At 68.1% G+C, this 57671-nt stretch carries 43 protein-coding genes (2 of these 43 cut by a window edge); 15 read left to right on the top strand and 28 right to left on the bottom strand.

Translation table 11 applies throughout. The annotated features are described in order from the left end of the window. The 3 genes from BR47_RS0120975 to BR47_RS0120985 form a co-directional block, all read left to right on the top strand. Positions 1–117: the 3' end of a glycosyltransferase gene (locus BR47_RS0120975; RefSeq protein WP_165605960.1), read on the top strand. The gene continues 738 nt to the left of window position 1, outside the view; 117 of the gene's 855 nt are visible here — the last part of the coding sequence; the start codon falls outside the window, past its left edge; its stop codon occupies positions 115–117. A gap of 43 nt (positions 118–160) precedes the next feature. Then, positions 161–931 carry an FkbM family methyltransferase gene (locus BR47_RS32200; RefSeq protein WP_051634921.1) on the top strand — a complete coding sequence of 257 codons (771 nt, stop codon included), beginning with the start codon at positions 161–163 and terminating at the stop codon, positions 929–931. A 223-nt stretch (positions 932–1154) separates the two neighbouring features. Continuing rightward, positions 1155–2312, top strand: a complete 1158-nt coding sequence (locus tag BR47_RS0120985; RefSeq protein ID WP_141772252.1) for a polysaccharide pyruvyl transferase family protein — start codon at positions 1155–1157, stop codon at positions 2310–2312. A gap of 6 nt (positions 2313–2318) precedes the next feature. Here BR47_RS0120985 and rarD read toward each other — a convergent pair whose 3' ends face one another. The 3 genes from rarD to lspA are packed head-to-tail and all read right to left on the bottom strand — an operon-like array spanning position 2319 to position 4779. Continuing rightward, on the bottom strand, positions 2319–3251 hold the full coding sequence (gene rarD, locus BR47_RS0120990) for an EamA family transporter RarD (RefSeq protein WP_029120696.1): 933 nt from the start codon (positions 3249–3251) through the stop codon (positions 2319–2321). Next, the gene (locus BR47_RS0120995) at positions 3248–4171 is read right to left on the bottom strand and encodes an RluA family pseudouridine synthase (RefSeq protein ID WP_029105011.1); all 924 of its coding nucleotides are present in this window, start codon (positions 4169–4171) and stop codon (positions 3248–3250) included. The genes rarD and BR47_RS0120995 overlap by 4 nt, the downstream gene beginning before the upstream one ends. Then, positions 4168–4779, bottom strand: a complete 612-nt coding sequence (lspA, locus tag BR47_RS0121000; protein ID WP_231506748.1) for a signal peptidase II — start codon at positions 4777–4779, stop codon at positions 4168–4170. Before lspA ends, BR47_RS0120995 begins: the two co-directional genes overlap by 4 nt. A 117-nt stretch (positions 4780–4896) precedes the next feature. Between lspA and BR47_RS0121005 the strand changes: the two genes are divergently transcribed. After that, positions 4897–5820 carry an asparaginase gene (locus tag BR47_RS0121005; RefSeq protein ID WP_029120698.1) on the top strand — a complete coding sequence of 308 codons (924 nt, stop codon included), beginning with the start codon at positions 4897–4899 and terminating at the stop codon, positions 5818–5820. A gap of 159 nt (positions 5821–5979) precedes the next feature. Next, positions 5980–7977: an acyltransferase family protein gene (locus BR47_RS31050; protein ID WP_051634922.1), complete on the top strand. Its 1998-nt coding sequence runs from the start codon at positions 5980–5982 to the stop codon at positions 7975–7977. Between the two features lie 2 nt (positions 7978–7979). Here BR47_RS31050 and BR47_RS0121015 read toward each other — a convergent pair whose 3' ends face one another. Further along, positions 7980–9317 (bottom strand): DNA polymerase IV, encoded by a 1338-nt coding sequence (locus tag BR47_RS0121015; RefSeq protein WP_051128446.1) that lies wholly within the window; start codon positions 9315–9317, stop codon positions 7980–7982. A 60-nt stretch (positions 9318–9377) separates the two neighbouring features. Between BR47_RS0121015 and BR47_RS0121020 the strand changes: the two genes are divergently transcribed. Continuing rightward, positions 9378–9587: an RNA-binding S4 domain-containing protein gene (locus BR47_RS0121020; protein ID WP_029120699.1), complete on the top strand. Its 210-nt coding sequence runs from the start codon at positions 9378–9380 to the stop codon at positions 9585–9587. 15 nt (positions 9588–9602) lie between these two features. Here BR47_RS0121020 and ileS read toward each other — a convergent pair whose 3' ends face one another. Together ileS and BR47_RS31055 are read right to left on the bottom strand one after the other, a co-directional pair. Beyond that, the gene (gene ileS, locus BR47_RS0121025; RefSeq protein WP_029120700.1) at positions 9603–12749 is read right to left on the bottom strand and encodes an isoleucine--tRNA ligase; all 3147 of its coding nucleotides are present in this window, start codon (positions 12747–12749) and stop codon (positions 9603–9605) included. A gap of 266 nt (positions 12750–13015) precedes the next feature. Then, entirely contained in the window at positions 13016–13660 is a 645-nt protein-coding gene (locus BR47_RS31055) for a hypothetical protein (protein ID WP_141772253.1), read from the bottom strand. A gap of 134 nt (positions 13661–13794) precedes the next feature. Between BR47_RS31055 and BR47_RS0121035 the strand changes: the two genes are divergently transcribed. From BR47_RS0121035 to BR47_RS0121045, 3 genes are all read left to right on the top strand, one after another. Continuing rightward, on the top strand, positions 13795–14148 hold the full coding sequence (locus tag BR47_RS0121035) for a hypothetical protein (RefSeq protein WP_029120701.1): 354 nt from the start codon (positions 13795–13797) through the stop codon (positions 14146–14148). 57 nt (positions 14149–14205) lie between these two features. Continuing rightward, complete coding sequence (locus BR47_RS0121040) at positions 14206–14940, top strand: hypothetical protein (protein ID WP_020100526.1); 735 nt, start codon at positions 14206–14208, stop codon at positions 14938–14940. 166 nt (positions 14941–15106) lie between these two features. Beyond that, on the top strand, positions 15107–16846 hold the full coding sequence (locus BR47_RS0121045; protein ID WP_020100527.1) for an AMP-binding protein: 1740 nt from the start codon (positions 15107–15109) through the stop codon (positions 16844–16846). 66 nt (positions 16847–16912) lie between these two features. Here the strand turns inward: BR47_RS0121045 and BR47_RS32205 are convergent, their stop codons facing one another. After that, positions 16913–17854, bottom strand: coding sequence for an FkbM family methyltransferase (locus BR47_RS32205; protein WP_141772254.1), 942 nt, complete (start codon positions 17852–17854; stop codon positions 16913–16915). A gap of 49 nt (positions 17855–17903) precedes the next feature. Continuing rightward, a complete protein-coding gene (locus BR47_RS0121055) occupies positions 17904–21101 on the bottom strand; it encodes an MMPL/RND family transporter (RefSeq protein ID WP_177127398.1) in 3198 nt (1065 codons plus the stop codon). A 219-nt stretch (positions 21102–21320) separates the two neighbouring features. On the opposite strand from BR47_RS0121055, the gene BR47_RS0121060 reads away from it, so the two are divergent. Next, positions 21321–22559, top strand: a complete 1239-nt coding sequence (locus BR47_RS0121060) for a glycosyltransferase (protein WP_020100530.1) — start codon at positions 21321–21323, stop codon at positions 22557–22559. A gap of 21 nt (positions 22560–22580) precedes the next feature. Here the strand turns inward: BR47_RS0121060 and BR47_RS0121065 are convergent, their stop codons facing one another. The 8 genes from BR47_RS0121065 to mutA form a co-directional block, all read right to left on the bottom strand. Further along, a complete protein-coding gene (locus BR47_RS0121065) occupies positions 22581–23993 on the bottom strand; it encodes a hypothetical protein (RefSeq protein ID WP_020100531.1) in 1413 nt (470 codons plus the stop codon). Between the two features lie 56 nt (positions 23994–24049). After that, positions 24050–25462, bottom strand: a complete 1413-nt coding sequence (locus tag BR47_RS0121070; RefSeq protein ID WP_020100532.1) for a hypothetical protein — start codon at positions 25460–25462, stop codon at positions 24050–24052. Positions 25463–25465: 3 nt separating this feature from the next. Then, positions 25466–26938, bottom strand: coding sequence for a condensation domain-containing protein (locus tag BR47_RS31065; RefSeq protein WP_051634931.1), 1473 nt, complete (start codon positions 26936–26938; stop codon positions 25466–25468). A gap of 63 nt (positions 26939–27001) precedes the next feature. After that, entirely contained in the window at positions 27002–33247 is a 6246-nt protein-coding gene (gene pks2 / locus BR47_RS0121080; protein ID WP_051634932.1) for a sulfolipid-1 biosynthesis phthioceranic/hydroxyphthioceranic acid synthase, read from the bottom strand. Positions 33248–33909: 662 nt separating this feature from the next. After that, positions 33910–35202: an esterase/beta-lactamase LipL gene (gene lipL, locus BR47_RS0121085; protein WP_029120703.1), complete on the bottom strand. Its 1293-nt coding sequence runs from the start codon at positions 35200–35202 to the stop codon at positions 33910–33912. A gap of 346 nt (positions 35203–35548) precedes the next feature. Continuing rightward, a complete protein-coding gene (gene meaB, locus BR47_RS0121090; protein ID WP_029105013.1) occupies positions 35549–36523 on the bottom strand; it encodes a methylmalonyl Co-A mutase-associated GTPase MeaB in 975 nt (324 codons plus the stop codon). Positions 36524–36533: 10 nt separating this feature from the next. Next, positions 36534–38783: a methylmalonyl-CoA mutase gene (gene scpA / locus BR47_RS0121095; protein ID WP_020100537.1), complete on the bottom strand. Its 2250-nt coding sequence runs from the start codon at positions 38781–38783 to the stop codon at positions 36534–36536. A 2-nt stretch (positions 38784–38785) separates the two neighbouring features. Continuing rightward, entirely contained in the window at positions 38786–40660 is a 1875-nt protein-coding gene (gene mutA / locus BR47_RS0121100) for a methylmalonyl-CoA mutase small subunit (RefSeq protein ID WP_051634924.1), read from the bottom strand. Positions 40661–40884: 224 nt separating this feature from the next. On the opposite strand from mutA, the gene BR47_RS0121105 reads away from it, so the two are divergent. After that, positions 40885–41607: a TVP38/TMEM64 family protein gene (locus tag BR47_RS0121105; RefSeq protein ID WP_029105015.1), complete on the top strand. Its 723-nt coding sequence runs from the start codon at positions 40885–40887 to the stop codon at positions 41605–41607. On the opposite strand, the gene BR47_RS0121110 is transcribed toward BR47_RS0121105, so the two are convergent. From BR47_RS0121110 to BR47_RS0121120, 3 genes are read right to left on the bottom strand one after another with little or no spacing between them, the layout of a single operon-like run. After that, positions 41608–41970 (bottom strand): DoxX family protein, encoded by a 363-nt coding sequence (locus BR47_RS0121110; protein ID WP_029120705.1) that lies wholly within the window; start codon positions 41968–41970, stop codon positions 41608–41610. Between the two features lie 2 nt (positions 41971–41972). Further along, positions 41973–43178 (bottom strand): SPFH domain-containing protein, encoded by a 1206-nt coding sequence (locus tag BR47_RS0121115; RefSeq protein ID WP_036427631.1) that lies wholly within the window; start codon positions 43176–43178, stop codon positions 41973–41975. Positions 43179–43196: 18 nt separating this feature from the next. Next, entirely contained in the window at positions 43197–43628 is a 432-nt protein-coding gene (locus BR47_RS0121120; RefSeq protein ID WP_020100542.1) for an NfeD family protein, read from the bottom strand. A gap of 59 nt (positions 43629–43687) precedes the next feature. Between BR47_RS0121120 and BR47_RS0121125 the strand changes: the two genes are divergently transcribed. Then, complete coding sequence (locus BR47_RS0121125; RefSeq protein ID WP_029120707.1) at positions 43688–44524, top strand: Rv1486c family protein; 837 nt, start codon at positions 43688–43690, stop codon at positions 44522–44524. Between the two features lie 6 nt (positions 44525–44530). On the opposite strand, the gene BR47_RS0121130 is transcribed toward BR47_RS0121125, so the two are convergent. The 8 genes from BR47_RS0121130 to BR47_RS0121165 form a co-directional block, all read right to left on the bottom strand. Further along, on the bottom strand, positions 44531–45544 hold the full coding sequence (locus tag BR47_RS0121130; RefSeq protein WP_029120708.1) for a ferrochelatase: 1014 nt from the start codon (positions 45542–45544) through the stop codon (positions 44531–44533). 31 nt (positions 45545–45575) lie between these two features. Then, the gene (inhA, locus tag BR47_RS0121135) at positions 45576–46385 is read right to left on the bottom strand and encodes an NADH-dependent enoyl-ACP reductase InhA (protein WP_029120709.1); all 810 of its coding nucleotides are present in this window, start codon (positions 46383–46385) and stop codon (positions 45576–45578) included. Between the two features lie 57 nt (positions 46386–46442). Continuing rightward, entirely contained in the window at positions 46443–47195 is a 753-nt protein-coding gene (gene fabG1 / locus BR47_RS0121140) for a 3-oxoacyl-ACP reductase FabG1 (RefSeq protein ID WP_029105018.1), read from the bottom strand. Positions 47196–47281: 86 nt separating this feature from the next. Then, positions 47282–48199, bottom strand: a complete 918-nt coding sequence (locus BR47_RS0121145) for a DUF58 domain-containing protein (protein ID WP_029105019.1) — start codon at positions 48197–48199, stop codon at positions 47282–47284. A gap of 53 nt (positions 48200–48252) precedes the next feature. Further along, on the bottom strand, positions 48253–49401 hold the full coding sequence (moxR1, locus tag BR47_RS0121150; protein WP_029120710.1) for a chaperone MoxR1: 1149 nt from the start codon (positions 49399–49401) through the stop codon (positions 48253–48255). 176 nt (positions 49402–49577) lie between these two features. Further along, a complete protein-coding gene (gene ripB / locus BR47_RS0121155) occupies positions 49578–50258 on the bottom strand; it encodes an NlpC/P60 family peptidoglycan endopeptidase RipB (RefSeq protein WP_020100549.1) in 681 nt (226 codons plus the stop codon). A gap of 58 nt (positions 50259–50316) precedes the next feature. Then, entirely contained in the window at positions 50317–51750 is a 1434-nt protein-coding gene (ripA, locus tag BR47_RS0121160; RefSeq protein WP_036427632.1) for an NlpC/P60 family peptidoglycan endopeptidase RipA, read from the bottom strand. Positions 51751–51987: 237 nt separating this feature from the next. Next, the gene (locus BR47_RS0121165; RefSeq protein WP_029120713.1) at positions 51988–52617 is read right to left on the bottom strand and encodes an Rv1476 family membrane protein; all 630 of its coding nucleotides are present in this window, start codon (positions 52615–52617) and stop codon (positions 51988–51990) included. A 161-nt stretch (positions 52618–52778) separates the two neighbouring features. Between BR47_RS0121165 and acnA the strand changes: the two genes are divergently transcribed. After that, positions 52779–55601, top strand: a complete 2823-nt coding sequence (gene acnA, locus BR47_RS0121170; RefSeq protein ID WP_020100552.1) for an aconitate hydratase AcnA — start codon at positions 52779–52781, stop codon at positions 55599–55601. Positions 55602–55663: 62 nt separating this feature from the next. Then, the gene (locus BR47_RS0121175) at positions 55664–56230 is read left to right on the top strand and encodes a TetR/AcrR family transcriptional regulator (RefSeq protein ID WP_020100553.1); all 567 of its coding nucleotides are present in this window, start codon (positions 55664–55666) and stop codon (positions 56228–56230) included. 58 nt (positions 56231–56288) lie between these two features. Here BR47_RS0121175 and speB read toward each other — a convergent pair whose 3' ends face one another. Next, the gene (gene speB / locus BR47_RS0121180; protein WP_051634925.1) at positions 56289–57269 is read right to left on the bottom strand and encodes an agmatinase; all 981 of its coding nucleotides are present in this window, start codon (positions 57267–57269) and stop codon (positions 56289–56291) included. 88 nt (positions 57270–57357) lie between these two features. On the opposite strand from speB, the gene BR47_RS0121185 reads away from it, so the two are divergent. After that, a protein-coding gene (locus BR47_RS0121185; protein ID WP_020100555.1) for a helix-turn-helix domain-containing protein crosses the window boundary here: on the top strand, positions 57358–57671 show its 5' portion. The gene runs 286 nt beyond the window's last position; 314 of the gene's 600 nt are visible here — the first part of the coding sequence; it begins with the start codon at positions 57358–57360; the stop codon falls past the right edge of the window.

Genomic DNA, 57671 nt, shown 5'->3' on the forward strand with positions numbered 1-57671 from the left:
AAGGCCCGCAGCGTCGACCGCGAGTCGATGCGCAACTGGGCGGGCAACTACAGCAACTGGCGCGAGGCCGCCGCCCGCACCGCAGCGGTCTTCCGCGACCGCACCTACGGCCACTGAAACACGTTCTCGATCCCGTCAAGGAATGCAACGAATAGCAAATATGTTCTCCGCATCAGCACTCCGCGCCCGCCAACTCGTCAACTGGGAGTTGCGCAAAGGTGAGCCCGAGCTCAGACTCCTTGCGGTACTCAAGGATTCAAGCCACGATTTTCTCGATGTCGGCGCGAATGCGGGCGTCTATTCGTACTACGCACTGAACCGCTTCCGCAAAGTAATTGCCGTAGAAGCGCATCCGGTCATGGCGTCCAGCTTGCGCCGGATCATCAAGCCGGATAATCGGGTTCTGCCGGTGGCATTGTCCGACCGAATTGGTGAGACGACATTTCATATCCCCACCCGCCGCGGCCGTGATGTCCTCACCAGGAGTTCATTACAGGAAGACGCCAATCCGGGTTTCGATCTGCGCACCATCACCGTGCCGACCACGACCATCGACGAGCTCGGTCTGAACCGGCTCGGCGTGCTCAAGATCGATGTGGAAGGCCACGAATCGGCCGTTCTCCGCGGCGGCGTGCGAACTCTGCAAACAGCGAAGCCGACGTGCATCGTCGAATGCGAGGAACGGCATAACGCCGGGGGCGTCGCACAGACCTTCGCGTTTTTCGACACCATGGGATACCAGGGCTACTTCCTGCACCGCGGCGCGCTCCGGCACGTGGCCGAATTCGACACCGCGGCATTGCAACGGCCCGAGGCCGCGAAGTCGGTCGGCGGAAAACGCTCGCCCGACTATGTGAACAACTTCATCTTCATCCACCCGGACAACGCGGCGCAGCTGGCGGGCATTCGTCAGGTGTTCAGCGGCCGCTGACGCCGGCTCGCGGTCGAGTCCCCGGCATCACCCCCGCTCACGACACGAATCGACGGATTCGTCAATTGCGGCGGTGCCGCCGGCGCCGATCCGCCTGCGGCCAGCTAACACCAAATAGGCGTCCCGTCTGGTCTCCGAAGCTGGTAGCTACCTGTTAGTGTCCTGGACATCCTCACAGGGACGAGAAATTTCCGGTACCGGGGATGTCGAAGGGGGCAGTGGATTGGCACGCGTTTTTCTATCCACCTGGGGACAGAGCGACAACATCGGCGACTCCATCCTCAGACGCGGCCTGCTCCGGACTTTTCACGGAATCGACGACGCCCGGGTGCACGTCCACGTGGGCCGCAAGCTGATGCCGGATACGAATGACGAGCGCTACCTCACGGCGCTGCAGCTGCGCGGTGACGAAGTGGTGCACGACACCGCGATCGGCTGGTTCAGCCGCTACGCCACGAGCGCACTGACCGGCCGGACCCTCATGGTGATGCCGGCGGGCGAACTGGTCCTGCCCGAACGCGCCGGACGCTTCTGGGGTTGGTGGACGGCGATCTGTGCGCTGCTGTCACGACCCCGCGGCGGCACCACCGTCCAGGTCGGCGCCGGGGTCCGGATGTCGTCGGACGCCGCCGTCACCGCGCCGCCGATGGAGCGCTACGCCCGGCGCAAGATGTCGCTCGTCGCCTGGCGAGATCCCCGAACGGCCGCCGCGTTCGGCATCGGCGACGTCGCGCCCGACTGGGCGTTCGGGGAAGGCCCCGACCCCCTGCGCGAAGGCCTGGGCACCCCGGCCGGCGAACGCACGATCCTCGCCGTCACCACGCGCGGGAACCGGGACCCGCTCGACGAGAACAAGATTCGCCTCCTGCGGGACATCGCCAAGTCCCGTGGGCTGCGCATCCAGGTGTACAGCCAGGTCCGGCGTGATCGCGAGGCGATGGAGAACCTCGCCTGGGTGCTGCATCCGGGCACCGAACCGCTGCTGTTCGGCGAGGAGTCGCACGCCGAGTGGGAGAAGAAGGTGCGCGCGCTGCACCGGGAATCGGCCATCGTCGCCAGCGACCGGATTCATGCGTTGATCGTGGGCGCGACCGAAGGCGCCGTCCCGCTGGCCGTTTCGAGCGGGTCGACCGAGAAGGCACTCCGCACCCTCAAACCGGGAGGCTTCGACCTGCCGGCGGACCAGCCTGCCGCCATCAACGACTATCTCGACACCATGCTCGGCGACGCGACATCCGTCAGTCGCCGCATCGTCACGGCGCGCACCCACCTGGACCAGCTCCGCAATACGCTGCGCAGTTTCGTCGGTGGCCGCCCGGTCAGCGACCCGGGTACCGCCGAACCCCTGCCCTACGAATTCCGCCACGCCGCGGCGTCCTAGCGCCGCCTACGTCGCGACCGGATCCTTCTCCGGGGCATCCGGCGCCGGCGCCCGACGACTGCGCACCACCGCGTCACCGGTGAACACCGCGAGCGCCAGCCAGATCAGGACGAAGCCGGCCCACCGGCCGACCGGCATGGGCTCATGGCCGACGACGACACCCCACGCCATCTGCAGCGCCGGCGTCAGATACTGCAGCAGACCCATCGTGACCAACGGAAGCCGTTGCGCCGCACCGGCAAACATCAACAGCGGCAGCGCCGTCACCGGGCCGCACAACATCATCAGGAGCGTGTGGCCCGCGCCCAGTGCGGGAACCGTCGCCTGCCCCGCAACCGCGAGTACGACGAGATAGGCCACCGCGAACGGGGCGGCCACCCCGGCCTCGACACCGACACTGACCCGCGGGTCGGCGCGCACCACCTTCTTGACCGCGCCGTACACCCCGAACGACACCGCCACGCCGAGGCCGATCACCGGGATTTCACCGGCCTGCACCGCCAGCACCACCACCGCGACCATGGCGATGGCCAGCGCCGCCGCCTGCGCGCGATTGAGCCGCTCGCCGAACAGCGCGACGCCCAGCGCCACACTCACCAGCGGATTGATGAAGTAGCCCAGTGCCGCGTCGACGACGTGGCCGTTGTTGACCGCGTAGATGTAGATGCCCCAGTTCAGCGAGATCAACGCCGACGCGCACACCAGCAGACCCCAGGTGCGGCCCGACAGCCGGCGCAGGTCACCGAGGCGGCGGCCGACGGCCAGCACCACGAACATCAGCAGCACGGTCCACACGATGCGGTGGGCCAGCACCTCGAAGGCACTCGCCGGCTTCAACAGCGGGAAGAACGCGGGAAACAGACCCCACGAGCCGTACGCGCCGAGCCCGAGCAGCAATCCCCGGTTCTGTTTCGAAGTGGCCGTCGCGGTAGTGGTCACTGCCGATGCAACACATCCAGAGCGTGCTGCAATTCCGCCGGGTACTCACTGGTGATCTCGATCCACCGGCCGTCGGCCGGATGGGCGAACCCCAGCGAGCGCGCATGCAGCCACTGCCGCTCGAGCCCCAGCTTCTTCGCCAGCGTCGGATCGGCACCGTAGGTCAGGTCGCCGCAACACGGGTGGTGCAGCGCGGAGAAATGCACCCGAATCTGGTGGGTCCGGCCGGTCTCCAGATGCACATCGAGCAGGCTTGCCGCCACGAACGCCTCGATGGTGTCGTAGTGCGTGATGCTGTGCCGGCCGCCCTCGGTGACGGCGAACTTCCAGTCGTTGCCCCGGGCCCGGCCGATCGGTGCGTCGATGGTGCCGCTCGACGGATCCGGGTGGCCCTGCACCAGCGCGTGGTAGCGCTTGTCGACGGTGCGGTGCTTGAACGCCCGCTTGAGCACCGTGTACGCCCGCTCGGACAACGCCACCACCATGACGCCGGACGTGCCGGCATCGAGACGGTGCACGATGCCCTGCCGCTCATGGATGCCCGACGTGCTGATCCGGAAGCCGGCCGCGGCCAGGCCTCCGAGGACCGTCGGGCCGGTCCAGCCCAACGAGGCGTGTGCCGCGACCCCGGCCGGCTTGTCCACGGCGACGATGTCGTCGTCGGAGTAGAGGATCGCCATGCCCTCGATCTCCTGCGGGGTGTTCTCCACCGGCGCCGGCGCCTCCGGCAACCGAACCTCCAGCCAGGAACCCGCCACCAGCTTGTCCGATTTCGCCGCCGGCGCGCCGTCGATATCGACCCCGCCGTCTTCGGCGATCGTGGCGACCGCGGTGCGCGACAACCCCAGCAGGCGAGCCAGGCCAGCGTCCACCCGCATCCCGGCCAGTCCTTCGGGGACCGGCATCGAACGGCTACTCATCGGCCGGTGTCAGCGTCGTCGGCGGCCGCGGCGGCCGGTTCCGGCTCTGCCGACGAATCCTGTTGCGTATCAGTGGCTTCCGCGGAATCCCCGGCCGGCGACTGCTTGCCCTCGGTGTCGAAATCGATGCCGAACATCGACAGCCCGACCAGCAACACGGCGCCACACACCACCGCGGAATCGGCGACGTTGAACACCGGCCACCAGCCGACCGAGAGGAAATCGACCACGTGCCCGCGCAACGGCCCCGGCGAACGGAAGAACCGGTCCATCAGGTTGCCCACCGCGCCGCCGAGGATCATTCCCAGGCCCAGCGCCCACCACAGCGAGACCAGCCGCCGCCCCATCCAGATGATGCCCAGCACCACGCCGGTGGCGATCAACGTCAGCACCCAGGTGTAACCGGTCGCCATCGAGAAGGCCGCCCCGGAATTGCGGACCAGCGTCCAGGTGATGGTGTCGCCGATGATCTCGACCGGCTGACCGGGCACCAGCAGCTTCACCGCCAGCACCTTGGTCAACACATCCAGCCCCAGCACCAGCGCCGCGACCATCAGCAACAGCCGCAGCCGCCGCGCGACGGGCTGGGCCTGCGGCGGGGCCGTCACCGGCGATTCGGCCTTCTCCGCCGTCTCCGGCCCGGTGCCCGAGGTCGCGTCAGGCTCCGTGGATTCATCAGTCACTCCCCCATCATCCCAAAGACGCCGTGAGGAACAATTTCGCCCATGACTCGCGTCGTCGTGATCGCCACCGGAGGCACCATCGCCACCAGCACCGACCAACACGGAATAGCCCGGCCGACACGCAGCGCCACCGACCTGGTCCACGACCTGGGCGCCGGCGTCCAGGTCGACACCGTCGACCTCATGTCGGTCGACAGCTCCGAGCTGACCCCGGCCGACTGGGACCGGATCGGCGCCGCGGTACGGGCTGCCGGTGATGCCGACGGCATAGTCGTCACGCACGGCACCGACACCATGGAAGAAACCTCGTTGTGGCTCGACATGACGTACGACGGTGCCGTGCCGGTGGTCCTGACCGGCGCCATGCGCAGCAGCGACGCACCCGATGCCGACGGCCCGGCCAACCTGCGGGACGCCATCACGGTGGCCGCCAGTGCATCCGCTCGCGATCTCGGGGTGCTGGTCAGCATGGCCGGCCAGGTGTGGCAGCCCCTGGGCCTGACCAAGTCCGGGCACGGTTTGCTCGGCACCGCCGTCGGGTCGGTCGACGACGGCTCGTTCGTCCCCGGCGCGGTCAAACAGCGGCCCCGGCTCGGCGCCTTGTCGGCGGCGTCCACACCACGGGTGGACATCGTCGCGGCGTATGCCGGCAGCGACGCGGTGGCCATGGACGCCTTTGCCGCGGCCGGCGCCGGCGGACTCGTGCTCGAGTCACTCGGTTCGGGCAATGCGGGGTCGCAGGTGCTCGCCGGTGTGCAGCGGCTGTGCGCCGCCGGCGTCGCGGTGGCGATTGCGACACGGGTGCCCGGTGCGCGCGTCACATCGGGCTACGGTCCCGGACGGGCATTGCTGGACGCCGGGGCGGTGTCGGCGGGCGGGTTGCGCGCCGCCCAGGCCCGGGTATTGCTGATGGCGGCGCTCGCCGCCGACATACCGGTCGCAGACCTGTTCGCTGAGTGGGTTTAGCGAAACCGTCCCACTGAGTGGACGACTTGTCGTTCGACGCGCGTCGAATTGACGACCCAATGATAATTTCCCCCACGCCCAACTCCCGGGGGGATCACAGTGGAATCGACGGCGCTCGGTAGCCGACACAAACAGCAGAAACGTCTCGACATTCAGGGCATGCGCGCGATCGCGGTGGCCCTCGTCGTGCTGTTCCACGCGGAAATCCCCGGATTCGGCGGCGGCTACGTCGGCGTCGACGTCTTCTTCGTGATCTCCGGATTCCTGATCAGCACGCACCTGCTGAGCGAGCTCGACCAGCGCGGGCACATCCGGTACGGCGCGTTCTACGCCCGGCGGGTTCGACGGCTGCTGCCGGCCGCCCTGACCGTCGTCGTGGCCACGGTGGCCGCGGCCGCCTACTGGGTATCGCCCCTGCAGTTCGGGTACGTCGTCAAGGACGCCATCGCGGCGACGTTCTACGTGCCGAACGTCCTGTTCGCCTACCGCGCGACCGACTACCTCGCGGACAAGACGCCGTCGCTGTTCATGCACTACTGGTCTCTCGGCGTGGAGGAACAGTTCTACCTGCTGTGGCCCGCATTGCTCGTCGGGCTGTTCGGGCTGTTCAAGCTGCGCACCCGCCGGGTGGCGGCCATCGGCGCCGTCGTCGCGGCATCGTTCGCGCTGTGCGTGTGGTTGACCGGTTTCTCGCAACCGAACGCGTTCTTCATCCTGTTCGCGCGGATCTGGGAGTTCGGCGTGGGCGGCCTCGTCGCACTCGTCCTGCTGACCCGCGGCCGTGTCTTCGGCGACCGGATCGGCGCCGTCGCCGGCTGGGCCGGGCTGGCGGCGATCGTGGGCAGCGGCGTGCTGTTCTCCACCGCCACCGAGTACCCCGGCGACGCGGTGGCGGTGCCGGTGCTCGGCACGGCGCTGCTGATCGCGGCCGGCCCCGTGCGCTGGGGTCCCGCGGCACTCCTGAGCCTGCGGCCGCTCACCTGGATCGGTGACATCTCGTACTCGCTGTATCTCGTGCACTGGCCCCTGCTCGTGTTGCCCGTCGCCGCCACCGGCTACATGCACACCTCGCCGATGTGGCTGCGCGTCGCGATCGTCGCGGCCTGCGTCCCGTTGGCGTGGCTGCTCTACCGGTACGTCGAGCAACCGGGCCAGCACCTGACGTGGCTCAACGCGGCCCGCCCGCGCCGCACACTCACCGCGACCGCGGGCGTCATGGCCGCCGTCTGCGCCGTGGTGCTCACCGTCGCCGTCGTGCAGTCCCCCCGGCGGGATGCCGGCCGCCCCGCGGTTCACGCGGCACTGAGCGTGAAGCCCGCCGGCACTCCGTATGTGCCGAGCAACCTCACGCCGGAGCTCTCCGACGGTGCCGGCGGTGAGCCGGTCATCTACGCGAACGGCTGCCACCGCGGCCAGTGGGCCACCGACCCGGCCGGCTGCACGGTGGGGTCCAACCCGCAGGCGCCGCTCGTCGTCCTGTTCGGCGATTCCCATGCGGCGCACTGGTATCCGGCCCTGTCCGCCCTCGCCGACCAGGGCCTGATCCGGCTCGACAACCGCACCAAGAGCCACTGCCCGTCGGCCCATATCCACATCACCACCTACCCGCGGTGTGCCGAATGGCGCGAAAACGTGCTCGACAGCCTTGCCACGGCCAAACCGGCGCTGATCCTTCTCGGCGCCTGGGGCTCCAGCTACCTGCTGAACGATGCCGACCCGACAGCGCACTGGCGGAAGGCACTGACAGACACCATCAGTGAACTCCCGGCGCAATCGCGCGTCGCGGTGCTCGCCGACACCCCGTCGATCGGGGTGGCGCCCACCTTCTGTCTGGGCCTGTACCCCGACGACACCCAGCGCTGCGCACTGCCTCGCGACCGGGCGCTGAACCAGGCCGTCCGCCGCGCCGAGACCGACCTGGCCTCCCGGCGCACATTCGACTACCTCGATTACAGCGACTACCTGTGCAACGACACCGTCTGCCCAAGCATCATCGGGGACACCCTGGTCTACCGCGACGGCCACCACCTCACGGTGAACATGAGCACCGCGCTCGCCCCGATCATCGGCGTAGACGTGCTGTCGCTCCTCACACCGGAAGGCAAGCCCGCCAACGCGGACACTCCGGCCCGCGGCCTTCATCCCCACCGGGACTAGCGTCAGGCCGCGCCGTCGTCGGTCGGCAACTGCGCCAGGTAGTCCTGCCAGTCCAAGCTGTCGACGGGGTCGGCGCGGGTGATCCGCGGATCGTCGGCCGCGACGGTGCGGGCCACCCCGGGACCGCTGGCCCGGGTCTCGAACCGCACCGTCATGACACCGTGCCCGGCGCCCTGCACCCACCCGTGGCCGTGGTCCGGATGCTGGACGTCGTCGCCGACGCGCCACGGGGATTCGATCGGCGCGGCGCTCAGCGGCCCGGCCTGATCAGCCGACGTCGCGACCTCGCCATCGTCCGCCAGCTCGAGCTCCGGGAACAAGGACTCCTGACGGGCATCCGTCAGGCCCGAAAACCCAACGCCCACAAGACGAATCGGGCCAATCTCGACAGGATCGAGTAGCAGCCGGCGGGCCGTCGCCGCCAGGGTCGACGGATCAGTGGTCGCGTACGGCAACGTCGCCGAACGGGTCAAGGTACTCATGTCGGACTTCTTCAGCTTCACCGTCACGGTGCGGGCACCACGCCCGTCGCGCTGCAGCCGGCGGTGCGCGTGCTCGGCGATGGGCCCGATCTTCTCGCGCAACTGCTCCAGGGTGGTCAGGTCGACCTGGAACGTGGACTCCGCGCTGATCTGTTTGGCCTCGGCACGCTCGACCACCGGCCGGTCATCGATGCCGCGCGCCAGCCGGTGCAACGCCGGGCCGACAGTCCCGCCGAGGACGTCGGCGGCTTCGGCATCGCTGAGCGCCGCCAGCGCGCCGACCGTCTCGATGCCCAGCCGGTGCAGCTTCTCCTCGGCAACCGGCCCGATCCCCCACAACTTCCGGACCGGCAACGCCGCCAAGAGCGAGCCCTGCTCGTCGCCGCTGATGATCCGGACCCCGTCAGGCTTGGCCAGGCCCGACGCGATCTTGGCGACCTGCTTGCCCGAGCCGGCGCCGACCGAGGCCACCAACCCCGTCTCGGACCGCACGGCAGCCCGCAGGTCTTCGCAGAACCGCCGGACCTCGTCGGGCTCGGCACCGACCAGTTCGGCCGGCTCACCGAAGGCCTCGTCGAACGACAACTGCTCCAGCACCGGCACCACGGCACGCACCGCGTCGAGCGCCCGTCGACTGGCCACCGAATACACCGCACCGCGCGGCGGCAGCACCACGGCGGACGCGCCGACCAGCCGCCGGGCCTGATGCATGGGCATCGCCGAGCGGGCACCGAACCTGCGGGCCTGGTAACTGGCCCCGGCCACCACGCCACGACCACCGAGCCCGCCGACCAGCACCGGGCGGTCCCGCAGGGTAGGCCGGGTCAGCTGCTCGACGGACGCGAAGAAGGCATCCATGTCCAGGTGCAGGACCCAGCGATCCACAGTGGCCAATGCTATGTCGCTACCCTTCTCGGCATGAACGACGTGCCGATCCGTGACGAATCGATCCGGCTGGGTCAGTTCCTCAAACTCGCCAATCTCATCGACAGCGGAGCCGACGCCAAGGCGGTCATCGGCGACGGGCTCGTGCGCGTCAACGGCGAGGTCGAGACGCGGCGCGGACGGCAGCTGCGCCCCGGCGACACCGTGACCTTCGAGGGACAGTCGGCGCGGGTCAGCGGCTGACCCGCGCCGGGACCGTCAGGCCTTGGCGATCGCGGCCCGGACGCCGTCACCGACGTCGGCGCCGTCGGCCAGCTCGCCCGCATCCACGACGGTGAACCCGGTCGCCAGGATCTCGCCGGCGATCAGATCGGCATGCGTGGTGGCCCACGCCCGCTTGTCGGCCGGCACCGCGAACGTCACGGTGATCCGGTCGGACACGTCCAGCCCCGTGGACTTGCGCAGGTCCTGCAGTTCGCGGATGCGGTCCTTGGCCCAGCCCTCGGCTTCCAGCTCGGGGGTGACGGTGGCGTCGAGCACCACCAGACCCGCACCCTCGGGCAGCGCCGCGGTGAAGTCCGGTTCCGCGGCAACGAGTTTCGAGCTGTACTCCGCAGGCAGCAGCACGGCGGGCCCGGCGGTCAGCGTGCCGTCGGGGTTGACGACGCCCTCCCCGGCCTTGACCGCCTTGATCGCGGCCTGCACGTCCTTACCGATGCGCGGACCCGCAACGCGCGCGTTGACAGCCAGCTCGAACTTGCCGTAGGCGTCGATGTCATCGGTCAGCTCGACGGCCTTGACGTTGAGCTCGTCGGCGATGAGATCGGTGAACGGTCGCAACGCCTCCGGGTTGTCCACGGCCACCGTCAGTTTCGGCAACGGCAGGCGCACGCGCAGCTTCTTGGCCTTGCGCAGCGACGAGCCCGCCGAGCACACCTCGCGCACGCGGTCCATGGCAGCGACCAGCTCTGGGTCGGCCGGGACCACGCCGGCCTCGGGCCAGTCGGTCAGGTGGACCGAGCGCTCGTCGGTCAGTCCCTGCCACATCTTCTCGGTAGCCAGCGGCAGCAGCGGCGCGGCCAGGCGGCACGTCACCTCCAGCACGGTGTGCAGCGTGTCGATGGCGTCGGCGTCCTCTTCCCAGAACCGCGAACGCGACCGTCGCACATACCAATTGGTGAGCGCCTCGGCGAACTGGCGCAGCTGCTCGCAGGCGCCCGAGATGTCGCAGGCATCCAGCGATTCGGTCAGGGTGTCCCGCAGGTCGGCAAGCTTGGCCAGGATGTAGCGGTCCAGCACATGCGTCGAATCCGTGCGCCAGGTGCCCTTTTTCGGCGCGTACAACGCCAGGAAGGAGTACGCATTCCAGACCGGGAGCAGCACCTGGCGGACACCGTCGCGGATGCCCTGCTCGGTGACGATCAGGTTGCCGCCGCGCAGGATCGGCGAGGCCATCAGGAACCAGCGCATGGCGTCCGAGCCGTCGCGGTCGAACACCTCGGACACGTCCGGGTAGTTGCGCAGCGACTTGCTCATCTTCTGGCCGTCGTTGCCGAGCACGATGCCGTGTGCCACACAGGTTTTGAACGCCGGACGGTCGAACAGCGCCGTCGCCAGCACGTGCATGGTGTAGAACCAGCCGCGCGTCTGCCCGATGTACTCGACGATGAAATCGCCCGGGAAATGGGCTTCTTCGCTCGCCGAACCGTCGAACCAGTCCTGGTTCTCGAACGGGTAATGCACCTGCGCGTAGGGCATCGAGCCCGAGTCGAACCAGACGTCGAAGACGTCCTCGATGCGGCGCATGGTCGACTTGCCGGTCGGGTCGTCGGGGTTGGGCCGGGTCAGCTCGTCGATGTACGGGCGGTGCAGATTGTCCGGACGGACGCCGAAGTCACGCTCGAGCTCGTCGAGGCTGCCGTAGACGTCGATGCGCGGGTACGCCGGATCATCCGACTTCCACACCGGAATCGGGCTGCCCCAGTAGCGGTTTCGCGAGATCGACCAGTCGCGGGCATTGGACAGCCACTTGCCGAACTGGCCGTCCTTCACATGCTCGGGGTACCAGGTGATCTGCTGGTTGAGCTCGACCATCCGGTCCCGGAACTCGGTGACCTTGACGAACCACGACGACACCGCGCGGTAGATCAGCGGATTGCGGCACCGCCAGCAGTGCGGGTACGAGTGCTCGTAGGTCTCGTGGCGCAGCAGCACCGGCGCATTGACCGCGACCGGGCCGGTGCCGTTCTTCAGGTCCTTGATGATCTGCGGGTTGGCCTCGAAGACCTGCTGCCCCTGGTAGTCGGGCACGGTCGAGTCGAAGCGCCCGGTCGAGTCCACCGGCGTGACCGCCACGATCCCGGCGGCGTCACACGTGGCCTTGTCGTCCTCGCCGTAGGCCGGCGCCATGTGCACGATGCCGGTGCCGTCCTCGGTGGTGACGAAATCACCCTGCAGCACCTGAAAGGCGTTCTGCGCCTTGTCGCTGTCGACGAAGAACGCGAACGGCGGCAGGTAGTGCGTGCCCAGCAGTTCGGCGCCGAGGTAGCTGCCGACGATCACCGGCTCCTCGCCGAACTCACGGGCGTAGGCGGCCAGCCGGGGCTCGGCCAGCACGTAGTTCTGCTCGTCGGGACCCACCACCTGCACGTAGGTGACCTCGGGATTGACGGCGACCGCCTGGTTGGACGGCAGGGTCCACGGCGTCGTGGTCCAGACCAGCAGGCGGGCCCCGGCCACCGGGCCGTCCGTCGCGACGAAGCCGACGGTCAGCGCCGGGTCCTGCCGGCTCTGGTAGACGTCGTCGTCCATGCGCAGCTCGTGGTTGGACAGCGGCGTCTCGTCATTCCAGCAGTACGGCAGCACGCGGTTGCCCTCATAGGCCAGGCCCTTGTCCCACAGCTGCTTGAACGCCCAGATCACCGACTCCATGAAGGTCAGATCCAGGGTCTTGTAGTCGTTGTCGAAGTCGACCCAGCGGGCCTGGCGCGTGACGTAGGACTGCCACTCGTTCGAGTACTTCATGACCGAGGCCCGGCAGGCGTCGTTGAAGGCGCCGATACCCATGGCCTCGATCTGGGCCTTGTCGGAGATGCCGAGCTGGCGCTGCACCTCGAGCTCGGCGGGCAGGCCGTGCGTGTCCCAGCCGAAGCGGCGCTCGACCTTGTAGCCGCGCATGGTGCGGTAACGGGGAACGATGTCCTTGACGTAGCCGGTCAGCAGATGGCCGTAGTGCGGCAGGCCGTTGGCGAACGGCGGACCGTCGTAGAAGACGTACTCGGGGGCGCCGTCGCGGCGCGCGATGCTGGCGCGGAAGGTGTCGTCGCGGGCCCAGAACTCCAGGACCTCGGTTTCGAGGTCGGGGAAGTTCGGTGTGCCGCTTGCGGTCTTGGGGTACGCGCTCACGTCGGGTCTCCAGTGCCGTCAGCACCAACAGGTGCTCAGTCCAGGCACGGGGACGACGATCTCGCGTCTGGACGCGAGCGCCGCGGTACCACCCCGCTTGCGCACAGCCGACCCCGGAAGGTCGCGCGTGTACGCCGCTCAACTACAGGCGATGACGGGCCTACCCGTTCGGTTCTACTGAGCCGCAGCCGTTCTTCCGAATGCTCCCCGGTGATGGCCGGATCGATGCGAATGCAGCGATTCTAACGGGCGCGGGAGGCTCCGTATCACTCGGCGACCGGCATGGCCTCCGAGGCGAGCTCGATGACGGCGTAGGAGAACTGCTCGGCGAGTTCCTCGACGGTGTAGGGCTCGAACTGATGCCGGGCGTACCACCAGTCGACGTGCAAGGCGTCGTCGGCGTGGAACGCGCGGACCTCGAGCGTGTGCGCCGGGCCCGGGTGCTCGCCGTCGATCGCGGCCATGCCGTAACTGAGCAACACGTCGGCAACGTCGTTCGGGTCGGCTGTGGCGGCCGCCAGGGCGCCGCGCACCGTCTGCACCATCGCGGTGGCGTCGACGTCCGATGCCGAGACCGCGTCGACCTCGACCCGGCGGATCACGGCGAGTCCGCCACCGGAGCGTTCCTTCGCTGCGGCGACGTCGACAGCAGCTCGGCCGGGTCCGATCACGCGCTCGATCGCGCGGCCGAGCGCCGCGATCAGCAGCACCTCGGCATCGACTCCCAGGTATTCGACCGCGCCCTCGAGCTCGGCCGTGATCACCGGCGACAGCGGGGCCTCGAGGCGCCGCATGTCGACCGCAGTACCGGCGGTGTCGTAACCGCCGAACTCGTAGTCGGCGACGTGCATCGTCGCCGCAGCAGCAGAAGGGAGAACGGCATCGATCTCACCGGCGTACGCAACAGTCATGTGATGCACACTACAACACGATTCCCAAATTTGGGACATAGCTCCCGAAACTGTGACGCCCATGTCAATTACGGCTTATGTGTCGCAAAAACAGTTGCTAGCAACCAAAGGGGGGAAGGGTCTATCGTGGCAGAGTGCCCCGAACAGACCAGAACGGCAGACAGCTCAAGGCGCTGCTCGACTACATCTTCGACGGCGATGTCGAAGCGAGGGAGATCTACGGTGCGCTCGGAACGTCGAGCAGTACGTACTACCGGCGGATCAAAGAGGCCGACTATCCCAACGCGGAAGAGCTCCGCCTGGTGGCCGATCACTTCCGGTTGAGCTACCCCGACCTGCAAGTTCGGTTCGGTCTGATGAGCCACGACGAGGTCATCAGCTACATCCAGTCGGCACCCCTCGCGGTTGCCACGGCGGCGCCGGCGGTCCCCAAACGCGCCACGAAATTGTCGGAAATGACGCGACGTGCTGATGCACCGCCGCTCTGACAAGTAAAATCTGAGCAGTCACAAAGCGCTGACACGGGCTTCCAAAAGGCTTCAACCATGGCTCTCACATTTCTCATCACGATCACTCTCGCCTGCATGGCGTGGAGTCTCTGGATCCGTCGCGTCACGTGGTCCTGCCGCTGGGAAGTCGCGGCGACCCTCAACATCGCGCTGCAGGCCGCGGCCGTCGCCCTGATGTCCCCGATGGCCGCCGACACGCTGGGCCGTGCCATCCACTCGATGACCGGCGTCTGGAACCTGCCCGCCTACCTGGGCCACGACTGCTACATCGTGGCCGCGTCGGCCATCGTCTACAACGCCATCGGCCGCCTCGCCGACGACTCGGCGATGCAGAAGATGTTCACGCAGTACATCGAGCGGCCCGCCACCCTGTGCATCCCGATCCTGCTGGCGCTGTTCTCGATGAGCGTCGCCGGACGCGAGTACTCCCCCGACCTGTTCACCATGCCCACCGACGGCTGGCTGGCCGCCTACTGGCTCGTGCTGTGCGGCACGCTGACCTACCTGCTGGTGTTCGGTGCGCGCGCCCTGCTGGTGCTGCGCAAGAACGAAGACTCGCGGCGCATCGCCAACATCTACCTGTTCGCCACCGGCAGCGGCATCCTGGCTTGCGCCACCCGCATCCTGACATCGCTCGTACCGGAGCTGCAGCCACTCGAGGACGGCAAGTTCGTGTGGGTCTTCGCCTGCATGTGCGGCGGGGTCTTCGCACTGGCGTCCGCGCACTCGTGGCTGATCAAGACCAAGTGGTTCTCGAAGGCCGCCCGCTGACCCTCCGTCACCCACCGCCGGAGACTCGTCAGCAAAAAGCCTGATACGTCAAAATCTGCGCGTATGCCTTACTCTGCTATCCGGCACCCGGTGTCAGTTTGACTGTGTTTCACCGTCTTCGACGACACCCGGCCTTCACCCCTGCCCGTATACCCCCGAGGAGGAAGTGTCCGTGATCGAGTCGTCTCTGCCGGCCGTCCTGCGCGAGCGCGCCAGCCTGCAACCCAACGACCTGGCTTTCACGTTCATGGACTACGACACCGACCCCGACGGTGTGGCGAAGACGCTCACCTGGGCTCAGCTGTACCAGCAGAGCGTCGCGGTGGCCCACGAACTGCGCCAGCACGGTGAGATCGGTGACCGTGTGGTGATCGTCGCTCCGCAGTGCCTCGAATACGTCGTCGGCTTCCTCGGCGCCCTCGAGGCCGGCATGATCGCCGTCCCGCTGACCCAGCCGATCATGGGTCACCACGACGAGCGCGTCATCTCCGTCATGAAGGATGCGCAGCCGGTCGTCGCCCTGACGACCGCGGCCAGCAAGGACGCCGTCGCGCAGTACGCGACGCCGAACGACGACGGCCGCAGCCCCGTCGTCCTCGCGGTCGACGAGCTGGACCTCGAGACCCGTCGTAAGCCGTTCTCGCGCCGCGAAGTTCGCCCCGAGACCGCGTACCTGCAGTACACCTCCGGCTCGACCCGCACGGCCGCCGGCGTCATGGTGTCGCACCGCAACGTCTCGGCCAACTACGAGCAGATGATCGCGGTCTTCTTCTCCGAGTGGGGCAAGGTCGCGCCTCCCGGAAGCACCGTCGTGACGTGGCTGCCGCTGTACCACGACATGGGCCTGCTGCTCGGCGTGTGCACGCCGATACTCGGCGGCTGGCACACCGTGATGACCAGCCCCATCTCGTTCCTGGTCAAGCCCGCCCGCTGGATGCAGCTGATGGGCAGCCACAAGAACGTCATCACCGCCGCGCCGAACTTCGCCTTCGACCTGGCCGCCGCGCGGACCACCGACGAGGACATGGCCGGCAAGGATCTGAGCACCGTCCTGACGGTCTTCAGCGGCGCCGAGCGCGTGCAGCCGACCACCGTCAAGCGCTACATCCAGCGCTTCGCCAAGTTCGGCCTGCCGGGCAAGTCCGTCCGGCCCAGCTACGGCCTGGCCGAGGCCACCCTCTACGTGGCGTCCCGCGAATCCGGCGAGCCGCCGACGGTCGTGGAATTCGACACCGAGAAGCTGGCCGACGGCATCGTCGAGCGCGTCGAATCCGGCAGCCCGCTGGTGAGCTACGGCTTCTCGCCGTCGCCCCTGGTTCGCATCGTCGACCCGGAGACCCGCCGCGAGGCCCCCGAGGGCACCGTCGGCGAAATCTGGACGCACGGCGAGAACGTGTGTGCCGGGTACTGGAACAAGCCCGAAGAAACCGAGAAGACCTTCCGCGGCGTGCTCGAGGACGCCCCCGAGGGCACCCCGTCGGACACCTGGCTGCGTACCGGCGACCTCGGCTTCATCTCCGAAGGCTCGCTGTTCATCATCGGCCGCATCAAGGACCTGCTGATCATCCGCGGCCGCAACCTGTACCCCGACGACATCGAGGCCACCGTCAGCGCGGTCTCGGGCGGCCGCACCGCCGCCGTCGGCTTCGAGGAGGACGGTGTCGAGCAGTTCGCCGTCGTCATCGAGATGAAGAAGCGCGGCGAGACCGAGGACGAGGTCCGCGAGAACCTGGCCCAGGTCAAGCACGACATCACCTCCGCCATCTCGCAGGTGCACGGCGTGAACGCCGCCGACCTCGTGCTGGTCGGCCGCGGCTCGATCCCGATCACCACGAGCGGCAAGATTCGCCGCCAGGCCTGCACCGAGCTGTACCGCAAGGGTGCCCTGGCGCGTCTCGACGCCTGATCCGCCTGATCCGCCGCCGCGACCAGGCTGCGCACCGCGCAGCCTGGTCCGGGGCGGCTGACGGCGCTAGGCGCGCGTCAGGAGAATATCGGTTCGCCGCTTCGGCGCTGTCTGCAGTTCATTGAGCGGACCGCCTTTCCATTTGAGATACCACGCATTGCTGTAGCCGTTCTCCACTTCGTAGGCGGCGAAGTTTTGCTGAATTCGCTTGAACATGACATCGAACGCGGCTTGGTCGTCTTCCGGATTGGCCTCGAAGATGATGCTCATATTCTCGGGAAACGCATCGATGTGGTCGAAAATGTCGTTGAGAATTGTCGTTTCAGCACCTTCGACATCCATCTTGATCAGGCGCACACGTGCCAATTCCTCCGGCGAGAGAATATCCAGCAACGGCGCCGCTGCGACCGTCGCGCATTTCTTTCCCTTCCGGGACGGCAACGTCGTGGTGGCACCGATGTTGCGGGGGCCGAAGTCATACAGGTCGAGTTCGCCCGCATGGTCGGACACCGCAACATTCACCGGGCGGATGTGGTCGGCGAGATCGCGGTTGATCTCCAGATTGCGCAACATCTTTCGGTAGATGTGGGGTGCCGCCTCGATCGCGACGACGTCGGCCCGGGTGGCCGCGAGCATGGCGTCGTAGCCGATGTTCGCGCCGATGTCGACGAACAGATCTCCCGGCGCGAGACTGTTTTCGATGATGCGCGAAATGGCGGGTTCCCACACGCCGTAATAGATGATGCTCCGCTGAATCGAGTCGACGGGGTCGCAATGAATGGTCGCCCCGTAATAGGTGGTCGCGTCGCGCGGCTTTCTGAGCCCGAGTTGATACCAGTCGAGAATGCCACCCCCGATCCATCCTGGAAGTGGCCGCAATGCGTCAGCGAATTTCCGGAGATCCATCGGTGATCGAATGTCCTGTTCTTCAGAGTCGCGGTGCGGGCGCATCTGGTCGCCGCACAAAACATCGACCCCTGAATCCCCCGCCGGACGCCAGGAATTCAACCAGGTTTATTGACGAGAAAGTTCAATTTCTCGGAAATTCGATATCCGCTCAGCCGAAGAAGCCGCGGTGCTGGACCGCTCCGGCGGCCTCGAAGGCCGTCGTCATCTGGCAGGCGTCACACGTGGCCGCGTAACCGCACTCCGGGCACGGCTCGACCTCGTCGGACTCCCGGCGGGCCTTGCGCTCGGCCAGCAGCCGTTCGGTGGCGGCCGCGGCTTCGGCCTCCTCGGCCTCTTCCCGCTTGCGCCGCGGCGACTTCGACGGCCACCAGTTGGCGTCACCGAGCAGTGCCGCGGTCGCCGGCACGGTGACCGTACGGACGATGAACGTGTCCAGCAGCAGGCCGACGCCGATGATGAAGCCGAGCTGCACGGCGCCCAGGATGCTACTGACGGTCATCGCGAGCATCGACGCCGCGAAGATCAGGCCGGCAGAGGTGATGACGCCGCCCGTCGCGGCGACCGTTTTCACGATCGCCGAGCGCACGCCCCATTTCGCCTCGTCACGTATTCGGGATATCAGCAGCAGGTTGTAGTCGGCGCCGACCGCCACCAACACCAGGAAGGCGATACCCGGCACACTCCAGGAGATGTCGTAGCCCAATATGAACTGGAAGAACACCACGCCGATGCCCAGCGCCGAACCGTACGACAGCACCACCGACAGCACCAGGTAGAGCGGCGCCACGACCGACCGCAGCAGCTGCACCAGGATCAGGAACACCACGATCAGCGTCACGATGACGATGTACTGGATGTCGCTGTTGTAGTAGTCGCGAATGTCGCGGTTCACCGCGGACAGACCGACCATCGACACCTTCGCATCGGACAGCGTCGTGTTGGGCAGTGCCGTCTGGGCCGCCTTGACGATCGCGTTGGTCTGGTCCATGGCCTCGGTGCCGAACGGGTTCAGCGCGGTCTGCACCAGGTAGCGCACCGTGTGGCCGTCCGGCGACACGAACAGCGTCGCGGCCTTCTCGAACTCGTTGCGGCTCAGGATCTCCGGTGGCACGTAGAAACCGGCCATCTGCGGCGTGTTGGCGTCGCGGCGCATACCGAGCAGGAACGACGAGGCCTGGTTCAGACCGCCGCCCATGCCCCGGACCTGGTCGACCAGCAGCTTCACACCGTCGGCGAGCTGCTTGCTCGAATCTGCCAGCAGGTTGACGCCGTCGACCGCCTGTTGCAGCCGCCGCTCCAGGTCCGCGGTGTCATACAGGCGCAGCTGCTTGAGCAGGCTGGTGATGCTCTCGATGTTGGTGCCCATCCCGCGGACCTTGTCGTCCATCCCGGGGTCGCTCTTGTACTGCTGCAGCATGTGGCCGAGGTTGATGACCTTCTGCACCGTCTCGGGGTCGTTGCCGTCGTTGACGTTCTGCAGACCGATCTTCAGGTCGTTGCACGCCGGGTAGTAGTTGCAGAACGGCGTCGCGTTCAGCGTCTCGAGGGCCTTCCCGGACCACTTGTAGACGTCGCCGACGCGGACCAGCTGCCCGCCGACGGCGTCGCCCAATGACGTCATCTGGGACACCATCTTGGCCGACTTGTCGAGATCGTCCAGCGTCTTCGACCCGCCGTACTGCTTCTGCAGCGCCGACATCTGGGTCAGCATCTGCCGCACCGGGCCGATCCCACCGAGCACCTGCGTGCGGATCTGGTTCAGCGCGTCCGCGAGCTGATACTCGCCGTCCACCAGCTTCTGCAGCAGCGCGTCATTGCCGTTGATGAGGTTCGAGGCGTCCTTGAGCTTGCTGCCGACCTCACCGGCCTGGTAGGTCGCCTTGGCCTGCTCCAGTACGTCACCGGTGGGTCGGGTGATGCCGCGGACGGCGTCGATGTGCGGCAGCTGGGCGACGCGCTGTGCCATCTGCTCCATGTCGGCGAGCGACTTCGGGGCGCGCAGGTCGCGTGGCGACTGGATCAGGATGAACTGCTGCATCGTCGTACTGATCGGGAAGTGCTTGTTCAGCGCCGTGTAGGCGACGTTGCTCGCCGCGTCCGGGTCGAGGTCTTTGCGGTTGTCGTAGTTGTAGCGGACCATCGTCGCGCAACCGGCGAGTGCCAGCAGCACCGCGAGGCTGCCGGCCAGGTGGGTCACCGGGCGGCGCACGATGTTGACGCCCGAGCGACGCCAGAACTTGCCCGTCATGTCCTTGCGCGGCTTGATCCAGCCGCGGCGCCCGACCAGGACGATCAGCGCCGGCAGCATGGTCACCGACGCGAGGAAGCCGACCAGCACGGTCACGGCCAGCGCCGGCCCGATGGTGGCAAAGACCCCGAGGGTGGCGAACGACAGCGCCAGGAACGTGATCGCGACGGTGCCGGCCGAGCCGGCGATGACTTCACCGATCGACGTGAGCGCGGATACCAGCGCCCGGTCGGTGGCGACGCCTTGTCTGATGAACTCCTGATATCGACTGAACAGGAATATGGCGTAGTCGGTCCCGGCGCCCATCATCATGCCGGTCATCAGCACCAGGGTCTGCGGTCCCACCGCGAGACCCAATAGTCCCAGTCCCGCCACCAACTGTTGCGCGACGATCAGCGAGACACCGATGGTGACGAGCGGCAGCAACATCGCGACAACGCTGCGGTACACGATGATCAGGATCGAGAAGACCAGGATGCCGGTGGCCGTCTCGATCATGTGCTGATCGCGGGCACCGATGTCATTGATGTCCTGGAACGTGGCCGACGCGCCCACGATGTTCAGCGTCAGGTCGCTGCCCTTGACCACCTCTTCGATGGTCTTCTTGGCATTGCGGTACGCCAGCTGGCCGGGGCCGGTGCCCATACTCCCGACGAGGCTGACGGGCAGCTGCACCGCTTTCCCGTCCTTGCTGGCCATCACCTGGCGCAGCTCGGGGATGTGGATGAAGTCCTGTGTGGACCGGACGTTGGTCTTGTCGGCGTTGAGCTTGTCGACCAGCCGCCGGTAGACCTCTTCGTCTTCCTTGCTGAAGCCCTTTTCGTTGGTCAGCAGGACGACCGCGATGTTGCCGGCGTCGGCCTCGCGGAACGCGTTCTTCATCGCGTTGGAGGCGATCAGCGTCGACGAATCGGGCGGCAGGAACGGCGGCGGACGCCGGCTGGCAACGTCGACCAACGTCGGAAGCGCGAGAAAAAGGACGATCGCAATGCCGACCCACCCGGCCAAAACCACGACGGGACGCCGCACCACGAACTTGCCGAGTGCGGCGAAACCCGCATGTGCCAAAGCACCGCTTGGCCTGGCACGTTTCAGCATCCCCGACAGGCTACACGCCGCAAACGGATCTGATGCACCGACCGGCAGCGCAATATCGACGCCGTCAAAGAGCCGCATTGCTGTCGCCATGCTGTAATCGGGTGTGCCACTGATGAAGTCACCCATCCCCCGCCATGCCTCCGGGCATCCGGCGTTCCCGTTGCCATTCATGCCCCAGCAATGCGGAGATCAGCGGCAGACCGATATGTGTGGAATTCTGTGAAGTTTGCTATCGCCATTCATGGCACGCGCGGAGACATCGAGCCCAGCGGCGCCGTGGCCCGAGAATTGCTGCGCCGCGGCCACGAAGTACGCATGGCCGTGCCGCCGAATCTGGTTTCGTTCGTCGCGTCGGCGGGCCTTCCCGAGCCTGCCAGCTACGGCGTGGATTCTCAGCAGCAACTGGATGCGGACATCTTTCGTGACCACTTGAGCATCAAGAACCCCGTGAGTGTGGTCCGCGAACTCCGGGATTACATGACGCAGGGCTGGCAGGACATGAGTGCCACCCTCACGGAGGTCGCCGCGGACGCGGATCTGCTGCTCGCGGGGACCACCTATCAGGAGGTGGCCGCCAACGTCGCCGAGCATTTCGACATCCCGCTGGCCGCGCTGCACTACTTCCCGTTCCGCCCCAACAGCCAGGTGCTGCCGGTCCCGCTGCCACTGCCGCTGATCCGCCGCGGCTTCGCGGTCGGCGAGTGGTTCCACTGGCGCATGCTCAAGGAGGCCGAAGACATCCAGCGGCGCACCCTGGGCCTGCCGCCGGCCACCGTGCGGGCGGTCCGGCGCATCGAGGACCGCGGGGCCCTGGAAATCCAGGCCTACGACGAAGTGCTGTTCCCCGGCCTGGCGGCCGAATACGGTGACGCCAAGCCGCTCGTCGGGTCCATGTCGATGGAGCTGCAGACCGACACCGACTCCGACGTGATGGCGTGGATCGCAAATGGCAAGCCGCCCATCTATTTCGGCTTCGGCAGCATGCCGGTCGAATCCCCCGCCGAGGCCGTCGCGATGATCGACACGGTGTGTGCCGAACTCGGCGAGCGGGCGCTGATCAGCTCGGGCGTCTGGGATCTGCCGGACACCACGCTGGGCGACCACGTGAAGCTGGTCGGTGCGGTCAACCACGCTGCGGTGTTCCCGCTGTGCCGGGCCCTGGTCCACCACGGCGGCGCCGGCACCACCGCGGCCGGGCTGCGCGCCGGGGTGCCGACGGTGGTGCTGTGGGTCAGTGCCGATCAGCCGGTGTGGGCCGGGCAGGTCAAGAAGCTGCAGCTGGGCGCGTCGCGCCGGTTCTCGAAGACCACACCGGCGTCGCTGAAGGCCGCCCTGCGCACCGCGCTGCAGCCGGAGTGCGCGGACCGGGTCCGGGCCGCTGCCGCCCGCATGACGAAGCCCGCGGACAGCGTCGCACGCACCGCGGACCTGTTGGAAAAGGCCGCCCAGGCCCGTTAGGGGCCTGGGCGGGACCGCCCGTCAGTAGATGGTCAGCGGCGTGAGGTCGAATTCCTCGAGCGTCTCGCGGACGAGTTCGCGCAACATGGCCCGGTTGTTCTCGGCGCCCACCTGGTAGCCGACGATGCCGAGGTTCACCCGGCCGTTGTAGCGGCCGGACGCGACCACCAGCAGGCCGCCGGGCCGCTCGATGTCGGCCCGCTTGACCTTCTGCTCGACACCCCAGCAGTTCAGGAACGTCGCCTGGTTGACGCCGTCGGGGCGGCACATCAGGTCCGGCAGCTCAGCGAAGTTGGAGCACGTCACCGGCATGTCGCCGAGCACCAGGTCGGCCGTCTTGTTCACCGCGCGCAGCGGGATGAACGGCGTCAGCGGCAGCAGGATGAACGACTCGTCCGGCTGTTCCTTGGCCGTGGACAGCGACGTGCGCAGCGCGCCCCGCAGATCCGTCAGGTCCTTGGCGACGTGCGTCGGGTCGACGGTGAGGTTGGCGAACGCCATGGCGTTGGCGCGGGTGTCCTCCATCGACGTCCGGTCGTTGACCGCGACCATGAGCGCAATGTTGTTGTCGTGCTTGCGATGCCGTTCCATCCGCACCCCCAGCCGGGCGGCGAACGCCGCGGCCAGCGAGTAGGTGTTGCCGCCGAGGGTGGCGCACTTGGCGTCCCACTGCTCGACGTCGATGTGGGTACCGGCGAACGGCAGCAGCACGTACTCGTCGGGGTTGGCCGCCGTCGGCGCGGGCCGGGTGTCACCGGACTTGGAGATTTCATGCCGCCGGCGGTGCAGCATCTTGGCCGCGGCCACCACGGTCCGCCGGACCTCGGGCCAATCGCGCCGGGCCTGGCGCAGGTCGGCGCGCAGACCCTGCCAGCGGGTCCGGGAGCCCGGCTGGGCGTAGCCCAGATCGCGGCCCTGTCCGAGCACCGACTCCATGATCGCGGCCACCGCACCGGTGCCGTCGATCAGGCAGTGCGACAGCGCCAGCGCCACGCCCGTCGAACCGTCGCTGAACTTCTGGACACCCAGGTGCCAGCCGGGGCCGTGCTCGGGATCGATCGGGATCTGCGAGCGCTCCTCCAGCCAGTCGGTCAGTTCCGAACGCGGACGGGCGGTTTCGACGATGTCCAGCGGGCGCTCGACAGCCGGCGCGGCCACCCAGCGGGCGCGGCCGAACGGCAGCGGCGAGCGCTCGATGCGCCGGGCCGCCAGGCTCCGGCCGAAGTTCGCGTGGAAGCGGCGCAGGCCGTCGAGGTCGACGGGCCCTTCGTAGAACCACAGCGCCAGCATTACCTGGACCCGGCCACTGGCCCGGTACGACAGGAAGGTCGCCTCGTCCATGTAGTCCAGACGGTCCTGCGGACGGTCCAGTTCGTCAGGCAGCTTGGCGAACCGGCCGCGGCCGGTTCCGTTCGACCGGGTATCAGTGGACAAAATAGACCTGGCCCTTCGCTTCGGTTATTCGGTTGTCGAACTTGGGATTACGCGGATTATTCGTAGACCGCCGACAGGCCGAACTCGGCCAGCGTCGCTTCCACGTGCGCCCGCAGCGTCGCCTTGGTGTTCTCGGCGCCCGGCTGGTAGCCGATGACGGCCATCGACACGCGCCCGATCATCTGCATCGAGATGACGGTGAGAATGCCTTTGCGGTGCTCCAGCACGCCGCGCGGAACCTGCCCGTCGACGCCGCGTGCCATGACGTATTCGGCCTGAGTTCCGTCGACGCGAGCCAGATCGTCCGGCAGCACACCGAGGTTCGAGCAGAAGACCGGCAACTCGCCGAACCCGACCGCGATGTCAGCGGCCTGCGTGACGGCCCGCTTGGGGATGAACGGCGTCAGCGGCAGCAGCTCCAACTTCTCGTCGGGCTCCTCACGCATCTTGCGCAGGGCTTCCTTGATGACCGCCCGCGTCTCCGTCAGATCCTCGGCGACACCCTTCGGATTGACCCGGGCATCACCGATCAGCACCGCGTTGGCACGGGTGTCCTCCAGCGTGCGGTCGTTGATCGGCACGACCAGCGGCACCACGCCCTCGGCCTCGCTGAACCGGCCCATCCGCTCGGACAACCGGGCGGCGAATCCGGCGATCAGCGCATAGCTGTTTCCACCGAGCGCCTTGGCCCGCGCTTCGAACTCGGCGGCGTCGATGAACGCAAAGATCGCAGGTACCACGAGATTTTGCTTGGCACTGTCCGAATCCAGATGGGCCGCAGGCGACTTCCCGGAGCGTCGCAGCTCGCTGCGCTTCTGATAGGCCTGCTTCGCCGCCGACTTGATCGACCGGCCGAGTTCGGGCAGATCGCGGAAGGTCTGGCGCAGATCGGCGCGCACCGCGCCCCAACGGGACCGGGAGTGTGGCTGCGGCAGACCGAGGTCGCGCCGCTGGCCCGTCACCGATTCGAACACCGTCAGCATCGCGCCGCCACCGTCGGCGATGCAGTGCGAACCGACCAGGCTGACCACCGTGGCGCCGTCGTCGAGCGGCTGCACACCCATGTGCCACGTCGGTCCGAATTCGGGGTCGACCGGGATCTGGGCGTGCTCGTCGAGGAAGTCGCCGAGTTCCGACCGGGGACGCACGGTCTCGTACATCCGGATCGGCGCGGGCGGCCCGAGCGCCGACACCCAGCGATGCCGGCCGAACGGCAGGATCGACGGCTCGATCTGCCGCCCGCCGAGGCCGTGACCGAAGTTGTAGTGGAACCGGCGCAGACCATCCATGTCGACCGGGTGCTCGTAAACCCAGCCGAACTGCATGACCGCGGCCTGTCCGGTGGCCCGCAGACCCAGGAACATCGCCTGGTCGACGTAGTCGAGCACGCGGCTCTCGTCACCGTCGTTGTCGTCGGCGAACCAGCGGCGCAACAAAGGCACACGCGGCGGCCGCGTGGAGGTCGTCACAGGTCAGCCCTTCACAGCTCGAATCAGTTCGCTGCGGCAGCCGTTGTGGCGCAAGGCATCTGAGCGCCCCGAACCAGAACCGCCGCCGTCGGCGACGCGCAGGTACACCGCACGCATCGCGTGCAGGTACTTGTCCACCGATTCGCGGGCGATCGGGTTGTCCGGGTAGGCGATGGTGACCGAGGTTTCCTTCTCGGAACGGTTCACCCAGATGCCGATCTGGTACGCCGAGCGGGCATCGCTGTACACGCGGCCGTTGAGCCGTTCCCACTCGTTCATGATCGCCGGCGACAGCGGCGGCAGGTTGGTGTCGAGGTACGACACCATCGGCACGCCCGGGTCCGCCTTGCGGATCGAGGCGACCTTGCCCTCGGCCAGTTCCAGCACGCGCTCGAACGGGACGTGCGCGAGTTCCATGCCGGCGTCGAACGCCTTCTGCATGGCGCGGGCGGTGTCGCCGAACGACTCCGGCACCACCGGGACGCTGATCGGCACGACGCCGGTGAACCAGCCCGTCGTCATGAACTCGGCCGGAGTGCGGCGCGTCGTGGTCGGGGTGATGACGTTGTAGATCGGCCGGCCCGTCAGCTCGTGCTCGGCAAGCGCCGCGCACGCGATGACGCCACCGATCACGCGGGCACCCGCGGACAGGCAGGCCGACTCGAACCGCTCCGACTGATGCTTGTCCATCAACCGGACGGTCAGCATCTCGCCACCGCAGGGCACCGACGGGTCGCCGAGCGGCAGCGGGAAGCACGGCAGCGTGCCATCGTTGGCCTCGGCGAACTTGATCCAGTCCTTGACCTCCGGGGACTCCAGCGTCAGCGCCGACGTGAACTCCGCCTGCTTGACGCAGTAGTCGTCGTAGCTGCCGGCGTCGGCCAGCGGGATCGGCGGGGCGCCACTCACGAGAGCCGCGTACATCAGGTGGATCTCGACGAGCACCAGTCCCATCAGCAGTGCATCGGTGTGCACGTGGTCGATGCTGAAGTAGAAGGTGAAGTGGTCGTCGCGCTGGATGATGCCGAAGTGGAAGCAGTCCCACTGCAGGGGATCGGGCGTCGCGAGCACGTGGTCACGCCACTGCTGCGCGTTCATCTCGCCGTGCTCGGTGGCCACCAGCTTGATGTCGCGCGGGCTCTTCGCCGTCCGGCGCACCACCGAATCGTCGTCGAGCAACTCGAACCAGCTGTGGAAGGTGTCGTGCCGGCGGACGTAGGCGTTGATGACGTGCGTCATCGCCCGGACGTCGCACTTACCCGGCATGTCCCATGCGGCGATGTTCAGCCGGGCCATGTCCGTGCCGTTGCGCTCGTGCGAACGGAACGCGCGGATGTGCTGGCTCTGCTGGTAGCTGACCGGTACCGAGCTGACCGGTGCGTTGCGCAGCTTGGCAAGCGACGCAGACGAAGGGTTCCAGGAAGTCAGAACACCCGAGGAACCCATCCAGTCATGGATGGTCCTAATCGCAACCATGTTCACTCTCCTGTGCTTCGGTGAATTCAGCGCGCGGCTTCTGTGACGCCCTACTCTGACCCGTCATGTCGAAATCGCCGTCGAAATCGCCTCCCCCAGGCGTTCTGCCAGTGCTCGGACATTCGTGATGTCCGACGAACCGATCCGGACACCCGTCTCAGCTTCGATACGGGTCCGCAGTTCCAGCGCCCCGAGTGAATCGAGGCCGTACTCGGCCAACGGACGGTCGGGGTCGACAGATCGCCTAAGTATCATAGACATAGCGTCGGTGATCAGGCGCCTCAGACGAGCCGGCCGCTCCTCCTCCGACAGTGCGTGGAACTCCGCGAGGAATTCGCTGGTGCCCGCACCGCCCCGCCCGATGTTGGCGAACGACTCCGCAAACTTGCTGGTCTGCGCGAAAGCCACCAGCCAGTCGGCGCCGGCCACCGGCGCGTAGCCGGCGTAGGCGCGGTCGTGGCGGATGATCGCGTCGAACGCGTACGCGCCGTCCTCCGGATCGATCGCCATGGCCTCGTCGGCCGCCATGCCCTGCCCGGCGCCGATCTTGGCCCACGCACCCCAGGCGATGACCGTCGCCGGCAAACCCTGCGAACGGCGCCACTGGGTGAACGCGTCCAGCCAGCTGTTTGCCGCGGCGTACGCACCCTGTCCGGGTGAGCCCACCATCGCGGCTGCCGACGAGAACGAGCTGAACCAGTCCAGCTCGGACCCGGCCGTCGCCTCGTGCAGGTGCCATGCGCCGTACACCTTGGGAGCCCAGTCGCGTTCGATCAGCTCGTCGGTGATGTTCGGCAACGTCGCGTCCTCGACCACGGCGGCGCCGTGCAGCACGCCGCGCAGCGGCTTGCCGGTCGACTCGGCCGCGGCGACCAGGCGCGCGGCGGTGTCGGCGGCAGCGATGTCACCCAGCACCACCTCGACCTCGGCACCCTTGCTCCGGACGGCCTCGATGGCCTTCGCGGTCGCGGCACTCGGCTCCGAACGCGCGTTGAGCACGATGCGTCCGCAACCACCGGCGGCCAGCTTCTCGGCCAGGAACAGGCCCAGGCCACTCAGACCACCGGTGACGATGTAGGAGCCGTCGGCCCGGTACACGGGAGCGTTCTCCGGCGACAGCACCGCCTCGAACTCCCCGGTGTGCGGGATGTCGAGAACGAGCTTGCCGGTGTGGCCCGCCGCGCCCATCACGCGGATGGCGGTGGCGGCCTCGGCCAGCGGGTAGTGCGTGGTGTCCGGCACCGGCAGCACGCCGTCGGCGATCTGTCCGAAGATCGTCTCGAGCATGCCGCGCGTGACGTCGGGGTTGGTCAGCGTCAGCAGCGCCAGGTCGAGCGCGTAGAACGACAGGTTCCGGCGGAACGGGAACAGGCCCATCCGGGTGTCGCCGTAGATGTCGCGCTTACCGATCTCGACGAACCGGCCGCCGAAGGTCAGCAGCTCGACACCGGCCTTCTGCGCCGCACCGGGCAGCGAGTTCAGCACGACGTCGACGCCGTAGCCGTCGGTGTCGCGGCGAATCTCCTCGGCGAAGGCGGTGCTGCGCGAGTCATAGACATGCTGGATTCCCCAGCTGCGCAACAGGTTTCGACGATCGTCACTACCGGCGGTGGCGTAGATGTCGGCGCCCGCGGCCCGCGCGATGGCGATGGCGGCCTGGCCCACACCACCGGTGGCGGAGTGGATCAGCACCTTGTCGCCGGCCTGGATACGGGCCAGGTTGTGCAGGCCGTACCAGGCGGTGGCGTGCGCACTGGGCACCGCCGCCGCGCTGCCCTCGGGCAGGTCGTCCGGAATCTTCACGGCCAGGTTGGCGTCGCAGGTGACGAACGTCTTCCAGGCACCGGTCAGCGAGATGCCCGCGACCCGGTCGCCGATCTGATGATCGGTGACGCCCGGGCCGACCGCGGTGACCACACCGGCGAAGTCCGCGCCCGGCTGCGGCAGCCGGCCCTCGAAGCTCGGGTACCGGCCGTAGGCGACCAGCACGTCGGCGAAGTTGAGGTTCGACGCCGCGACCGAGACCTCGATCTGGCCCGGTCCCGGAGCGACGCGCTCGTACGCCGCCAGCTCGGCCGACGACAGGTCTCCGGGGGTCCGGATCTGCAGCTGCACACCGTCGGTTTCCGGCCGCACAACCGTGGTGCGACGCTCCTCGGGCTGCAGCTGGCTGAGGTTCAGGCGTGCGGTGAACCACTCGCCCGACCGCCAGGCCGTCTCGTCCTCTTCGGAGCCGGACAGCAGTTCGGCGGCGACGTGCGCCACGTCGGCCTGCACGTCCAGGTCGATCTGCGTCGGCCGCATCGCCGGGTACTCCATGCCGATCGCCCGGACGAGGCCGCGGATGCCGCCCTGCTCCAGGTTGGCCACATCGGCAGACAGCACGGTGCGGGCACCCCGGGTGAGCACGTACAGCCGCGCCGGCTGGCCCGGGACGTCGGGCAGGCCCCGCACGATGTGGACGAGCTGCTCGACCTGCGTCACGCCGCGCTGTGCGGTGGCCACCGATGCGGAAGCGGCCGAGTCCTCGGGCGCACCCGTGACGATGACGACGCCCTTGAACGGCTTGGCCGTCAGCGTCGCCTGCAGCGACTCGAGGTTCGACGCATGGTCGGCGTCGGCCGGCCACGCCATGGTGGACACGTCGGCCTCGTCGGACTGCAGCACCTCGGACAGCTTCTCGGTCAGGCTGTCCGCGTCGGCGGCGGCCGAGATCAGCAGCCAGCGACCCGGATCGACCACGTTGGCGACGGGCGCGTCCTGGCTGCGCCACTCGATGTTCAGCAGCCGCTCGTTGAGCAGCCGCTCACGCTGGCCCTCCTCGGACACGCCGGTGCCGAGCCGCAGGCCGCTCACCGCGAGCAGCACCGCGCCGTGCTCGTCGAGCACATCGATGTCGGCTTCGACCGCGGTCGGCGAGAGGCTGACGAGCTTGACGTAGCAGTAGTGCGCGTTGCGGGTCGACTCGTAGGCCCGCAGCTTGCCGACGCCCAGCGGCAGCATCAGCGCGCCGGTGGTGTCGCCGTGCAGCTCGGGATGCGCAGCCACCGCCTGGAAGCATGCGTCGAGCAGCGCCGGGTGCACGGTGTAGGCACTCTGCTGCGACCGGATGGCACCCGGCAGCGCAACCGCGGCGAGCACCGTGGTGCCCGCGGTCGTGTGGGCCGCCGTCAGGCCCGAGAACGCCGGGCCGTACTGGATGCCGCGCTCGCCGAACCAGGTACGCAGGTCGCCACCGTCGACGTCCTCGGTGTGGGCGGCGACCAGCTTGGCCAGGTTGTAGCTCGGCCGGGAGGCGTCGTCCTCGATGGCATGCAGCGTCGCGGCCGCACGGCGCACCTGCTCGCCGTCCTGATAGGTCTCGACGAGGAAGTCGATGTCGCCCGACGGCACCGCGGTGGCCACCGCCGACACGGCGGTCTCCTCCTCGAGCAGCAGCATGGCCTCGAACGTCACGTTGCGGACCTCGGAGGCCTCGCCCAGCACCTCGCGGGCCGCGCCGAGCGCCATCTCGCAGTACGCCGCACCCGGCAGCGCCGCGACGTTGTGCACCTGGTGGTCACCCAGCCAGGGCTGGACGCCGGTACCCACATCGGACTGCCAGACGTGCCGCTCGGGCTCCTCCGGGAGCCGCACGTGCGCGCCGAGCAGCGGGTGCACCGCGAGCGACGCCCCGCCGGGGGCCTGCTCGTGCGGATCACGCGTCAGGATCAGGTGGTTACGGGTCCACGTCGGCAACGGCACGTCGACCAGCACGCCGTCCGGGTAGATCACCGAGAAGTCGATGGCCGCGCCGGCGGTGTGCAGATCGGCGACGACGTCGCGCAGACCGTTCGGCACGTCCTGTTCGCGACGCATCGCGGCCAGCGCGGCGATGCCGATGTCCTGGTGCGCGGCGTTCTGGTTGACCGCGTGCACCAGCAGCGGATGCGGGGCCAGCTCGATGAACACCCGGAAACCGTCGTCGAGCGCGGCCTGTACCGCAGCACCGAAACGCACGGTGTGGCGCAGGTTGTCCACCCAGTAGTCGGCGTCGTAGTCCGCGGGATCACGCGGGTCGTACTGCGTGGCCGAGTAGTACGGCACCGCCGGCTCGTCGGGCTCGAGGTCCTCGAGGGCGTCGGCGAGCTCGTCCAGGATCGGGTCGACCTGCGGGGTGTGCGACGCGACGTCGACGGCGACCTCGCGGGCCATGACGCCCCGCTCGTCCCATTCCTTGACCAGCGCGCGGATGGCGTCCTTGTCACCACCGACGACGGTCGACTGCGGCGAGGCGACCACCGCGAGCACGACGTCGCTGACGCCGCGCGCGCCGAGCTCGGAGAGCACCTGCTGGGCGGGCAGCTCCACCGACGCCATGGCGCCCGAGCCGGACACCTTGAGCATCAGGTTCGACCGGCGGCAGATCACCTTCACGCCATCTTCGAGCGACAGCGCGCCGGAGACGACGGCGGCGGCGGACTCACCCATCGAGTGGCCGATGACCGCGCCGGGCTGCACACCGTAGGACCGCAGGGTGGCGGCCAGCGCCACCTGGATCGCGAACACGGCGGGCTGGATGCGGTCGATGCCGGTCACCGTCTCACCGGCGGTGATGGCCTCGGTGATCGAGAAGCCCGACTCCGCCTCGATGAGCGGTTCGATCTCGGCGATGGCGGCCGCGAATGCGGGCTCGGCGGCCAGCAGGCCGGCGCCCATGGCCGCCCACTGCGAACCCTGACCCGAGAACACCCACACCGGACCGCGGTCTCCCTTACCGGCCGCGGCCTGGTACGGGGTCTCGCTGTCGGCGACCTCACGCAGCGCCTCGATCAGGCCGGCGGCGTCCTCGGCGAGGACGGCGGCGCGAACCGGTCGGTGGGCGCGGCGGCGCGCCAGCGTGTAGGCGGTGTCGGCCAGGTCGAGGGCCTCGCCCTGGGTCGCGGCCCAGTCGGCCAGTTTGCCGGCGGTGCGGCGCAGTTCCTCGGCCGAGGTGGACGACACCGGGAACAGCAGTTTGCCATCGGCGCTGAGGCTGCCCTGTCTATCCGCTTCCACGACGCGCGGCGACGACTCGGCCGGGGCCTGCTCGACGACGGCGTGCACGTTGGTGCCGGACAGGCCGTAGGCGGACACGGCGGCACGGCGCGGGTGGTCGGCGGTCGCGGGCCACGGTACGAGGTCCGTCGGCACGAACAACCCGGTGCTGATGGCCGCCATCTCGGCGGGCATCTCGTTGAAGTAGAGGTTCTTCGGAACCTCGCCGTGCTGCAGGGCCAGGACGGTCTTCATCAGGCCGACCGCACCCGACGCCGACTGCGCATGTCCGACGTTGGTCTTGACCGAGCCCAGCACGACGGGCCCTTGCTTGCCGTAAACCGTTGCCAGACTTGAGTATTCGATCGGATCGCCGACGGGCGTTCCGGTGCCGTGCGCCTCGATGTAGCCGACGGTGGCGGGGTCGATGGCGGCGAGGTCCAGTGCGCGCCGGTAGACGGCGACCTGGGCGTCCGCGCCCGGGGTCGCGATGTTGACGGTGTGGCCGTCCTGGTTGCTCGCCGTGCCGCGGATGACCGCGAGGACGCGGTCGCCGTCACGCTGCGCGTCGTCCAGGCGCTTCAGCATGAACATGACCGACGCCTCGGCGGAGACGAAGCCGTCGGCGGCGACATCGAAGGCGTGGCAGTGGCCGGTCGGCGACAGCATGCCCTGGGCCGAACCCGAGGACATCTTGCGCGGCTCCAGCATGATCGAGACACCGCCGGCGAGGGCGGCGTCGCTCTCACCGTCGTGCAGGCTGCGGCAGGCGTTGTGGATGGCGAGGAGGCTGGACGAACAGGCCGAGTCGACCGTGTACGACGGGCCGTGGGCACCGAGGTGGTACGACACACGACCCGAGGCCAGGCTGAAGTTGTTACCGGTGAAGCCGTACGGGCCCTCGATGGCGTGGGCGTCGGCGGCCAGCAGCTGGTAGTCGCCGTGGGTCATGCCCACGAAGACACCGGTGAGCGAGCCGGCCAGGGTGGCGGGATCGATGCCCGCGTGTTCCACGGCCTCCCAAGAGGTTTCGAGGATCAGGCGGTGCTGTGGGTCGATCGCGGTGGCTTCGCGGTCGCTGATGTTGAAGAAGTCGGCGTCGAAACCGGCAACGTCATCCAGGAAACCGCCCCACTTGGAGACCGACCGGCCGGGCACGCCGGGCTCCGGGTCGTAGTACTCCTCGGCGTCCCACCGTTCCAACGGAACTTTGGTAACCAGGTCGTCACCGCGCAGCAGGGCTTCCCACAGCTCGTCCGGCGAGCTGATGCCGCCGGGAAGCCGGCATGCCATGCCGATGATCGCGACGGGTGTCGTCGGTGACCCACCCACTTAGCTACCGCCTCTCCGTGCAGTCCGGCCGGATTCCGACACACCGTGTCGGGTGGCTTTGCAGACCGCGCTCAAAATCTCTGCGAAATCGTCTTTGCCGCGTTAAACAAACTGGCTCGAAATCCTACCGGGTCAAATTAACTGATCCGCCGATTCGGGGCTACCCGTTTCGGTCGAATCGCTACCAGGCGACCGTCAGCAGCGGATATCCGCAGCACACTCGCTGCGGAAGGCCCAACCCGCCCGGCGCGCCGTTGCGCAGGGGTTTGGTTCGGAGCCATTTCGAACCAGCCACGGGGCGGAAGCATAGCGGTCCGTAGCGAACATCGTTCACCCCAGCACCGCACCCACGCGAGGGCTGCGACACCACAAATGTTTGCGTGGATATCGTTATTGAAATTCGAGCAACGCAGCGAAAATCGTAGAACTACAGGCTGCGGCCATAAAATCGTATTGTCGGCAATGGTCAATACGCATGGTACGAAATATCTACTGTGACGAACTCCGCTCGATACGGGCAAAAAATCAACATGCCGGACATCTGCGTGTATTCGAAAGTCCGGTGTTGAGGGCGGTCCGCATCGCTTCCGATGCGGCCACATATCTCGCGCGCGCAAACTCCGTCAGCCCGCAACCGGAGCCGGATCGGCGTATGACGCACCGAACTCCGTGACCCGGCAGAAGCCGTTGCTGCGCGCCTGCGCCGCGCCGTGTCGCACCATTGCCGCGAGCGCCACGAAACCGGCCTGATCGGCCAGCATCAGCGGCGTCAGCAGGCGGTTGTGCACGAAGCCGAAAGCCAGGCCGCGGTCAGGATCCGCCCATCCCAGCGACCCGCCGAGACCGACGTGACCGAACCCGGGCATGACACCGGGGAACGGCACGCCGTGGTATCCGAGGTTGAAATCCATGGGCAGGCCGAGGCCCAGATCGGGAAAGACGCTGCCGGTCCCCCGCAACTGTGCCACCGTGCCCGCGGACAGGAAGCGCAGGCCGTCGATCTGGCCGCCGTTGGCCATCGCGCCGTACACGCGCCCCAGCGATCGAGCCGTGGCCACGCCGTTGGCGCCCGGCATCTCGGAATCCAGCAGCGGCGTGTCGCCCTGTGCCATCGACCGCATGCCGGTGAAGTACATCGAGCCGAAGCCGCCGGAGAACGGCAACTTCGCCACGTGCGGCGCCACCGCGTCGAACAACGGATTGCGGATGCGGAACTGCGGGCCGATGATCTGCGCGGGCTGCGTGGGCGCGTCCGCGGCCGGGCGGCCGAGATGCAGGCCGTCGGTGCCGAGCGGCTCCGCCAGCTCGGTGCGGAACAGTTCACGCATGCTCTGACCCGTCACCGCGCGGGCCAGGCCCGACAACAGCCAGCCGTAGGTGATGGCGTGGTACGCCGGGCGCCCCTTCATCCAGCTCATCGGAGCCGCCGCCAGCCGCCGTTCCATGAGGCGGTGGTCCATCAGCTCGTCGCGCGTGGCGCCGTTCAGCTGCGACAGCCCGGCGCGGTGCCGCATCAGCTCCCGCACCGTCACGCCGGCCTTGCCGTTGGCCCCGAAGGCCGGCCAGTACTCGGCCACGGGCGCGTCGTAGGCGATCAGGCCCCGGTCGGCCAGGCGGTGGATGACGGTCGAGGCCAACCCCTTGGTCGCCGAGAACACCATGGCGCCGGTGTCGGCGTCCCACGGCCGGTTGCCCCACCGGTCGGCCCACCCCGTCCACACGTCGACGACGGGAACGCCGTCGAGGTACACCGAGAGGGCGCCGCCGCCCAGATAGCGACTGGGGAACATGGCGGAAAAGGCCCGCACCACCGTTGCGAAACTCGGGTCAGCGGCACCGTGGACGCCCTGCGGAAGAGGCCCGCCGGCGGACCGGAGAGGCGCGACGTTGCGCTCCCGGCGAATAGCGTTGGTCATTACCAAATGATGACGTGCGCCTGCCGCCGATCATCTCCGACGTTATCAATCTGTTAGCTAAAAAGTCTGGATACACAGGCTCGGCGCCACCGGCATTTCCACTTCAAGATCGCACTTACGCCGGCGTAACCGCTTGCGAAGGCATCGTCATGCCGGCGAGTTCAGAGGTCAGCGTGCATGCCCGAGGAAACAGTCAGATAGCCAGGAACGCGCGACCGCATTTTCTTCCGCAGTCCGGGCACGCCGCGGCACCGTCCCGAAATTGGTTTCGCCAGCGCCTAGCCGGAATACCCGCCGGGCCGGTTCCCCTATTGCGCCGGCCAACCTGCCGGCAATCTCGGGCCGGTCAGTTCGCGAGGTCGATGATGCGCTGCGCGGCCAACGCCGGCGTCAGCTCACCCTCGCGCACCTGACGTTCCACCTCGTCGCGATTGGCCTTGACGGCGGGATTCGACAGCACCCGGTCCAGGACCGTGTCCCGCACCATCGTCCAGGTCCAGTCGACCTGCTGGGCGCGCCGCCGGGCCTCGAATTCGCCTGCCGCGCTGAGGGTTTCACGATGTTTGAGCACGGTGTCCCACATCGCGGCCAGACCGTCGCCGGTCAGCGCGCTCATGGTCAGCACCGGGGGCCGCCACAGCGTGTCGCGCGGATAGATCAACCGGATCGCCCCGGACAGTTCCCGCGCCGCGGCCTTGGCTTCGATGGCGTGCTCGCCGTCGGCCTTGTTGACGACGATGACGTCGGCGAGCTCCAGCACGCCCTTCTTGATGCCCTGCAACTGGTCACCGGTGCGGGCCAGCGTCAGGAAGACGAAGGTGTCGACCATGTTGGCCACCGTCACCTCCGACTGGCCGACGCCGACGGTCTCGACCAGGACCACGTCGTAGCCGGCCGCCTCCAGCAGCACGATGGTCTCGCGGGTGGCCTTGGCGACCCCGCCGAGCGTGCCCGACGTCGGTGACGGCCGGATGTAGGCCTCCGGCTGCACGGCCAGCTGCGCCATCCGGGTCTTGTCGCCGAGGATCGAACCACCGGTACGGGTCGACGACGGGTCGACGGCCAGCACTGCGACGCGGTGGCCCCGCCCGATGAGGTGCATGCCGAGCGCTTCGATCGTCGTCGACTTGCCGACGCCGGGGACGCCGGTGATGCCGACGTGCAGCGCGCTGCCGGCCTCTGGGGTCAGCTCGAGCAGCAACTGCTGTGCGGCATCACGATGGTCGGCCCGGGTGGACTCGACCAGCGTGATGGCACGTGACAGCGCCGCTCGATCGCCGGCCCGGATCCTGGCTGCGAGTTCAGGAACCGGGGTCGTCATGCCCGCCACCTCAGAGCTTGTAGCCCAGCCGCTCGGCGAGCTTGCCCAACAGGCCGATCGCGGCGTCGGCGATCACCGTCCCGGGCGGGAAGATCGCCGCGGCGCCCGCCTCGTACAGCTCGTCGAAGTCGCCCGGCGGGATCACGCCGCCGACCACGACCATGATGTCCGGACGCCCCACCTCGGCCAGTGCGTCGCGCAGCGCGGGCACCAGCGTGAGGTGACCCGCCGCCAGCGACGACACGCCGACCACGTGCACGTCGTTGTCCGCCGCCTGCCGCGCCACCTCGTCGGGCGTGGAGAACAGCGAGCCGACGTCCACGTCGAAGCCGATGTCGGCGAACGCGGTGGCGATGACCTTCTGGCCGCGGTCGTGGCCGTCCTGGCCCATCTTGGCCACCAGGATGCGGGGGCGACGGCCGTCGGCCTCGGCGAACTTCTCGACCAATTCGGTTGCGGTGCTCACGTTTCCGGTCTTCCCCACCTCGTCGCGGTAGACGCCGGCGATGGTGCGGATCTCGGCCTGGTGCCGGCCGTACACCTTCTCCAGCGCGTCGGAGATCTCGCCGACGGTGGCCTTGGCGCGGGCCGCGTTGATGGCCAGCGCCATCAGGTTGTTGCCCAGTCCGTCTTCCCCGGCGTGCCCGGATTCGCCTGCGGCGCGGGTCAATTCGGCCAGTGCCGCCTGCGTGGCGGCCTCGTCGCGATCGGCGCGCAGCTGCTCGAGCTTGGCGAGCTGCTCGGCCCGCACCCGGCTGTTCTCGACCTTGAGGACCTCGATCTCCTGGTCCTCGTCCACCTGGTACTTGTTGACGCCGATCACCGTCTGGGCACCGGAGTCGATGCGCGCCTGGGTACGTGCGGCGGCCTCTTCGATGCGCAGCTTCGGGATGCCTTCGCCGATGGCCTGCGCCATGCCGCCGTGCTCGGCGACCTCCTTGATGTGCGCACGGGCCTTCTCGGCGAGCTGGTGGGTGAGCCACTCGACGTAGTACGAGCCGCCCCAGGGGTCGATGGGCCGCGTGGTGCCCGACTCCTGCTGCAGCAGCAGCTGGGTGTTGCGGGCGATGCGGGCCGAGAAGTCGGTGGGCAGCGCCAGCGCCTCGTCGAGGGCGTTGGTGTGCAGCGACTGCGTGTGGCCCTGCGTGGCGGCCATGGCCTCGATACACGTGCGCGCGACGTTGTTGAACGGGTCCTGCGCCGTCAGCGACCAGCCCGAGGTCTGCGAGTGGGTACGCAGCGACAGCGACTTCTCGCTCTTGGGGCTGAACTCGGCGACCAGCTCGCTCCACAGCAGACGGCCGGCGCGCAGCTTGGCCACCTCCATGAAGAAGTTCATGCCGATGCCCCAGAAGAACGACAGGCGCGGCGCGAACTTGTCGATGTCCAGGCCCGCGTCGAGACCGGCCTTGATGTACTCGACGCCGTCAGCCAGCGTGTACGCCAGCTCCAAATCCGCTGTGGCCCCGGCCTCTTGGATGTGGTAGCCCGAGATGGAGATCGAGTTGAACTTCGGCATCTTGGTGCTGGTGTAGCCGAAGATGTCCGAGATGATCCGCATCGACGACTTCGGCGGATAGATGTAGGTGTTGCGGACCATGAACTCTTTGAGGATGTCGTTCTGGATGGTCCCGGCCAGCTTCTCCGGCGGCACGCCCTGTTCCTCGGCGGCCACGACGTAGAGCGCGAGGATCGGCAGCACGGCGCCGTTCATCGTCATCGAGACGCTGACGCTGCCCAGGTCGATACCGTCGAACAGCTGACGCATGTCGAGGATGGAATCGATTGCCACACCGGCCATTCCGACGTCGCCCTGGACGCGCGGGTGGTCCGAGTCGTAGCCGCGGTGGGTGGCGAGGTCGAACGCGACCGACAGGCCCTTCTGGCCGGCGGCCAGGTTGCGGCGGTAGAACGCGTTGGACTCGGCGGCGGTGGAGAACCCGGCGTACTGACGGATGGTCCACGGCTGGTTCACGTACATGGTCGGGTACGGCCCGCGGATGAACGGCGGGGTGCCCGGGAAACTGTCCAGCGGGTAGCCGGCCGCGGCGACGGCGTCACGGTCTTCGGCGATGTACACCGGCTTGACGTCGATGCCCTCGGGCGTCGACCAGGTGAGCTGCTCCGCGGTGTAGCCGTGCGCCTGGGCGGCGTCGGCGACGTGGGTGTCAACGGCGCTGGAGGACGGCGCTACCGGGCTTTCTCCGTGCAGCGGGACATCGGCGAAACTACCGATGGTGGTCACGTCAGAAGCGGTCATTGTCATGCCCCCAATCGGGTGAGCAGGGTCGAAAGCGCTTCGACGGCATCGATTTTCATGGTCAGGTATTCGTCCGGTCGAGCGGACGCATCCACTGTGTTTTCAACGGCCTTCTCCGGCCCGGCGAGGTAGACGTGCGCGACGCCGGCCGCGCGGGCGGCCTTGACGACATCGCTGGCCTCCTCGGCGTACCGGGCGTCGGTGCCACAGACCACCGCGGCCACCTGGCCCGCGGCAGCGGCCGCGACACCCGCGGCGTCGACGGTGCCGGGGTTGACGGCCTCGATGCCACCGGAAGCCAGCAGGTTCGCGGCGAACGTGGTGCGGATGTTGTGCTCGGCGAGCGGGCCGACGGGCAGCAGCACGGCCTGCGGGCGCTTGCCGGTCTTGGCCAGGTACGCGTCGGAGCGGTTGCGCAGCGCCTCGAAAGCCGCGGCGTAGCGCACCACGCCGGGGAACGAATCCGTCTGCGCGAGCGGGGTTTCCGCGAGGTTCGGGAACTCGTTCACACCGGTGAGCGCCGTACGGCGGTGCGCGATGTCGTCGGCACGACGGGCCGCGACCTCGGTGATCTGAGCACTCAGGTGATCACGGGCGGCGACGAAACCGCCCAGCGACTCCAGCTCCTGGAACTTAGCCCAGGCCTGCTGCGCCAGCTGATCGGTGAGGTCCTCGACGAACCACGAGCCGCCCGACGGGTCGACGACGCGGCCCAGGTGTGACTCCTCGAGCAGCAGCAGCTGCGTGTTGCGTGCCATGCGGCGGCTGAAAGTGACTGCGGTACCGGGCAATCCGCCGTCGATGGCGGCGTCGAACGTCTCGACCAGCACGGTGTCGGCGCCGCCCACGCCGGCGGCGAACGCCGCAAGGGTGGTGCGCAGCATGTTCACCCACGGGTCGCGCTGCGACATCATGGCCTTCGAGGTGACGGCGTGAATTACTGCCGCACCGGCTTCTTTTGTATTGCCGGCTCCGCCGGCGGCGGGGTCACCGACGACCTCGGCCACGCGGGCCCAAAGCTGGCGCGCCGCACGGAGTTTGGCAATGGTGGCGAACTGGTCGTCGTCAGCGGCGAAGCGGAAGCTGATCTGCCGCAGCGCGTCGGCGACCGACAGTCCGCTCTCGGTGAGCAGACGCAGGTACGCGACACCGGCGGCGATGGCACCCGCCAGCTCCAGCGAGGCACTCGCGCCGAGGTTGTGCAGCGCGGCGGCGTCGACCGTGACGGCGCGCACTCCCCCGTCGTAGTCGGTCAGTTTCGTGGCGGTGGCGACGACGTCGGCCTCGGTCGCCGCGGTGCGGCCGGACAGCGGCGCGGTCAGCGGGTCGGCGCCCAGGTCGATCGACAGCCGGGCACGCTGGTCGGCGTCGAACGGCTTGACCAGCGTCAGCAGCTGATCAGCGGCACCCGCCAGATCGGCACCGGCATCCAGGAGCACCGGAACCAGATCCAGGAAGACGCCCTCGAATACGCGGTCGAGCTGGTCGACGGGCACGCCGCCCGAACCGACCCGGACCTCGAGCGCGCTCGTGCCGTCGGTCAGGGCGAGCAGGATGGCACCGTTGACCGTGGCGACGTCAGCATCGCTCGCGATCGGGAAGGACTCGGCCACCTTCCAGCCGGCGAGCACGTCGCGGTGGGCGTCACCGCCGCGGGTGAACGGCCAGTGTCCGGGCAGCGCGAGCTCGGCCAGGCCGTCCAGGCTGGTGTACAGGGGACGGACCGGGAAGCCGTCGTACGTGGGCGAATCGAGCAACCGCTCGGGGTCGGCCGGCAGATCCTCGACAGCCTTGCGCGTGCTCTTGGCGAGCACACCGGCGACGTTCGTCTGCCACCGCGCGTAGCGGTCCCGAACAGTGGACACGTCGACAGTCACCGGCGACTCCCAATCTTTCGGCCATCGGACATATGGCACTGCATGCAGAAATGCCTATCACACCTGACTTTCAGGCTAAATCACGCAGGTCGCTACTACCCAGTAGCTCTACGGCGCACCGGCTGGCCGCCTCGTCGGTGCCGGTGGTGGCCAGTGCCGCGGCCCATCGGTCGGACACCCGCCGGACGTCGGCGATGGGCGATGGCCCCGTACCCTTGGAACACGTGAACTCCGTTGTCAGCGCGCTGCGCACGGTCCTGTCTGCAGTGCAAGCCACTGCGGCTCAGATGCCGCTGCGCCGGGCCGTCGGCATCGGGGCAGCAATTGTGATTCTTGTCGCAATCGCCATCTGGGTGCCGTTGCCCAGCGCGGTGCAGATGCGCGACTGGGCCGCCGCGGCCGGCCCCTGGTTCCCGTTGGCGTTCCTGGTCGCGCACACGCTGGTCACGGTGCTGCCGTTCCCGCGTACCGCGTTCACCCTCGCCGCAGGACTCCTGTTCGGTTCCGCCCTCGGCGTCACACTGGCCGTCATCGCCAGCACACTGAGCGCATTGATCGCGCTCTGGCTCGTCCGGGTGCTGGGCTGGCAGTTGAGCAAGCTGTCGCACAAGCACATCGACAGCCTCGACGCCCGGCTCAAGGAACGTGGCTGGGCGGCGATCCTGTCGATGCGCATGATCCCGGCGGTGCCGTTCTCCGTGCTCAACTACGCCGCCGGGGCGTCATCGGTCCGGGTGGTGCCGTACGCGTTCGCGACGTTCTTCGGACTGCTGCCCGGCACCGCGGCCGTCGTCATCCTCGGCGACGCCCTCACCGGTCAGATCCGCCCGTCGCTCCTGGTCGTGTCGGCCTGCACCGCGACCATCGGCATCTGCGGGCTGATCTACGAGATCCGGCTGCACCGCCGGGCCCACGCCGCGCAGCACCCGGTCGACGCGCACAGCTGACTAGGACTCCCGCTCGGGCAGCCCCTTCGCCGTCATCGCGGTGAACAGCGCCAGGAACAGCACCGCCGGCGCGGCGTTCACCGGCTTGTCGTGGGCCCTGACGTGCGCGCCGACGGCCAGCGTGAAGTACAGCGCCAGCATGGCGGTGGTCAGCCGAGCCAGGGCCGAATTGCGTTGTCCGGCAAGCAGACCCACGGCGGCCACCGCTTTGGAGCCGACGAGGATCCACCGGTACTCCAGCGGGAAGTTCACGCCGTTCAGCGCCTTCTCGATAGGGGCGACGGGGACGGCACACGCCGCCGCGTCACCTGCCATCAGGAGCCCCAACGCGGTGTAGGTGCTGCGGGACGTCAAGAAGCTCATGGTCACCTCGAGTGTTGTCCGGCGGGCGGGTCGATCTCCGGGAACGGACGCGCCTCGAGCGGCTGCGTCGGGGGTGCCGGCGGCACGGGCAACGACGGTGCGCCGTAGCCGGGCTGCTGCACCGGCGTGCGGGCCTCGGCCTCGGCCTTCGCCACGGCCTGCGCGATGGCCGGATCGGTCTGGGTGTTGAACCAGTCGGCGACCTCGTCGTCGTCATCCTTGACGGGGGCCTCGTCGACCGGCGACGGCGTGTAGCGGAACACCCCGTCCTCCCCCGGTGCCCCGAGCAGCTTGGTGAAACCCTGTAGCGCCGAACCGAAGTCGCTGGGCACCACCCACACCTTGTTGGCCTCACCCTTGGCCATCTGCGGCAGCGTCTGCAGGTACTGGTAGGCCAGCAGCTCGGGCGTCGGCCGGCCGGCCTTGATGGCCGCGAACGTCTTCTCGATGGCCTTGGCCTGGCCCTGGGCGTTCAGGTACTGGGCGGCCCGCTCACCCTGCGCGCGCAGGATGCGCGACTGCCGGTCTGCCTCGGCGGCCAGGATCGCCGCCTGCTTGGCGCCCTCGGCCGCCAGAATCTGCGACTGCTTCTGCCCTTCCGCCTGCTTGATGGACGCCTCACGGGCGCCCTCGGCGGTCAGGATCATGGCGCGCTTCTCGCGGTCGGCGCGCATCTGCTTCTCCATCGAGTCCTGGATCGACGGCGGCGGATCGATGCTGCGCAGCTCGACACGCGCGACGCGCAGGCCCCACCGGCCGGTGGCCTCGTCGAGCACGCCGCGCAGCTGGGCGTTGATCTGGTCACGTGAGGTCAGCGTCTGCTCCAGCGTCATGCCGCCGACGACGTTGCGCAGCGTCGTCGTGGTCAGCTGTTCGACGCCGACGATGTAGTTGCTGATCTGGTACACCGCGGCCTGCGGGCTGGTCACCTGGAAATAGACGACGGTGTCGATGTTCACCGTCAGGTTGTCCTCGGTGATCACCGGCTGCGGCGGGAACGACACCACCCGCTCACGCAGATCCACCCGGGCCCGGATCTTGTCGATGAACGGCAGCAGCAGCGTCAGCTGGCCCGAGACGGTCTTGCTGTAGCGGCCCAGCCGCTCGATGACCGCTGCCTCGGCCTGCGGGATGAGCGCCACCGATTTGACCACCACCACGATGGCAAACGCCACCAGGATCAGCAGAAGGACAAGTGCACCAGTCAATTTCAGCTCCCCTTGCGTTCAGATGGCCCGGAAGACCACCGCGGTCGCACCGTCGATCCGCATCACGGTGACGTGATCGCCGGGCTCGAAGACATCGTCGTCGGCCATCGGGCGCGCCGTCCAGATTTCGCCGTCGAGTTTTACCTGCCCTTCATGGCGGGTCACCCGTTCCAGCACCAGCGCCGACTTGCCTTCCAAGGCCTTCACCGGTTCGGGCAGGCCCGCGGCACCCAGCCGCTTGCGCAGCGCCGGCCGCACCAGGACCAGCAACAGCACCGACACGATGAGGAAGGAGAGGCCGTCGGCCCAGATGGGCCAGTCGGTGGCCCAGCTCAGACCTGCGGTCGCCAGGGCACCGCCGGACAGCATGAGCAGGAACATGTCACCGGTCAGCGCTTCGGCACCGGCAAGCCCGATCGCCACGATGAGCCACAGCAACGGCACCGGCATGCGACCAGAGTAGCGCCTTGCAGGCCTAATCGGCCGGAGCGTTTTACACTGCGTGCATCATGTGGTGTCCAAGTGTTTCGCTGACGGTGTGGGCCAATGCCTGGCATGCCGGCCTGGCCGCACCCGACGATGTCCTGGATGCGCTATCGCCGTGGGCGCCAAGACATTCCATTGCCGCGTACGACGCCGTGGCGGCCAGCCGCACGGGCCTGCCGTGGCCCGACCTGACCAACTACGGCGGCGTCACGTTGCTGCAGACGCTGCGGCACGCGGCCGGAGCTGCCCGCTCGGAGCCGGCGTTGAACCTGGTACTGCCCGTACCCGGGGATGTCCGGGGCCTGACCCCCGGCACCCGGTTCCAGCAGGACGCCGTCGACATGGGCGAAGCCGTCGTCATCACCTCCAACTACGGCGAGGCCGTCGGGCTGGTCCCCGATTTCGAATACGAGGACGACACCGACGACGCCGAGGTCAAGGCCCTGTCCTGGACGGTGTACTCGCTGCCCAGCGCTCCCGTGGCCGGCCACTTCGACCTCGGCGAAGAGGAGTACCGACTGCGCGACGCGGTCCGGTCCGCGGCCGACGCCCTCGGCCGCCTGCGTGCCGAACCCGGTTCGGACATCGAGGATCCGCGCGAGATGGTCGAACAGCTGCTCGAGGCCGGGCATCTGCACAAACTGCCGGACCACGCCCCCACCCGCGCGGTGCGGGTGCTCGAGACCGCGGCCCACATCGACGCGATCATCACGGTCAGCGCCGGGCTGGCGCCCATCGGCCTGCAGAGCGCATCGGAGATGCAGATCGCGACGGAGGCCATGCGGCCCCTGTCCGACATCGTGCGCTCCGCCCGGCTGGCCGCCGTGACGGCCATCCTGCATTCGGCCTGGGAGCGGTAGGACCGGTCAGTCGCCGCAGCAGCCCGGCAGGCAGGACACCCCGTTGATGCTGCAGCCGTGCCCGGGCACCGGGTCCGGGCCCTCGACCCGCGCCGGCGGCGCACCCGTGCGCAGTTCGTCGACCAACGACGCGGCCAGCCGCGCGAACCGCGGGTCGGCATTGGGAGTCGTGGTGCGCACCAACGTGATTCCGGCCTCGGCCGCCTGCTCGGCGAGCTCGTTGTCGAGGTCCCACACCACCTCGATGTGATCGGCGACGAACCCGATGGGGCAGACGATGACGGCCTTGGTGCCGGCGGCCGCGAGCGCCGCCAGGTGGTCACCGATATCCGGTTCCAGCCAAGGGATTTGGGGCGGCCCGGACCGCGACTGCCAGACCTGGTCGTACTCGTCGTAGCCGGCGGCCGCGGCGACCAGCCGGCTGGCGTAGCCGACCTGACGGCTGTAGAGCCGTGGTCCGTCGCGCTCGTCGACCCGGACCGGAATCGAGTGCGCGGTGAACACGAGGCGGGCCGCGTCACGCAGGTCGGCGGGCAGCTGGGCGGCGGCTTCGCCGATGGCCTCGGCGAACATCTCGACGAACAGCGGATGGTCGAAGTACTGGCGCAGCTTCACCAGCTCGGGCGCCTGCGGGCCCGCCGCGACCCGGCCGCGCGCGATGTCCTCGATGTACTGCCGGCAGCTGGAGTACCCGCCCCAGGCGGACGTCGTGAACACTGCCGCGCGACGAATCCCGTTGTCCCGCATGGCGGTAACCGTGTCTTCGATGTACGGGTCCCAGTTCCGGTTCCCGAAGTACACCGGCAGCTGCGGCATCGCCGCCTCGAGCTCCGACATCAGCGCCCGGTTGATGGCGTTGATCGGCGACGCGCCCCCGAAGTGCATGTAGTGCTCGGCGACGGCGTCGAGGCGCTCCGGCGGCACGCCGCGTCCCCGCGTCACGTTCTCCAGGAACGGCCGGACGTCGGCGGGCCCGTCGGGCCCGCCGAACGACAGCAGCAGCAGTGCGTCGAAATCCATCAGCGCTGTTGGTTCTTCGCGCAAGCGCTCATCACAGCAGCTGGGTGCTGGCGCCACCGTCGGCGTAGATGATCGAGCCGGTGGTCGCGGGCAGCCATTCGGACAGCAGCGCACAGACGGTCTTGGCGACCGGCGTCGGGTCCTTCATGTTCCAGCCGATCGGCGCGCGCTGGTCCCAGCCCTCTTCGAGCAGCTGCATCTGCTGGCCGGCCTCGTCGCCGAGGGCACCGCCGACGATGGCGCTCATGGCCAGGGTCCGGATGGGGCCTGCCGCAACCAGATTGGAGCGCACGCCGAACTTGCCGGCCTCGCGCGCGACGAACCGGTTGACCGACTCGAGGGCGCTCTTGGCGACCGTCATCCAGTTGTACGCGGGCATGGCGCGGGTCGGGTCGAAGTCCATGCCGACGATGCCGCCGCCTTCGTTCATGATCGGCAGCAGCGCCTTGGCCAGCGAGGCGTACGAGTAGGCCGAAATGTGGATGCCCTTGGCGACGTCCTCGTAGGGCGCGTCGAAGAACGGGTTGATGCCCATGCCGCTCTGCGGCATGAAGCCGATGGAGTGCACGACGCCGTCGAGCTTGTTGCCCTCGCCGATCACCTCGGTGACGCGCGCACCGAGCGAGGCCAGGTGCTCTTCGTTCTGCACGTCGAGCTCCAGCAGCGGCGCCGGGTTGGGCAGCCGGTCGGCGATGCGCTGGATGAGCTTCATCCGGTCGAAGCCGGTGAGCACCAGCTCGGCGCCCTGTTCCTGGGCGACCTTCGCGATGTGGAACGCGATGGACGAGTCGGTGATGATCCCGGTGACCAGGATCCGCTTGCCTTCGAGCAAACCTGCCATTGTGCTGACTCCTTTAAGTTCTGGTAAGCCAAAGCGTTTTCAATTGAGCGCCGCGGGTCAGTGACCCATGCCCATGCCGCCGTCGACCGGGATGACCGCACCGGCGATGTAGCCGGCGTCCTCGGACGCCAGGAAGCTGACGGCACCGGCGACCTCTTCGGCGGTGCCGACGCGCTTGGCCGGGATGAAGTCCAGCGCGCCTTCCTGGATGCGCTCGTCGAGGGCACGCGTCATCTCGGTGTCGATGTACCCGGGGGCCACGACGTTGGCGGTGACGCCGGCCTTGGACAGCTCACGAGAGATGGAGCGCGCCATGCCGATCAGGCCGGCCTTGGCGGCCGCGTAGTTGGCCTGGTTGCCGATGCCCCACATGCCCGAGACCGAGCCGATGTAGATGATGCGGCCGAAACGCTTGCGCTGCATGCTGCGCGACGCGCGCTGCGTCACGCGGAACGCGCCGGTGAGGTTGGCGTTGATGACCTCGGTGAACCGCTCCTCGGTCATGCGCATCAGGAACGCGTCCTTGGAGATACCGGCGTTGGACACCAGCACCTCGACCGGGCCCTGGTGCTCCTCGACCTCTTTGAACGCACGGTCGACGGCCTCGGCGTCGGTCACGTCACACACGACGCCGAACAGGCCCTCGGGCGCACCCGAACCGCGGTGGGTCACCGCGACCTTGTGGCCGTCCGCGGCCAGCCGCTGCGCGATGGCCAGGCCGATACCCCGGTTACCACCGGTGACCAGCACGGAACGGGAAACGAAGGCCGGACGGCCAGGAGCAGCCTCAGTGGCAACAGCGTCACTCATGCTGGTCAACTTATCGTCTCGGCCGGTGCACGCCTAAATCGGCACGCCACGACGGCGAGCCGTCCAATGGACACAGTGGTTGACAGCTACCGGGCCGCCATGGCGCCGCGGCGACGGTTCGCCACGAACCGGACGACGTCGGCGATCCAGTCCCGGTCGGTGCGCAGCGTCAGCAGCGGAGCGTCGCATCGGCGCAGCGTGCGGGCCACTTCGTCGCGGTGCGCCTGGGCGGCGCGGGCGAAGTCGTCCCGGAGTTGCTCGTCGATGGTGAACTCCTTGGTGATGCCGGACTCGGCGTCCTGCAGCACCACGTCCCCCACGGCTGGCAGCTCCACATCGCGCGGGTCGATGATCTCGATGCCCAGCACCTCGTGCCGCCCGGCGATGGCGCGCAGCGGGCGCATCCAGTTGATCGGGCCGAGGAAGTCACTGATGATCACGGCCATGCCGCGGCGGCGCTCGGGCCGGCGCAGCGCGTCGATGGCGGCGGCCAGGTCACCACGGACCCCGGCCGGGGCCTTGGGTGTGGTGGCGATGGCGCGCAACAGTTCCTGCTCGTGCAGCCGGCCGGACAGTGCGGGGACCCGGCGGACGGTGTCGCCGTTCGAGATGACCGCGCCGAGCCGGTTGCCGCCGCCGCTGTTGAGGAACGCGATGGAGGCCGCCGCGGCGACCGCCAGATCACGCTTCTCGCAGCCCGCGGTGCCGAAGTCCAGGCTCGCCGACATGTCGACGACGAGCCAGGTCTCCAATTCCCGGTCCGCGATCATCTGCCGCACGTGCGGATGCGTCGTGCGCGCCGTGACGGACCAGTCCATCCGGCGGACGTCGTCGCCGGGCTGGTAGAGCCGGGACTCCCCCGGCTCGGATCCCGGACCGGGGATCAGGCCCTGGTGGTCGCCGTGGAGGACACCGTCCAGCTTGCGCCGGACGGTGAGCTCCAGCTTGCGCAGTGCGGCCGACAGTTCGGGATCGCGAATCTGGCCACGCTGCAGTGACGGCAGATCGACGGACCGGCCGGTCTGCGGCGAAGCCGAACGATCAGACCCGGGGGCGGTCACCGACCAGAGGCCCCAGCTGCGCCGGCCATCACGGGCGGAACCGAATGTCCTTGCTGCGGAATGGCATTCACCTGCGGCAGCGCGACGGTCTGCAGGATCCGGTTGACGACGGTCTCGGCTGAGATCTCGTCGGCGAGCGCGTCGTAGGTGAGCACGAGACGGTGCCGCAGCACGTCCGGGATGACCTCGACGACGTCCTGCGGGATGACGTAGTCACGGCCCCGGACCAGCGCCAGCGCACGGGAGGCGCTGATGATGCCCAGCGAGGCACGCGGCGAGGCGCCGTAGGCGATCCACGCCTTGGCGTCGGGCATGCCGAACTTCTCCGGCTCACGCGTGGCGGTCACGATGCGGACCACGTAGTCGACGAGGGCGTGGTGCACGAAGGTGTTGGCGGCCACGTCCTGCAGGCGCAGCAGGTCCTCGGTGGTGAGGATCTGCTTGGGCTCCGGCGGCTTGACGCCCATCCGGTAGATGATCTCGCGCTCTTCCTCGGGCGACGGGTAGCCGACGTTGAGCTTGAACAGGAATCGGTCGCGCTGCGCCTCGGGCAGCTGGTAGACGCCCTCCTGCTCGATGGGGTTCTGGGTCGCCATGACCAGGAACGGGCTGGGCAGCGGGAAGGTCTTGCCACCGATGGAGATCTTGCGCTCGGCCATGACCTCCAGCAGCGCTGACTGCACCTTGGCGGGCGCACGGTTGATCTCGTCGGCGAGCAGGAAGTTGACCATCACCGGGCCGAGCTCGATGTCGAACTCTTCCTTGCCGACGCGGTAGATGCGCGTACCGACGATGTCGGTGGGCACCAGGTCGGGGGTGAACTGGATGCGGGCGAACGAGCCACCGACCACCTTGGCGAAGGTCTCCACGGCGAGGGTCTTGGCGACGCCCGGCACACCTTCGAGCAGCACGTGGCCCTTGGCCAGCAGGCCGACCAGCATGCGCTCGACCAGCTGGTCCTGGCCGACGATGATGCGCTTGACCTCGAAGATGGCGCGTTCGAGGGTGTGCACCTCGGACTGCAGCGAGCCGCTGACGGGCGGCTGCGCGGCGGGGGCGGCGTGCGCCCCGGGCGGGTAACCCTGTGTGGGTGCCGGGCCTGGGTAGCCTCCGGCGCCGTCGGGCGGCCCACTCGGTGACGTCATCTAGCTTCCTCCCACAATTGTTTCGGCCGGATGTCCGGCGCAAAATCGCTGGTCTAGCGGGTAGCCGCCAATATAGCGGCGCGCCCGGAGTCAACTATTCCAGGCGGCTGCGTATCCGTCGAACGTTTGCCGACGGCGGAGCCGTCAGTGCTGCTAGGGCGGACTTTCCGCGTGTCTCAGGTCTCGATGATGCGGGACAGGTGCGGCGACATACCGGCCGTGCGGACCGGACTGACCGTCACCTTGCCGGCACTGCCGGACGCCTCCAGCATCTTTCCGTTGCCGAGGTAGATCGTGACGTGCTGGCTGCCGCCGGGGCCGTAGAAGATCAGGTCGCCGCGCTTGGCCTCCGACGGCGCGATGGCACGGCCGGTGTTGTACTGGTCGCCCGAGTACTTGGGAATCTGCACGCCCACGCCGGCGTAGGCGTAGCGGGTGAAACCCGAACAGTCATAACCGATCTTGCCGGCGTCGTAGTCCACGCCGGGTCCGGGACCGGTCAGCGTGCCGCCGCCCCACGAGTACGGGACGCCCATCTGGGAGCCGCCGCGCCGGATGACGTACTCGATGGCCTGCTTACCGCCGACGCGGCCGCCGGGCATCATCGCGGCGGTTCCGCCGCCACCGCCGCTCGGTTTGCCGCCCAGGCCCAGGCTGGACAGAAAGCTCTGGCCGAGGTTCTGGGTGGTCTGCAGAGCCAGCTGGCTGGCCTGGAACGTCGCGTTGGCGATGGCCACCGGGTCACCGGGGGCACCCGAGCTGGCCCGCATGGGCAGTGTCGGGTCCCACCCGCCGTCGGGCTCGGCAACCGCACTCGGCGCAGGCCCGAACGCGAGTGCCAGCGCCAGCGCGCCCACGCCCGCGAGGAGGTCTCTCCGGTGAAATTCCTTGCCCTGCAATGCAATAACCCCTGTATCAGTATTCGATGTAACGGATCACGTATGGCGTCATGCCGCTGGTTCGCACCGGCGACACCTTGACGTTGGAACCGGTGTAGGGCGCTTCGAGCATCTGCCCGTTGCCGAGGTACAGGGTCACGTGCTGGCTGCCACCCGGGCCGTAGAAGATGACGTCCCCGCGGCGGGCCTGCGATGTCGGGATCTTGCGGCCCGCCTCATATTGGTTGCCGGAGTAGTGCGGCAGTTTGATGCCGACGCCGGCGAAGGCGTAGAGGATCAGACCCGAGCAGTCGAACCCGACGGTGCCGGCACCCGAGTCGATGCCCGTGCTGGGACCGGCGGCGGTGCCGCCGCCCCAGGAGTACGGGACGCCGATCTGCGACATGGCGCGCTTGATGACGTATTCCGAGGCCTGCTTGCCGTAGACGCGCGGGATGGCGCCGTTGGTGTAGCCCGACTTGGTGACGGTGGCGGGCACCAGGCCGAGTTTCTGCAGGAAGCTGTGGCCCATCTGCTGGGTGACCTGCGCCGACGTGGCGGTCATGCCGAGCACGTTGTTGATGACGGCGATCGGGTCACCGGGGATGTTGGCGCTCGGAATCTTGGGCAGGGTCGGGTCCCAGCCGCCGTCGTCCCACTTGCGGGGGCCGGCCGCGGCGGGCGCGCCGTCCCAGTTGGCGGCGTACCGGCCGGGGTCGGCCGCGGGAGTTCCGGACGCGGGGGCGCTCGCCGCCCATTGTGTGCGCGCTGCGTTGAGCTTGGCCTGCGCCGCGTCGCGCTGGCTGACCAGCTGGTCCAGCTGCGTCTGCTGGTCGGCGAACGTGGTCCGGGCATCGGTCAGGGCCCTGACGGCGTCGTCCTGCCTGGCCTGGGCATCTTTGACGGCCTGGTCGGCCTTCTGCTTGGCCAGGCGGGCGGCGGATTCGCGGTTGGCCAGTTCGGTGCGGCTGCGCTGCAGATCGGCGATGGCCTCCTGCGAGCTGATGGTCAGTGCCTGGCCGGTGGCGGCGGTGTTGATCATCTCGCCGGGATCGGTCGCGGTCAGGTAGGACGCGGACGGCCCGTTGATGTACGCCGCCTCGGCGTACTTGTCGAAGTGCGCCTGGGCGGCGGCGATGGCCGCGTTGGCGTCCTTCAGACCGGTCTGGCTGGTGTCGATGTCCTGCTGGGCGGTCGCGGCGTCGTCCCGGGCGGTCTGCACGTCGGCGATGGCCTTGTTGACCGATTCCTGCCGGGTCTGGATGGCGGCGCCGAGGTCCTGCAGTTTTTGATTGGCGTTGGCGAGATCGGTGACCAGGGCGGCGATCTCGCTGCTGCCGGGTTGCGCCGACGCGATACCGGAGGCGAACACGGACGCGGTCATGACACCGAACACGAGCGACCCGGTGCCGACGCGACTGCCCAGCCGGGTGGCCAGCCCACCACTAAAGGGGCGAATGCTGCGTCCCATTGACTCAGGTCTCCTAAGGCTCCAGCGCGCTGGTGCCCGCCTAAGGCAAAAGCGGGCTCGATCCGTTGGTCCCGTAAGTCGCAGAAATCACAAATCATCACAACTGCAACATGCGGTACCAACTGCACCGTACGTCACAGGTTGCACAAATGAAACGTTAGTAACAAACCACACCGTTGTAATTGAAAAAGGTGTGACCGAATAGTGATATTCGAATTCGCGGCGCCCCGCGCGCAGCTACCGAGATGCCGGCGCGGCGGCGTCCTGCGGCGCCGCAGCTGCGGCCGCTTTCCGGGCCCGGACCTGCAGAAACCGGGTACCGACGGCAGCCGCTACCACGCCGAGGATGACCACCACAGTGAACGACGTCCAAGGAAATATCGGCGTTTCCAGCTGACTCACAAAATTCTTCGAGTTCTGCACAACGCTCGGCGTCTTCGCGAGGTCCTGACCGGCCTCCAACAGCGACCGGTCATAAGTCGGACTGACCGAGCCGGCGAAGCCGGGACTCAGGGTCAGCACGGTCGACTCGGGATACACCCGGCCGACGTCCGCGGCGATGTCACGCAGCGGGGTGTCGATGCCCGGACTCGTCGGCAGCACCACGATCTTGAGGTCGATGCCCTTGGCATGAGCGTCGGCGACGACCTGACGCAGGGCGGCGGCCTCCTGCGCGGCCTCGGCGGCCTGCTTCGCTTCCTGCGGCGTGGCCGGCGTCTTGGCGGGCGCGATGCCCGGCGCGCTGACCCCACCGTCACGCACCTGCGTGATCACCGCCGCCATGCACACGTCGACAGGGGTCTTGGCCGGGTCCTGCCCGACCGTGGCGCAGACGTCCGGCGGAATGAATGCCGCGAAAGTTGTCACGCGGCAAACGGTACTGGAATTTCCTCGAACTCCCTGACGGCGCACCCGGAACCCGACAAGACTGTAGCCACCCCCTGGGCGCTCATAGGACAAGCGTACTGTTAGGGTAGCAACGCGCCGCTGACACAGCCCGTCGCGGCGAGATCTAGCCGGGAGTTGATGTGAGCAGCAATTCATTTGGAGCCCGTGACACGCTCGTTGTCGGGGAAAACAGCTACGAGATTTTCCGCCTCGACGCGGTTCCGGGTACCGAGAAGCTTCCCTACAGCCTCAAGGTGCTTGCGGAGAACCTGCTGCGCACCGAAGACGGCGCCAACATCACCAAGGATCACATCCTGGCGCTGGCCAACTGGGATCCGTCGGCCGAGCCGAGCATCGAAATCCAGTTCACCCCGGCCCGTGTGATCATGCAGGACTTCACCGGCGTGCCCTGCGTCGTCGACCTGGCCACCATGCGTGAGGCCGTCACCGCCCTCGGCGGCGACCCGAACAAGGTCAACCCGCTCTCTCCCGCCGAGATGGTCATCGACCACTCCGTCATCCTCGACGTGTTCGGCACCGCCGACGCCTACGAGAAGAACGTCGCCCTCGAGTACGAGCGCAACTCCGAGCGCTACCAGTTCCTGCGCTGGGGCCAGGGCGCCTTCGACGACTTCAAGGTCGTCCCGCCGGGCACCGGCATCGTCCACCAGGTCAACATCGAGTACCTGGCCCGCACCGTGATGGTCCGCAACGGCCAGGCGTACCCCGACACCTGTGTGGGTACCGACAGCCACACCACCATGGAGAACGGCCTGGGCGTGCTGGGCTGGGGCGTCGGCGGTATCGAGGCCGAGGCCGCCATGCTGGGCCAGCCCGTCTCGATGCTCATCCCCCGCGTCGTCGGCTTCAAGCTGACCGGTGAAATCCAGCCGGGCGTCACCGCCACCGACGTGGTGCTGACCGTCACCGACATGCTGCGCAAGCACGGCGTCGTCGGCAAGTTCGTCGAGTTCTACGGCAAGGGCGTCGCCGAGGTGCCGCTGGCCAACCGCGCCACCCTGGGCAACATGAGCCCCGAGTTCGGCTCGACCTGTGCGATCTTCCCGATCGACGAAGAGACCATCAACTACCTGCGCCTGACCGGCCGCACCGACGAGCAGCTGGCGCTCGTCGAGGCCTACGCCAAGACCCAGGGCATGTGGCACGACGCCGACCACGAGCCGGCCTTCTCGGAGTACCTCGAGCTGGACCTGTCGACGGTCGTGCCGTCGATCGCCGGCCCGAAGCGCCCGCAGGACCGAATCCTGTTGTCGGAGAGCAAGATCGCGTTCCGCAAGGACATCCACAACTACGTGGAGGAGCAGCACCCGGCCGACCACACCAAGCTCGACGAGGCCGTCGAGGAGTCGTTCCCGGCTTCTGACCCGGCCGCCCTGTCGTTCGCTGACGACGGTGCCGTCAACGTCCAGTCCGCCGCCAACGGCGCCGAGGGCCGGCCGAGCAAGCCGGTGCGCGTCAAGGGCGACCGCGGCGAGTTCATCCTCGACCACGGCGCCGTCGCGGTCGCGGGTATCACCTCCTGCACCAACACCTCCAACCCGTCGGTCATGATCGGTGCCGCCCTGCTGGCCCGCAACGCCGTCGAGAAGGGCCTGACCAGCAAGCCGTGGGTCAAGACCAACATGGCCCCGGGCAGCCAGGTCGTCACCGACTACTACGAGAAGGCCGGCCTGTGGCCCTACCTGGAGAAGCTGGGCTTCTACCTGGGTGGCTACGGCTGCACCACGTGCATCGGTAACACCGGCCCGCTGCCGGAGGAGATCTCCAAGGCCGTCAACGAAGAGGACCTGACCGTCACCGCGGTGCTGTCCGGTAACCGCAACTTCGAGGGCCGCATCTCCCCCGACGTCAAGATGAACTACCTGGCCTCGCCGCCGCTGGTCATCGCCTACGCCCTCGCCGGCACCATGGACTTCGACTTCGAGACGGACTCCCTGGGCAAGGACACTGACGGCAACGACGTCTTCCTGCGCGACATCTGGCCGTCGGCCCAGGAGATCGACGACACCATCAAGAGCGCGATCAGCCAGGACATGTTCCGCAAGTCCTACGCCGACGTGTTCAAGGGCGACGACAACTGGCGCAACCTGTCGACCCCCGCCGGCGACACCTTCGCGTGGGACGACGCCTCGACCTACGTCCGCAAGGCGCCGTACTTCGACGGCATGGAAATGGAGCCGGCGCCCGTCACCGACATCAAGGGCGCCCGCGTCATGGCCCTGCTGGGCGACTCGGTGACCACCGACCACATCAGCCCGGCCGGCCCGATCAAGCCGGGTACCCCGGCCGCGGACTACCTGGACGCGCACGGTGTGGCCCGCAAGGACTACAACTCGCTGGGCAGCCGTCGTGGCAACCACGAGGTCATGGTCCGCGGCACCTTCGCCAACATCCGCCTGCAGAACCGGATTCTGGACACCATCGGCCTGGAGGGCACGCAGGGTGGCTACACCCGCGACTTCACCCAGGAGGGTGGCCCGAAGGAGTTCATCTACAACGCGTGCATGAACTACCAGAAGGCCGGCATCCCGCTGGTCGTGCTGGGCGGCAAGGAATACGGTTCGGGTTCGTCGCGTGACTGGGCCGCCAAGGGCACCACGCTGCTCGGCGTCAAGGCCGTCATCACCGAGTCGTTCGAGCGCATCCACCGGTCGAACCTGATCGGCATGGGCGTCATCCCGCTGCAGTTCCCGGCGGGCGAGAGCGCCAAGTCGCTGGGCCTGGACGGCACCGAGACCTTCGACATCTCCGGCATCGAGGAGCTCAACGCCGGCAAGACGCCGAAGACCGTGCACGTCACCGCCACCAAGGAGGACGGCACCAAGGTCGAGTTCGACGCCGTGGTCCGCATCGACACCCCCGGCGAGGCCGACTACTACCGCAACGGCGGCATCCTGCAGTACGTGCTGCGCAACATGCTGCGGTCGGGCAGCGAGGCCTGATAGCTGGCTGATTCGGTTGGGCAGCTCTCGGGCTGCCCAACCGAACGCCAGTAGGAGTCCTGGTGCCCAAAGTTAGCGACGATCATCTCGCCGCCCGTCGAGCGCAGATCCTCGACGGCGCCCGACGCTGTTTTTCCGAGTTCGGGTACGAAGGCGCGACCGTCCGCCTTCTCGAAGAAGCCACCGCGATGTCGCGGGGCGCGATCTTCCATCACTTCCGCGACAAGGACGCGTTGTTCTTCGCGCTCGCCGAGGAGGACGGCGAGCGCATGGCCGAGACCGTCGAGAAGGACGGCCTCGTGCAGGTCATGCGCAACATGCTGGCCAAGCCGGAGAACTACCAGTGGCTGGGCACCCGGCTGGAGATCGCCCGGCGGCTGCGCACCGATGCCGAGTTCCGTGCCGAGTGGCAGCAGCGCTACGAGGAACTCAACCAGGCCACCATCGCGCGTCTGGAGCGCAAGAAGGCCGCCGGCACCTTGCGCGACGACGTGCCCACCGAAGTGCTGCACATCTATCTCGACCTGGTGCTCGACGGCCTCATCGCGCGGCTCGCGTCGGGTCAGACCGGCGAGGATCTGACCGCCGTCCTCGACATCGTCGAGGCGTCGGTGCGGCGCAAGCCCTAGTCTGATCTGCCGAACTCCTCAACGCGGCTCGTACCTCGCCGCTTGATCGTCGTCCGGCTCAGCGGTTCGCGCTCATCACCGACAGCAGCTCGTAGCCGACGTGTGCGGCGGCGATGCCCGTCAGCTCGGCGTGGTCGTATGCGGGCGACACCTCGACGATGTCGGCGCCCACCACGTTCAGCCCGGTCAGCGAGCGCAGCGAATGCAGCAGCTCGCGCGACGTCAGTCCCCCGGCTTCCGGTGTCCCGGTGCCGGGCGCGTGCGCCGGGTCGAGCACGTCGATGTCCACCGATACGTAGACCGGACCGCCGGCCAGGCGCTTCACCATGCGCTCCCGCACACTCGCCAGGCCGTCGACCTGGTAGTCGTCGGAGCGGATCACCTGGAAGCCGAGGATCGCGTCGTCCTCGAGGTCCTTCTTGCTGTAGAGCGGGCCGCGGATACCCATGTGCAGCGAGCGCTCCATGTCGATGAGGCCCTCTTCGCTGGCCCGGCGGAACGGGGTCCCGTGCGTGTAGGCGGCGCCGAAGTAGGTGTCCCAGGTGTCGAGGTGCGCGTCGAAGTGCAGCACGGCGATGGGGCCGTGGTCGCGGTGCAGTGACCGCAGGATCGGCAGCGCGATGGTGTGGTCGCCGCCGAGCGTCAGCACGGCGCTGCCGTCCTTGCGCAGCGCGGTCACCTCGCTGTCGATGGTCTCGATGGCCTCATTGATGTTGAACGGGTTGACGCCGATGTCGCCGGCGTCGGCGACCTGCTGGTTGGCGAAGGGCGACACGTCGAGCGCCTGGTTGTAGGGCCGCAGCAGCTTGGACGCGGCACGGATGTGCCCGGGGCCGAAGCGCGCGCCCGGCCGGTAGGACACGCCGGAGTCGAACGGGACGCCGAGGATCGTGACGTCGGGCGAGGAAACCTGGTCCAGGCGCGGCACCCGCGCGAAGGTGGCCGGTTCGGCGTAGCGCGGGAACCGGCTGGCATCGACCTGGCCGATGATCTCGCGGCCGTCGGGCGCGGTGGTCGTGATGTACCGGTCGAAGCTCATCAGTTCTCCAAAGTCGTGGCGTGTGGCTTGGGTCTCATTGTTTCCGGCAGTAGAATTATTGTCAACCTTTGTTTCCTAGGAGGAAAACGTGGGCGGTTCGCCGGCAACGCAACTAACGATCGCCGCACGGTTGAAGGCCGCCCGCAGCGCCAAGCGCATGACGCTCGACGAGCTCGCCGCCGCCAGTGGCGTGACCAAGGGCTACCTGTCGAAGGTCGAACGCGGCCAGTCCAACGCGTCCGTCGCCGCGCTCATCCGCATCTGTGACGCCCTCGAACTCCAGGTCGGTTCCCTGTTCGACGAGACACCCGTCGGCGAGGTGGTCCGCGCCGGCGAGTACCCGCGCATCGAGTTCGGCGGCACCCGGATGACCGAATTCCAGCTGACGCCGACGGGCGAGCG

Origin of the sequence: Mycobacterium sp. UNC410CL29Cvi84 (genome assembly GCF_000686745.1) — a bacterium.
GTDB lineage: Bacteria > Actinomycetota > Actinomycetes > Mycobacteriales > Mycobacteriaceae > Mycobacterium > Mycobacterium mucogenicum_B.

Excerpts from the sequence above, each read along its gene's own strand:
- BR47_RS32200 (WP_051634921.1), top strand. The coding sequence starts at position 161 with ATGTTCTCCGCATCAGCACTCCGCGCCCGCCAACTCGTCAACTGGGAG.
- BR47_RS0120995 (WP_029105011.1), bottom strand. The coding sequence starts at position 4,171 with ATGAGTAGCCGTTCGATGCCGGTCCCCGAAGGACTGGCCGGGATGCGG.
- BR47_RS0121005 (WP_029120698.1), top strand. The coding sequence starts at position 4,897 with ATGACTCGCGTCGTCGTGATCGCCACCGGAGGCACCATCGCCACCAGC.
- BR47_RS31050 (WP_051634922.1), top strand. The coding sequence starts at position 5,980 with ATGCGCGCGATCGCGGTGGCCCTCGTCGTGCTGTTCCACGCGGAAATC.
- BR47_RS0121015 (WP_051128446.1), bottom strand. The coding sequence starts at position 9,317 with ATGGATGCCTTCTTCGCGTCCGTCGAGCAGCTGACCCGGCCTACCCTG.
- BR47_RS0121020 (WP_029120699.1), top strand. The coding sequence starts at position 9,378 with ATGAACGACGTGCCGATCCGTGACGAATCGATCCGGCTGGGTCAGTTC.
- BR47_RS31055 (WP_141772253.1), bottom strand. The coding sequence starts at position 13,660 with ATGACTGTTGCGTACGCCGGTGAGATCGATGCCGTTCTCCCTTCTGCT.
- BR47_RS0121040 (WP_020100526.1), top strand. The coding sequence starts at position 14,206 with ATGGCTCTCACATTTCTCATCACGATCACTCTCGCCTGCATGGCGTGG.
- BR47_RS0121055 (WP_177127398.1), bottom strand. The coding sequence starts at position 21,101 with ATGCTGAAACGTGCCAGGCCAAGCGGTGCTTTGGCACATGCGGGTTTC.
- BR47_RS31065 (WP_051634931.1), bottom strand. The coding sequence starts at position 26,938 with ATGGTTGCGATTAGGACCATCCATGACTGGATGGGTTCCTCGGGTGTT.
- pks2 (WP_051634932.1), bottom strand. The coding sequence starts at position 33,247 with ATGGCATGCCGGCTTCCCGGCGGCATCAGCTCGCCGGACGAGCTGTGG.
- lipL (WP_029120703.1), bottom strand. The coding sequence starts at position 35,202 with ATGACCAACGCTATTCGCCGGGAGCGCAACGTCGCGCCTCTCCGGTCC.
- meaB (WP_029105013.1), bottom strand. The coding sequence starts at position 36,523 with ATGACGACCCCGGTTCCTGAACTCGCAGCCAGGATCCGGGCCGGCGAT.
- scpA (WP_020100537.1), bottom strand. The coding sequence starts at position 38,783 with ATGACCGCTTCTGACGTGACCACCATCGGTAGTTTCGCCGATGTCCCG.
- BR47_RS0121110 (WP_029120705.1), bottom strand. The coding sequence starts at position 41,970 with ATGAGCTTCTTGACGTCCCGCAGCACCTACACCGCGTTGGGGCTCCTG.
- BR47_RS0121120 (WP_020100542.1), bottom strand. The coding sequence starts at position 43,628 with ATGCCGGTGCCGTTGCTGTGGCTCATCGTGGCGATCGGGCTTGCCGGT.
- BR47_RS0121125 (WP_029120707.1), top strand. The coding sequence starts at position 43,688 with ATGTGGTGTCCAAGTGTTTCGCTGACGGTGTGGGCCAATGCCTGGCAT.
- BR47_RS0121130 (WP_029120708.1), bottom strand. The coding sequence starts at position 45,544 with ATGGATTTCGACGCACTGCTGCTGCTGTCGTTCGGCGGGCCCGACGGG.
- inhA (WP_029120709.1), bottom strand. The coding sequence starts at position 46,385 with ATGGCAGGTTTGCTCGAAGGCAAGCGGATCCTGGTCACCGGGATCATC.
- fabG1 (WP_029105018.1), bottom strand. The coding sequence starts at position 47,195 with ATGAGTGACGCTGTTGCCACTGAGGCTGCTCCTGGCCGTCCGGCCTTC.
- moxR1 (WP_029120710.1), bottom strand. The coding sequence starts at position 49,401 with ATGACGTCACCGAGTGGGCCGCCCGACGGCGCCGGAGGCTACCCAGGC.
- ripA (WP_036427632.1), bottom strand. The coding sequence starts at position 51,750 with ATGGGACGCAGCATTCGCCCCTTTAGTGGTGGGCTGGCCACCCGGCTG.
- speB (WP_051634925.1), bottom strand. The coding sequence starts at position 57,269 with ATGAGCTTCGACCGGTACATCACGACCACCGCGCCCGACGGCCGCGAG.